Source organism: Burkholderia sp. MSMB1588 (assembly GCF_001546925.1).
Classification (GTDB): domain Bacteria; phylum Pseudomonadota; class Gammaproteobacteria; order Burkholderiales; family Burkholderiaceae; genus Burkholderia; species Burkholderia humptydooensis.
The window spans coordinates 791574-847029 of record NZ_LNJS01000001.1 but is presented as its reverse complement, the minus strand read 5'-3'; the positions used below and the strand labels follow the sequence as shown (position 1 = coordinate 847029).

At 68.7% G+C, this 55456-nt stretch carries 52 protein-coding genes, 1 tRNA gene, 1 other RNA gene, 2 pseudogenes and 1 riboswitch (1 of these 57 running past the window's edge); of the genes and pseudogenes, 24 read left to right on the top strand and 32 right to left on the bottom strand.

Features of this window, described 5'->3' with window-relative positions; all coding sequences use genetic code 11:
• From WS92_RS15605 to apbC, 4 genes are all read right to left on the bottom strand, one after another.
• Positions 1-1326, bottom strand: partial view of an arginine/lysine/ornithine decarboxylase gene (locus WS92_RS15605; RefSeq protein ID WP_015602470.1) — the 5' portion only. 954 nt of this gene lie to the left of the window's left edge; the window shows 1326 of its 2280 coding nt (coding positions 1-1326); the start codon lies at positions 1324-1326; its stop codon lies off the left edge, out of view.
• 102 nt (positions 1327-1428) lie between these two features.
• Positions 1429-1998, bottom strand: a complete 570-nt coding sequence (gene dcd / locus WS92_RS15600) for a dCTP deaminase (RefSeq protein WP_006024901.1) — start codon at positions 1996-1998, stop codon at positions 1429-1431.
• Positions 1999-2102: 104 nt separating this feature from the next.
• Complete coding sequence (sodC, locus tag WS92_RS15595; protein WP_006024900.1) at positions 2103-2642, bottom strand: superoxide dismutase [Cu-Zn]; 540 nt, start codon at positions 2640-2642, stop codon at positions 2103-2105.
• Positions 2643-2774: 132 nt separating this feature from the next.
• Positions 2775-3863 carry an iron-sulfur cluster carrier protein ApbC gene (gene apbC, locus WS92_RS15590; RefSeq protein ID WP_006024899.1) on the bottom strand — a complete coding sequence of 363 codons (1089 nt, stop codon included), beginning with the start codon at positions 3861-3863 and terminating at the stop codon, positions 2775-2777.
• A 376-nt stretch (positions 3864-4239) separates the two neighbouring features.
• Here apbC and WS92_RS15585 point away from each other — a divergent pair, with 376 nt between their 5' ends.
• Positions 4240-4887, top strand: coding sequence for a YiaD family glycine zipper/OmpA-like lipoprotein (locus tag WS92_RS15585; RefSeq protein WP_015602359.1), 648 nt, complete (start codon positions 4240-4242; stop codon positions 4885-4887).
• A gap of 489 nt (positions 4888-5376) precedes the next feature.
• On the top strand, positions 5377-7551 hold the full coding sequence (gene metG / locus WS92_RS15580) for a methionine--tRNA ligase (protein ID WP_059932148.1): 2175 nt from the start codon (positions 5377-5379) through the stop codon (positions 7549-7551).
• A gap of 81 nt (positions 7552-7632) precedes the next feature.
• On the opposite strand, the pseudogene WS92_RS32275 reads toward metG, so the two are convergent.
• The 4 genes and pseudogenes from WS92_RS32275 to WS92_RS15555 all read right to left on the bottom strand — a co-directional run.
• Positions 7633-8221 (bottom strand): annotated as a pseudogene (locus tag WS92_RS32275) (methyltransferase); the annotation flags it as partial.
• A pseudogene (locus WS92_RS36600) lies at positions 8218-8837 on the bottom strand (hypothetical protein). The pseudogenes WS92_RS32275 and WS92_RS36600, both read right to left, overlap by 4 nt.
• Positions 8838-8887: 50 nt before the next feature.
• Positions 8888-12949 (bottom strand): translocation/assembly module TamB domain-containing protein, encoded by a 4062-nt coding sequence (locus tag WS92_RS15560; protein WP_059932141.1) that lies wholly within the window; start codon positions 12947-12949, stop codon positions 8888-8890.
• A 13-nt stretch (positions 12950-12962) separates the two neighbouring features.
• Positions 12963-14780 (bottom strand): autotransporter assembly complex protein TamA, encoded by a 1818-nt coding sequence (locus WS92_RS15555; RefSeq protein WP_006024893.1) that lies wholly within the window; start codon positions 14778-14780, stop codon positions 12963-12965.
• Positions 14781-14988: 208 nt separating this feature from the next.
• Between WS92_RS15555 and WS92_RS15550 the strand changes: the two genes are divergently transcribed.
• Positions 14989-15177, top strand: coding sequence for a DUF3460 family protein (locus tag WS92_RS15550; protein WP_004193782.1), 189 nt, complete (start codon positions 14989-14991; stop codon positions 15175-15177).
• Positions 15178-15181: 4 nt separating this feature from the next.
• Complete coding sequence (locus WS92_RS15545) at positions 15182-16057, top strand: segregation and condensation protein A (RefSeq protein ID WP_006024892.1); 876 nt, start codon at positions 15182-15184, stop codon at positions 16055-16057.
• A 43-nt stretch (positions 16058-16100) separates the two neighbouring features.
• Here WS92_RS15545 and WS92_RS15540 read toward each other — a convergent pair whose 3' ends face one another.
• Positions 16101-16511, bottom strand: a complete 411-nt coding sequence (locus tag WS92_RS15540; RefSeq protein WP_231755941.1) for a hypothetical protein — start codon at positions 16509-16511, stop codon at positions 16101-16103.
• Between WS92_RS15540 and panC the strand changes: the two genes are divergently transcribed.
• Positions 16501-17340, top strand: coding sequence for a pantoate--beta-alanine ligase (gene panC / locus WS92_RS15535; RefSeq protein WP_009911577.1), 840 nt, complete (start codon positions 16501-16503; stop codon positions 17338-17340). The genes WS92_RS15540 and panC overlap by 11 nt on opposite strands.
• 53 nt (positions 17341-17393) lie before the next feature.
• Complete coding sequence (panD, locus tag WS92_RS15530) at positions 17394-17780, top strand: aspartate 1-decarboxylase (RefSeq protein ID WP_009911576.1); 387 nt, start codon at positions 17394-17396, stop codon at positions 17778-17780.
• 5 nt (positions 17781-17785) lie between these two features.
• On the opposite strand, the gene WS92_RS15525 is transcribed toward panD, so the two are convergent.
• The 3 genes from WS92_RS15525 to WS92_RS15515 form a co-directional block, all read right to left on the bottom strand.
• The gene (locus WS92_RS15525) at positions 17786-18409 is read right to left on the bottom strand and encodes a ParA family protein (protein ID WP_006024888.1); all 624 of its coding nucleotides are present in this window, start codon (positions 18407-18409) and stop codon (positions 17786-17788) included.
• Positions 18410-18658: 249 nt separating this feature from the next.
• Positions 18659-19075, bottom strand: coding sequence for a DoxX family protein (locus WS92_RS15520; protein ID WP_059932137.1), 417 nt, complete (start codon positions 19073-19075; stop codon positions 18659-18661).
• A gap of 203 nt (positions 19076-19278) precedes the next feature.
• Positions 19279-20934 (bottom strand): cobyric acid synthase, encoded by a 1656-nt coding sequence (locus WS92_RS15515; protein WP_061083864.1) that lies wholly within the window; start codon positions 20932-20934, stop codon positions 19279-19281.
• 27 nt (positions 20935-20961) lie between these two features.
• Between WS92_RS15515 and cobU the strand changes: the two genes are divergently transcribed.
• The 4 genes from cobU to WS92_RS15495 are packed head-to-tail and all read left to right on the top strand — an operon-like array spanning position 20962 to position 24437.
• Positions 20962-21519: a bifunctional adenosylcobinamide kinase/adenosylcobinamide-phosphate guanylyltransferase gene (cobU, locus tag WS92_RS15510; protein WP_015601059.1), complete on the top strand. Its 558-nt coding sequence runs from the start codon at positions 20962-20964 to the stop codon at positions 21517-21519.
• Positions 21513-22457, top strand: a complete 945-nt coding sequence (gene cbiB, locus WS92_RS15505; protein ID WP_059932133.1) for an adenosylcobinamide-phosphate synthase CbiB — start codon at positions 21513-21515, stop codon at positions 22455-22457. Before cobU ends, cbiB begins: the two co-directional genes overlap by 7 nt.
• On the top strand, positions 22450-23508 hold the full coding sequence (cobD, locus tag WS92_RS15500) for a threonine-phosphate decarboxylase CobD (RefSeq protein WP_059932132.1): 1059 nt from the start codon (positions 22450-22452) through the stop codon (positions 23506-23508). The genes cbiB and cobD overlap by 8 nt, the downstream gene beginning before the upstream one ends.
• A 5-nt stretch (positions 23509-23513) precedes the next feature.
• Positions 23514-24437 carry a cobalamin-binding protein gene (locus WS92_RS15495; RefSeq protein WP_059932130.1) on the top strand — a complete coding sequence of 308 codons (924 nt, stop codon included), beginning with the start codon at positions 23514-23516 and terminating at the stop codon, positions 24435-24437.
• 79 nt (positions 24438-24516) lie between these two features.
• On the opposite strand, the gene cobC is transcribed toward WS92_RS15495, so the two are convergent.
• From cobC to WS92_RS15465, 6 genes are all read right to left on the bottom strand, one after another.
• Complete coding sequence (cobC, locus tag WS92_RS15490) at positions 24517-25116, bottom strand: alpha-ribazole phosphatase (RefSeq protein ID WP_059932128.1); 600 nt, start codon at positions 25114-25116, stop codon at positions 24517-24519.
• Entirely contained in the window at positions 25101-25859 is a 759-nt protein-coding gene (locus tag WS92_RS15485) for an adenosylcobinamide-GDP ribazoletransferase (protein ID WP_059932126.1), read from the bottom strand. The genes cobC and WS92_RS15485 overlap by 16 nt, the downstream gene beginning before the upstream one ends.
• Positions 25860-25865: 6 nt before the next feature.
• Complete coding sequence (cobT, locus tag WS92_RS15480; RefSeq protein ID WP_059932124.1) at positions 25866-26921, bottom strand: nicotinate-nucleotide--dimethylbenzimidazole phosphoribosyltransferase; 1056 nt, start codon at positions 26919-26921, stop codon at positions 25866-25868.
• A 43-nt stretch (positions 26922-26964) separates the two neighbouring features.
• Positions 26965-27795, bottom strand: a complete 831-nt coding sequence (locus tag WS92_RS15475) for an ABC transporter ATP-binding protein (protein ID WP_059932122.1) — start codon at positions 27793-27795, stop codon at positions 26965-26967.
• Complete coding sequence (locus tag WS92_RS15470; protein WP_015601725.1) at positions 27792-28793, bottom strand: FecCD family ABC transporter permease; 1002 nt, start codon at positions 28791-28793, stop codon at positions 27792-27794. Before WS92_RS15470 ends, WS92_RS15475 begins: the two co-directional genes overlap by 4 nt.
• A 78-nt stretch (positions 28794-28871) precedes the next feature.
• Positions 28872-30791, bottom strand: coding sequence for a TonB-dependent receptor plug domain-containing protein (locus tag WS92_RS15465; RefSeq protein WP_059932120.1), 1920 nt, complete (start codon positions 30789-30791; stop codon positions 28872-28874).
• A 68-nt stretch (positions 30792-30859) separates the two neighbouring features.
• A riboswitch (cobalamin riboswitch) is annotated at positions 30860-31120 on the bottom strand.
• 202 nt (positions 31121-31322) lie between these two features.
• Here WS92_RS15465 and WS92_RS15460 point away from each other — a divergent pair.
• The 5 genes from WS92_RS15460 (at position 31323) to WS92_RS15440 (ending at position 33721) form a co-directional block, all read left to right on the top strand.
• Positions 31323-31673, top strand: coding sequence for a hypothetical protein (locus WS92_RS15460; RefSeq protein WP_006024875.1), 351 nt, complete (start codon positions 31323-31325; stop codon positions 31671-31673).
• Positions 31670-31984, top strand: a complete 315-nt coding sequence (locus tag WS92_RS15455; RefSeq protein ID WP_006024874.1) for a cell division protein ZapA — start codon at positions 31670-31672, stop codon at positions 31982-31984. Before WS92_RS15460 ends, WS92_RS15455 begins: the two co-directional genes overlap by 4 nt.
• A gap of 82 nt (positions 31985-32066) precedes the next feature.
• Positions 32067-32248, top strand: a non-coding RNA gene (gene ssrS / locus WS92_RS15450) — 6S RNA.
• Between the two features lie 75 nt (positions 32249-32323).
• Positions 32324-32785, top strand: a complete 462-nt coding sequence (locus tag WS92_RS15445) for an EVE domain-containing protein (RefSeq protein ID WP_059932117.1) — start codon at positions 32324-32326, stop codon at positions 32783-32785.
• Positions 32786-32983: 198 nt separating this feature from the next.
• Positions 32984-33721, top strand: a complete 738-nt coding sequence (locus WS92_RS15440) for an SIMPL domain-containing protein (RefSeq protein WP_015600668.1) — start codon at positions 32984-32986, stop codon at positions 33719-33721.
• Positions 33722-33812: 91 nt separating this feature from the next.
• Here WS92_RS15440 and lgt read toward each other — a convergent pair whose 3' ends face one another.
• Positions 33813-34703 carry a prolipoprotein diacylglyceryl transferase gene (gene lgt / locus WS92_RS15435; protein WP_006024871.1) on the bottom strand — a complete coding sequence of 297 codons (891 nt, stop codon included), beginning with the start codon at positions 34701-34703 and terminating at the stop codon, positions 33813-33815.
• A 106-nt stretch (positions 34704-34809) separates the two neighbouring features.
• Positions 34810-35775, bottom strand: a complete 966-nt coding sequence (locus tag WS92_RS15430) for a LysR family transcriptional regulator (protein WP_059932115.1) — start codon at positions 35773-35775, stop codon at positions 34810-34812.
• Positions 35776-35955: 180 nt separating this feature from the next.
• Between WS92_RS15430 and ilvD the strand changes: the two genes are divergently transcribed.
• Positions 35956-37629, top strand: a complete 1674-nt coding sequence (gene ilvD, locus WS92_RS15425; RefSeq protein WP_006024869.1) for a dihydroxy-acid dehydratase — start codon at positions 35956-35958, stop codon at positions 37627-37629.
• A 140-nt stretch (positions 37630-37769) separates the two neighbouring features.
• A complete protein-coding gene (locus WS92_RS15420) occupies positions 37770-38093 on the top strand; it encodes a c-type cytochrome (RefSeq protein ID WP_015600121.1) in 324 nt (107 codons plus the stop codon).
• A 158-nt stretch (positions 38094-38251) separates the two neighbouring features.
• Here the strand turns inward: WS92_RS15420 and WS92_RS15415 are convergent, their stop codons facing one another.
• From WS92_RS15415 to WS92_RS15405, 3 genes are read right to left on the bottom strand one after another with little or no spacing between them, the layout of a single operon-like run.
• Positions 38252-38938: a DUF2486 family protein gene (locus WS92_RS15415; protein ID WP_059932239.1), complete on the bottom strand. Its 687-nt coding sequence runs from the start codon at positions 38936-38938 to the stop codon at positions 38252-38254.
• Positions 38939-38959: 21 nt separating this feature from the next.
• Positions 38960-39376 carry a DNA polymerase III subunit chi gene (locus tag WS92_RS15410; RefSeq protein ID WP_059932113.1) on the bottom strand — a complete coding sequence of 139 codons (417 nt, stop codon included), beginning with the start codon at positions 39374-39376 and terminating at the stop codon, positions 38960-38962.
• Positions 39377-39419: 43 nt separating this feature from the next.
• Entirely contained in the window at positions 39420-40931 is a 1512-nt protein-coding gene (locus tag WS92_RS15405; protein WP_059932111.1) for a leucyl aminopeptidase, read from the bottom strand.
• A 120-nt stretch (positions 40932-41051) separates the two neighbouring features.
• Between WS92_RS15405 and lptF the strand changes: the two genes are divergently transcribed.
• The 3 genes from lptF to WS92_RS15390 are packed head-to-tail and all read left to right on the top strand — an operon-like array spanning position 41052 to position 43717.
• Entirely contained in the window at positions 41052-42149 is a 1098-nt protein-coding gene (gene lptF, locus WS92_RS15400; protein ID WP_006024864.1) for an LPS export ABC transporter permease LptF, read from the top strand.
• A 3-nt stretch (positions 42150-42152) separates the two neighbouring features.
• Positions 42153-43304 carry an LPS export ABC transporter permease LptG gene (gene lptG, locus WS92_RS15395; protein WP_006024863.1) on the top strand — a complete coding sequence of 384 codons (1152 nt, stop codon included), beginning with the start codon at positions 42153-42155 and terminating at the stop codon, positions 43302-43304.
• A gap of 26 nt (positions 43305-43330) precedes the next feature.
• Positions 43331-43717, top strand: a complete 387-nt coding sequence (locus WS92_RS15390) for a sirohydrochlorin chelatase (protein ID WP_059932109.1) — start codon at positions 43331-43333, stop codon at positions 43715-43717.
• A 168-nt stretch (positions 43718-43885) separates the two neighbouring features.
• On the opposite strand, the gene cobA is transcribed toward WS92_RS15390, so the two are convergent.
• The 6 genes from cobA to WS92_RS15360 all read right to left on the bottom strand — a co-directional run bounded on the left by cobA (position 43886) and on the right by WS92_RS15360 (position 50093).
• Positions 43886-44659: a uroporphyrinogen-III C-methyltransferase gene (gene cobA, locus WS92_RS15385; RefSeq protein ID WP_059932107.1), complete on the bottom strand. Its 774-nt coding sequence runs from the start codon at positions 44657-44659 to the stop codon at positions 43886-43888.
• A gap of 59 nt (positions 44660-44718) precedes the next feature.
• Positions 44719-46035 (bottom strand): sulfate adenylyltransferase subunit 1, encoded by a 1317-nt coding sequence (locus tag WS92_RS15380; protein WP_059932105.1) that lies wholly within the window; start codon positions 46033-46035, stop codon positions 44719-44721.
• A gap of 22 nt (positions 46036-46057) precedes the next feature.
• Positions 46058-47023, bottom strand: coding sequence for a sulfate adenylyltransferase subunit CysD (gene cysD / locus WS92_RS15375; protein ID WP_015600519.1), 966 nt, complete (start codon positions 47021-47023; stop codon positions 46058-46060).
• A 79-nt stretch (positions 47024-47102) separates the two neighbouring features.
• On the bottom strand, positions 47103-47852 hold the full coding sequence (locus WS92_RS15370; protein WP_059932103.1) for a phosphoadenylyl-sulfate reductase: 750 nt from the start codon (positions 47850-47852) through the stop codon (positions 47103-47105).
• Positions 47849-48391 carry a DUF934 domain-containing protein gene (locus WS92_RS15365; protein ID WP_015601070.1) on the bottom strand — a complete coding sequence of 181 codons (543 nt, stop codon included), beginning with the start codon at positions 48389-48391 and terminating at the stop codon, positions 47849-47851. Before WS92_RS15365 ends, WS92_RS15370 begins: the two co-directional genes overlap by 4 nt.
• 22 nt (positions 48392-48413) lie before the next feature.
• Positions 48414-50093 carry a nitrite/sulfite reductase gene (locus WS92_RS15360; RefSeq protein ID WP_006024856.1) on the bottom strand — a complete coding sequence of 560 codons (1680 nt, stop codon included), beginning with the start codon at positions 50091-50093 and terminating at the stop codon, positions 48414-48416.
• Between the two features lie 219 nt (positions 50094-50312).
• On the opposite strand from WS92_RS15360, the gene WS92_RS15355 reads away from it, so the two are divergent.
• From WS92_RS15355 to WS92_RS15345, 3 genes are all read left to right on the top strand, one after another.
• Positions 50313-51254, top strand: a complete 942-nt coding sequence (locus tag WS92_RS15355; protein WP_006024855.1) for a CysB family HTH-type transcriptional regulator — start codon at positions 50313-50315, stop codon at positions 51252-51254.
• 53 nt (positions 51255-51307) lie between these two features.
• Positions 51308-52468, top strand: a complete 1161-nt coding sequence (locus WS92_RS15350; RefSeq protein WP_059932099.1) for an ABC transporter substrate-binding protein — start codon at positions 51308-51310, stop codon at positions 52466-52468.
• Positions 52469-52584: 116 nt separating this feature from the next.
• Positions 52585-52669 (top strand) — tRNA-Leu (locus WS92_RS15345).
• Positions 52670-52711: 42 nt separating this feature from the next.
• On the opposite strand, the gene WS92_RS34795 is transcribed toward WS92_RS15345, so the two are convergent.
• Positions 52712-52972, bottom strand: coding sequence for a hypothetical protein (locus WS92_RS34795; RefSeq protein ID WP_138110378.1), 261 nt, complete (start codon positions 52970-52972; stop codon positions 52712-52714).
• A gap of 292 nt (positions 52973-53264) precedes the next feature.
• A complete protein-coding gene (locus WS92_RS37000; RefSeq protein ID WP_082743733.1) occupies positions 53265-53735 on the bottom strand; it encodes a type VI immunity family protein in 471 nt (156 codons plus the stop codon).
• A gap of 755 nt (positions 53736-54490) precedes the next feature.
• Between WS92_RS37000 and WS92_RS35835 the strand changes: the two genes are divergently transcribed.
• Complete coding sequence (locus WS92_RS35835) at positions 54491-54634, top strand: stress-induced YchH family protein (protein WP_015601877.1); 144 nt, start codon at positions 54491-54493, stop codon at positions 54632-54634.
• A gap of 143 nt (positions 54635-54777) precedes the next feature.
• Here the strand turns inward: WS92_RS35835 and WS92_RS15335 are convergent, their stop codons facing one another.
• Positions 54778-55341, bottom strand: coding sequence for a helix-turn-helix domain-containing protein (locus WS92_RS15335; RefSeq protein ID WP_015601498.1), 564 nt, complete (start codon positions 55339-55341; stop codon positions 54778-54780).
• Between the last annotated feature and the right edge of the window lie 115 nt (positions 55342-55456).

The following is a 55456-nucleotide window of genomic DNA, read 5'->3' as shown; positions in this document are numbered from 1 at the left end:
CGTCGACGTGTGCATCAGGTACGCCTCGTTGAAGCGGTGCTTGTCGAACGTGCGGTTCTCCGAATCCTGCACGACGATCTGCGACGCCTGCGAGATGCCCGCGAGCAGCTTGTGCGTGGAGTGCGTCGCGAACACGAGCGCGCCCGTGCGCGGGCGGCCCGCGCCGATCGCGTGCATGTCCTGGTAGAACGAATGGAACTCCGCGTGCGGCAGCCACGCTTCGTCGAAGTGCAGCGTGTCGACGAGGTCGCCGAGCAGGTCCTTGATCTGCTCGACGTTGTAGACGACGCCGTCGTACGTGCTCTGCGTGATCGTCAGGATTCGCGGCTTCGCGTTCGGGTTCTTCCGGAGCGCCTCGCGCGCGAACGGATTCGCCTCGATCTTCTTGCGGATGTTCTCCGGCTTGAACTCGTCGCGCGGAATCGGCCCGATGATGCCGAAGTGGTTGCGCGTCGGCGTGAGGAACACGGGAATCGCGTGCGTCATCGTGATCGCGTGCAGGATCGACTTGTGGCAGTTGCGATCGACGAGCACGATGTCGCCGGGCGCGACCGTCGCGTGCCAGACGATCTTGTTCGACGTCGACGTGCCGTTCGTCACGAAGAACAGGTGATCGGCGCTGAAGATCCGCGCGGCGTTGCGCTCGGAAGCCGCCACCGGCCCCGTGTGGTCGAGCAGTTGGCCGAGCTCGTCCACCGCGTTGCAGACGTCGGCGCGCAGCATGTTCTCGCCGAAGAACTGGTGGAACATCTGGCCGAGCGGGTTCTTCAGGAACGCGACGCCGCCCGAGTGGCCCGGGCAGTGCCACGAGTACGAGCCTTCGTCCGCGTACTTGACGAGCTCCTTGAAGAACGGCGGCGCGAGCGAATCGAGATAGACCTTCGCCTCGCGGATGATGTGGCGCGCGACGAACTCCGGCGTGTCCTCGAACATGTGGATGAAGCCGTGCAGCTCGCGCAGGATGTCGTTCGGCAGATGGCGCGACGTGCGCGTCTCGCCGTACAGGAAGATCGGGATGTCCCCGTTGCGGCGGCGCACTTCGGTCACGAACGCGCGCAGCTCGATGATCGCGGTCGCGAGCTCGGGCAGTTCGCCGTCCGCGCCGACTTCGCCGAGCATCAGCTCGTCGTCGTCGATCGACAGGATGAAGCACGACGCGCGGCTCGACTGCTGCGCGAACGACGTCAGATCGCCGTAGCTCGTCAGGCCGAGCACCTCGACGCCCTCCTTCTCGATCGCCTCCGCCAACGCCCGGATGCCGGAGCCCGAGATATTCTCGGAGCGAAAATCTTCGTCGATGATGACGACGGGAAAACGAAACTTCATGGGCGATTCTCCAAAAAGAACGACCGCGGCGCAGGGGCCTGTTCATGCCCTGGCACAGCGGTCACCCGGACTGGCGATAGGTCAGATCGATATGCAAGCAGATCAGGTTTTCGGCAGCGTGACACCGCGCTGGCCCTGATACTTGCCGCCGCGGTCGGCGTACGACACGTCGCAGACTTCGTCGCTCTCGAAGAAAAGCACCTGCGCGACGCCCTCGTTCGCGTAGATCTTCGCGGGCAGCGGCGTCGTGTTCGAGAATTCGAGCGTCACGTAGCCTTCCCATTCGGGCTCGAACGGCGTCACGTTGACGATGATCCCGCAGCGCGCGTAAGTCGACTTGCCGAGGCACACGGTCAGCACGGTGCGCGGAATGCGGAAGTACTCGACGGTGCGCGCGAGCGCGAACGAGTTTGGCGGGATGATGCACACGTCGCCCTTGAAATCGACGAACGAGCCCTCGTCGAAGTTCTTCGGATCGACGATCGTCGAATTGATGTTCGTGAAGATCTTGAATTCGTCCGCGCAGCGGATGTCGTAGCCGTAGCTCGACGTGCCGTAGCTGACGATCTTGCGGCCGTCCGCGGCGGCGCGAACCTGATCGGGCACGAACGGCTCGATCATCTTGTGCTCTTCGGCCATGCGCCGAATCCACTTGTCGGACTTGATGCTCATAAAAAGGCGCCGGAAAACGCTGCGTATCGGGAAGGGAGCCGCCGGACGGTCCGGCGGCCACGAAAGGCGCACATTTTACGCGATCGCGAACGGACCGACTCGCGTCATTGCCGCACGACGCCGCACGCGAGCGCGGGGCCCGCGCCGTGCTGCGGGAACGCCGGATCGCCCGGATCGCGATGGACGAGCACCGAGCGGCCGAGCACCGAACGCACGCCGTCGAGCGCGAGGTCCGGCGCGGTGATGAACCCCGCCGCGACGCCGTTCGCGTCCGCATGGATGTTGCCGAGGTCGCCGCCGACGCGCGCGCCCGCGCGCAGCCGGTCGGCCGCGGGCGCGAACACCGCGCCCGCGCTCGAGCCGTCGGCGGCGTTGCAGTCGCCGCGCTCGTGAACCTGCAACGCGTGGTCGCTGTTGGGCGGCAGGCCCGCGAAGTTGTACGTGACCTGCACGCCGTCCGGGCGTTCGGCGAGCGTCACCGTGCCGCGCGCCTGGCTGCCGACGGTCGGCTGGAGCAGCGCGTCGGCGCGCTTTTCGTGTTGCGATGCAAAAGTAGTGCAGCCGGCCAAAAGGCCGATGGCGGCCAGGACGAGCGGCGCATTGAGCGCGAGCCACCCCGGCACGCCGTCGAGTCGTCGTTTCATGCGATCCTCATGCCGGGCGAAACGCTCGGGCGAGCGCCCGCCGGGCCGGTAAAGGGGACCTTCGGGAAAGTCGTCATGATACCGTGACTCGCGGCGCCGCAAACACCGCCCGACGCGGGCCGGCGCGGGATTTTACGTATTTTGAACAACGATCGTCGGAAACTTCGACGACATGTCCCGCGCGCGCTCGGCGATCGCGATCGCAACGCCGCGCGCGATCGCGCGGTAGCGCTCGGCGAGCGCGCCGTTCGGGTCCGCCACGACGCTCGGCGCGCCGCTGTCCGCCTGCTCGCGAATCCGGATGTCGAGCGGCAGGCTGCCGAGCACCGCAACGCCGTATTCCTGCGCCATCCGCTCGGCGCCGCCCGCGCCGAACACGTGCTCCTCGTGCCCGCAGTTCGAGCACACGTGAATGCTCATGTTCTCGACGATGCCGAGAATCGGAATATTGACCTTCTCGAACATCTTGAGGCCCTTCTTCGCGTCGAGGAGCGCGATGTCCTGCGGCGTCGTGACGATCACGGCGCCCGTCACCGGCACGCGCTGCGCGAGCGTCAACTGGATGTCACCCGTGCCGGGCGGCATGTCGACGATCAGGTAGTCGAGATCGCGCCAGTTGGTCTGGCGCAGGAGCTGCTCGAGCGCCGACGTCGCCATCGGGCCGCGCCACACCATCGGGTTGTCCTCGCCGACCAGAAAGCCGATCGAGTTCGCCTGCAGCCCGTGGCCGACGAGCGGGTTCATCGACTTGTTGTCGGGCGATTCGGGCCGCTCGTGGATGCCGAGCATCGTCGGCAGCGACGGGCCGTAGATGTCGGCGTCGAGGATGCCGACCGACGCGCCCTCCGCCGCGAGCGCGAGCGCGAGATTCACGGCCGTCGTGCTCTTGCCGACGCCGCCCTTGCCGGACGCGACCGCGACGATGTTCTTCACGTTCGGCAACAGTTGCACGCCGCGCTGCACCGCATGCGCGACGATTTCCTGCGACACGTCGACGCGCGCGCTCCGCACGCCCGGCACTGCGGCAAGCGCGGCCAGGACGCGCGCGCGCGCGTCGTCGAACTGGCTCTTCGCCGGATAGCCGAGCACGACGCCGGCGGACACGGCGTCGCCGTCGATCGCCACATTGCGGATGCCGCGGTGCGCCGCATACGGGCGGCCGGTGTTCGGGTCGACGACTGCCGCGAGTGCGGCGTCGACGAGCGCCCTGTCGATACTCATCGAAACTCCGTGGGAACGTCGCTCAAAATCGCCCAAAAGGTCAATAATCTTCAAATATCCGGGCGTAAAGCGAGAAAAGTGAAAGAATTTATTGCACGCCATTGCGCAAAGCCGACTTGCGGCGCAATCTTCGCGGGCGGCGCGCATCGGGGCCACATCGGTGGCCACACCGCCTATATTGTAGAGGCTGGGGCGCGCTCGATCCGAACAGCCATCCTGGCGAACGGGGCTTGTCGCGATGGCGACGGGCCCCTGACCGGACGCCGGACGGATCGGGGCGCTCGCGCGCCCGCATGATCGTCGGCGCGCGGGCCGCCCCCGCCGAAAGAGCAGTTCTTTTTTGTTCTTGTCGAGTCACTCAAGAGAGGAAACCAAGATGAATACCAAAATCGCGACGCGCTTGTCCGTATTCGCTCTCGCCGGCGCCCTGCTGGCGGGCTGCGCGACCCAGCAAGGCACCAACACGGCTGTCGGCACCGGCACGGGCGCCGCGCTCGGCGCGGGCATCGGCGCGCTGGCTGGCGGCGGCAAGGGCGCGGCGATCGGCGCCGGCGTCGGCGCGCTCGTCGGCGGCGTGACGGGTTACAACTGGCAAGCGATCAAGAACAAGCTCGCGCCGTCGGCGCAGCAGACGGGCACGCAGGTCACCGAGCAGCCGGACGGCTCGCTCAAGCTGAACGTGCCGAGCTCGGTCACGTTCGCGACCAACCAGTACGCGGTCACGCCGGCCTTCACGCCGCTCCTGAACGACCTCGCGACGACGCTGAACCAGAACCCGCAGATCACCGCGTCGGTCGTCGGCTACACCGACAGCACGGGCTCGGCCGCGTACAACCAGACGCTGTCGCAGAATCGCGCGCAGAGCGTCGTGAACGCGCTCTCGCAACGCAGCGTGGCGGCGAACCGCCTGTCCGCGCAGGGCATGGGCGCATCGAATCCGATCGCCGACAACGCGACGGAAGCCGGCCGCGCGCAAAACCGCCGCGTCGAGATATACCTGCGCGCGCCGCAAGCGGCGCAGTAAATCCGACCGACTCGGAGAATGGCGCGCCGAGCCCCGCCGCACAAGGCTTTCGAGGCGATTCGTAACAACTCGAAAAAATTTTCGAACTTCTTGCGAGCGGCGTAGTCTCTCTTTACGGTACGTGACTGGTGCTGCCGGCGCGTCACCATTCTCCTCTTGTCGTTGTTGCTCCGGGGCAAAGTCCGCCCCGGTTTTTTTTGCCCGCACGCAGCCTGGCTGCAGCGCAATATTTCTTCTGCCGCGCCAGCGCTGCCCGGCACCGAATCGCCGGCGTCAATCTAGCCGTCCCGCCCCAATCTTTCAATCCGCAAGTCATCATGCTTCGTGACATGCGGCCGAAGCAGCCGATGCGCCGCCGTCGCGCGCGGGATCGCAACCCCGCGCGACGGGCGCTACCGCGCGCGGCCCGCCCGCACATCGGCAGGCGGCCGCCCTGCTAGAATCGCAGCTTCCCTACGATTTTCCGCAAGCAGTCCCTTCAGAGACCCTATGTCCGCATCCGACCTCACCTCCGTGCAGGCCGGCGCGCCGCAAGGCCGCCGCCAGATCCTCGTCACGTCCGCGCTGCCCTATGCGAACGGGCAGATTCACATCGGCCACCTGGTCGAGTACATCCAGACCGACATCTGGGTGCGGACGATGCGAATGCACGGTCACGAGATCTACTACATCGGCGCGGACGACACGCACGGCACGCCCGTCATGCTGCGCGCCGAGCAGGAAGGCGTGAGCCCGAAGCAACTGATCGAGCGCGTGTGGCGCGAGCACAAGCGCGATTTCGACAGCTTCGGGGTTTCGTTCGACAACTTCTACACGACCGACTCGGACGAGAACCGCGTGCTGAGCGAGAAGATCTATCTCGCGCTGAAGGAAGCGGGCTTCATCGCAGAGCGCGAGATCGAGCAGGCTTACGACCCCGTCAAGGAGATGTTCCTGCCGGACCGCTTCATCAAGGGCGAGTGTCCGAAGTGCCACGCGAAGGACCAGTACGGCGACAGTTGCGAAGTGTGCGGCACGACCTACCAGCCGACGGATCTCATCCATCCGTATTCGGTCATCTCGGGCGCCGCGCCCGTGCGCAGGACGTCGACGCACTACTTCTTCCGCCTGTCCGATCCGCGCTGCGAGGCGTTCCTGCGCGAATGGGTGAGCGGCCTCGCGCAGCCCGAAGCGACCAACAAGATGCGCGAATGGCTCGGCGACGCGGGCGAAGCGAAGCTCGCCGACTGGGACATCTCGCGCGACGCGCCGTACTTCGGCTTCGAGATCCCCGGCGCGCCCGGCAAGTATTTCTACGTGTGGCTCGACGCGCCCGTCGGCTACTACGCGAGCTTCAAGAACCTGTGCGAGCAGCGCGGCATCGATTTCGACGCGTGGATCAACAAGGATTCGACGACCGAGCAGTATCACTTCATCGGCAAGGACATCCTGTACTTCCACACGCTGTTCTGGCCCGCGATGCTCGAGTTCTCAGGCCACCGCACGCCGACCAACGTGTTCGCGCACGGCTTCCTGACGGTGGACGGCGCGAAGATGTCGAAGTCGCGCGGCACGTTCATCACCGCGCAGAGCTACATCGACACGGGCCTGAACCCCGAATGGCTGCGCTACTACTTCGCCGCGAAGCTGAACGCGACGATGGAAGACATCGACCTGAACCTCGAGGACTTCCAGGCGCGCGTGAACAGCGACCTCGTCGGCAAGTACGTGAACATCGCGAGCCGCGCGGCCGGCTTCCTGATCAAGCGCTTCGACGGCCGCGTGCAGGCGAGCGCAATGAATCATCCGCTCGTCGCGACGCTGCGCGACGCGATTGCGCAGATCGCCGCGCACTACGAGGCGCGCGAGTACGGCCGCGCGCTGCGCCAGACGATGGAGCTCGCGGATGCGGTCAACGGTTACGTCGACACCGCGAAGCCGTGGGAGCTCGCGAAGGACCCCGTGAACGCGGTCGCGCTGCATGAAACCTGCAGCGTGAGCCTCGAGGCGTTCCGCCTGCTGTCGCTCGCGCTCAAGCCCGTGCTGCCGCGCGTCGCGGAAGGCGTCGAGGCGTTCTTCGGCATCGCGCCGCTCACATGGGCCGACGCGGGCAAGCCGCTGTCGTCCGAGCAGCCGATCCGCGCATATCAGCACCTGATGACCCGCGTCGATCCGAAGCAGATCGACGCGCTCCTCGCGGCGAACCGCGGCTCGCTGCAACGCGCGGCCGACGCCGCGGCCGACGCGGGCGCGGGCACGGGCGCGGGCGCGGGCGCGACGAACGGGAAAAGCGCGAAGGCCGCGAATGCGGCGAGCGCGGCGAGCGCTGGCGACGGCGCATCGCCGATCATCTCGATCGACGATTTCGCGAAGATCGATCTGCGCATCGCGAAGATCGTCGCGTGCCAGGCGGTCGAAGGCTCGGACAAGCTGCTGCAGCTCACGCTCGACGTCGGCGAGGAGAAGACCCGCAACGTGTTCTCGGGCATCAAGTCCGCGTACCAGCCCGAGCAGCTCGTCGGCAAGCTGACGGTGATGGTCGCGAACCTCGCGCCGCGCAAGATGAAGTTCGGCCTGTCCGAAGGAATGGTGCTCGCCGCGTCGGCGGCCGACGAGAAGGCCGAGCCGGGCCTCTACATTCTCGAGCCGCACGGCGGCGCGAAGCCTGGCATGCGCGTGAAGTAAGCGCGCGACGCCGATGCGCGCGAACGTCACGGCTTCACGCCCGTCACGAGGCTGAAATACCCGGAATCGTCTCGATCGCCATCCGGCGGCGGCGAGCGGCCCGCCCTTGTCGTCGCGAGATACAGCACCTCGTGCAGCACGATGCGCCCGCCACACGGCAGCGCATCGAAGCTCTTGCGCACGAGCACCGCGTTCCTGTCGGCCGGCCAGCCGTGAAAGATGTTCGAGTAGAAATGCAGATCGGCCGCAGGAAACGGATCGCGCCACATGTCGCCCGGATGCAGCGCCACGCGCTCGCGCCAGCGCGCAGCGACGGCCACGCCGACAGCGCGCCGACCGCGTTCGCGCCCGAGCCGCCGCCGACGTCGAGCATCACGCGATGCCGCGCGAGGTCGAGCTTGGTCGGCCACGCCAGCGCGTGTGACGCGCTCAGGCTTTCCATCGCGCGCATGAAACGCATGCCGAGCGAGACCGACGCGTTGACGAGCACCTCGGCGGGCCGCCGCGCAAGGCCGAGCGCGGCGCCGATTTCGTCGAGCGTGCGCGGGCCCTCGCCCAGCCGCTCGAACAGGCCCAGCCGATGCGCGATCAGCATCGCCGGATAGATGAACAGATTCGTCGCGACGTCGAATACGGCGGCGGCGTCGTAGCGCGGGAGTGCGTGCGTCATGGCGTTTCCACCGAGACGGACGGCGCGCCGACGCGGGCGATCTCGCCTGCCGCTTCGTGCGTCCACGCGGCGAACGCGTCGAACACCCGGTCGACGGGCGCGACGCAGCGCCGCCGCTTCGCAGCGTCGAGCTCGATGCCGCTCAATTGCGCATGCTCGCCGTTCTGCATGTGCCCATTCTCGCGCGCGAAGTGATACGCGCCCACGTAACGCAGCTCGCGCCCCGTCTGCGCCTGTACCTCGTCGGCGAGCCGCGTCGTCAGCGCGAACAGCACGTTGCCGGTTTCCTCGATCGCCTCGACGATCGCGCACAGCTCGTACATCGGCAAACGGCATCGGTGCGTGTCGTCGTTCCACAGCGCGCGCAGCGCATCCGTCATCGTGGTCTCGCGGCTCCAGCCGAGCCTCTCCAGATCCTTGAGAAGCCACCACGGCCAATGACGATCGTCTTCGCGCGTGTGCGCGTTGACGCGCGGCGGCAGGCGGTCGTCGCGCAGCGAGGCGAAAGCGGCAGCGTCGCGTACCGCTGCGTTCTGCGCATGATGTGGGTCAGCACGGTCATAGGTACGCGCCCTCGTATCGCCGCCGTTTCGTCAACGATATCTTTCGTCTGCATGACGAACGATCGCGGCGGCGGCCTGCGCACCGATCACGCACGCTGCGCCGTCACCACCAGCGATCGAAGCGCCGCGTGTAGTTGAGGTCGACGCCCTGGAACGTGCCGCCGTAAGCGGAGATCGCCCAGAACCGCGTCAGGTTGATCGTCGCCTTGAACGCGTTGCTCGCCGACTGCAGCCCCTGCTCGTAGCCGAGCACGAAGCGCTCGTTGATCGCCTTCGACACGAGCACGACCTGCGGATCGGTCAGCCCGACGTCGCTGCGGCCGACCGACACTTCGTCCAGCCCGACCGTCTGCGCGACGCGCTTGCCGGTCGCGCTGCCGAGCAGCGCGAGCGCCGTCGTCATCGCGTTCTGCTGGCCGAGGTTGTTGCCCTGGTCGGTGCCGTGGCCGAACAGGAGCCACGACAGCTTCTCGTTGTCGTTCACGTTCGGCTCGGACACGAGCCTCACGGCCGGCGACTGCACAGTGCCCGTCACCTGCACGCCCGCCTCGACTTCCTGGTTGCGGCGCATCGCGAGGATGTTGATGCCCGGATTCGACACCGGCCCGTTGAACGTGAAGAAGCCGTTCTCGATCGCGAGCTTGCGGCCGAACGACGTGTACGTCGAGCCTTCCGTCACGCGCACGTTGCCGACCGCGCGCAGCGGCACGCCGGGCGCGCTCATCACGGTCACTGTGCCCGCGAGCCGCAGATCCGCGCCGTGGCCCTTGAAGCGGAAGTCGCGGCCGAGACCGATGTCGATGTTCGCGCGCGGCGCGAGCGACGGCGCGGGCTTCTCGGTCGCGGGCGCGGGCTTCGCGATCGCGGTGCCCGTCTTCGTCTCGCCGCGCTCGAGGCTGCCGGGGCGCACGATCACGACGTCGTCCGACAGGTGCGGCGCCGCCTCTTCGGGCAAGTCGAACAGCGCGCGGTCGACGGTGAACTTGCCGTTGATCGCGATGCCGCCGCGCGGCGCGTCGTTCCCGACGACCGCCTTGCCCGACAGCGACAGCTTGCGGTCCGGCGCCGCGAAGAGCTCGAGCTTGTCGGCGACGATGCTCGCCGTCAGATCCGGCTCGCTGCCGTCCAGCCGCACGCGGCCGATCGCGCGCAGCGTGCCGTCGCCGCCGTGGAACTCGACCTGCTGGAACTCGACGAGGTTCTCGGTCAGGTTCACGCGCACGATCCCCTCCTTCAACTGCACGCCCTGGTCGACGAGCGTCGCCGACAGGTTGTCGCCCGTCAGCGTGCCCGAGAGCTTCGGCTTCGCGGGCGTGCCGGCGACGGTCAGCTTCAGCGCCGCGCGCCCGTCGAGCAGATAGCTCGGCCCGAACAGGCCGCCCGTCGATTGCAGCGCGGGCACGTCCGCGTCGACTCGGCCCGCGAGCGGTCCGTCCTCGGCCACGCCGAACACGCCGTCGCGCAGCGCGAACGGCACCGCGACGTTCGCGTCGAACGTGCCGACGCGGCTCGCCTGCGCGTGCGCGGCCGCATTCAGCCGGTTGCCGGGCGCGAACGCCGCGCGCGCCGACAGATCGGTGATGCCGAGCGAGGCGACGCCGCGTCCGGTCTCGATCGTCACGTCGCCGCTGCGGCGCTTGATCTGCGCGTGGCCCGCGGCCGCATCGCCGAGCGTGACGTCCCAGTCGCCGTCGAGAATCAGGTCGGTGCGCAGCGGCGAGCGCTTGCCCGTGAGCTCCGCGCGGATCTCGAGCGCGCGCGCGACCGACAGGTTCGTGATCGCGCCCGCGGTGCGCAGCTTGCCGCGCTCGAGCGCGAACGACTTCAGGTCGAGCGTCGCGCCTTCGACGGACAGCTTCGCCGCGCTCAGCGTCACGCGCTGCGCGCCCGCCGAGATCGTGAGCGGCGTGTCGAGCGAAATCGACGGCGTGCCGCGGTTCGACAGCCGCGTGACGGTGCCGTCCCAGCGCATTCCGTCGCGCGCGTCGACGACGCCTCCGTTCGCCGCGACCGCGAGATTGATCACGCGCCCTTCGGCGATGCCGACCGCGGTCGCCTCGAACGTGTGCTTCGCGCGCGTGCCGTTCAGGTGCGCGGATAGCGTCTTCAGGCTGACCGCGCCGAGCGCGATGTCGCTCGCGTCGGCGGTGAACACGAGCGCGCCCTTCGCGCCGTCGCGAATGTTCGCGCGGCCTTGCGCCGCGCCGATCCGGTTCGAGCCGAACACGACGCCCGCCGCCGCGTAGTCGGCGACGACGTTCGGGTGTGCGAACGATCCCGTCAGCTCGCCGTTCGCGCGCACGAGGCCCGCGAGACCGAAACCGAGGCGCTCGAGCTGCGGCGCGTCGACATTGAAGCGCAGCCGGTCGCCGGGCGCGCCGAAGCTGCCGCGCAAGTCGACCTGGTTGCCCGCGATCGACAGGTTCGCGTTGCTCGGCAGGACCCGCGCGCCCGCCATCTGCACGGTGCCTTCGCCCGTCATCGGCAGGCCGTCGTAGACGCTGTCGCCGAGCCTGAACTGCACCTTCGTCGAGAAGCCGGGCGCGAGCGCGCCCGTGGCGGCGAGCGTGCCGTTCACGCGCGCCGTGCCCGCCCGTGGGGCAATCGCCGCGCCTTGCGCGGTCCGCGCGCCCTTCGCGCCCTTCGCGCCCTTGCCGCCGCCCGCCTTCGCGCCGGACGGCGCGCCGGCTGACGCCAGCGCGAGCGGATCGAAGTCGACGAGCTTCGCCTTCAGGTCGTAAGTCGAGCGCGCGTCGTGCTCGAGCGCGCCCGCGAGTTCGATGCGCCCCTTGCCCGCCGTCACGCGCGCATCGGCGATCGTCGTCCGTTTCGCGTCGAGCCGGACCTTCGCCTTCGCGCCGAGCGCGAGCCTCGCGTCGGCGAGATCGAAGTCGATCGTCTGCGCGCCCGGCTCGAGCGCGACGCCGACGGGCCCCGCGAGCCGCATCGGCCGCAGCGCGGCGACGAACGCGTTCGGATCGAGATTCGCGACCTTCAGGTCGAATTTGCCGCGGCCGTTCGCGAGCGCGCCGCCGCCCGTCACGCTGCCGTCGCGGATCGTGCGCACGGCGAGCGCGTCGATGCGCTGCGCGTGCGCGTCGAGCCGCACGTTCGCGTGCGCTTCGACGAGCGGCAGCAGCGCGTCGCCGAGCGGGCCGGGCTTCGCGTTGACGATCGACACCGGCCCCGTGACGACGAACGCCTTCGGCGACGTCGGATCGGGCGCGGCGGGCTCGAGCTGCGCGCGCACCGCGAGATCGGCGACGGGCGCGCCGGGCGACAGCGCGCGCGGGTTCACGTGATCGAACACGAGCGACGCGCGCGTGAGCGGCACGGCCGAAAACGGCGCGGCCTCGACGTGCGCACGGCCGGCGAGCTTCATCCCCGACGCGTCGAGCTCCGCGACGAGCGCCTCGAGCGAGCCCGACACCCGCGCGCGCGCATCGACGCTCTCGCCCGAGAGCTTGCCCGCATAGGTCGCGCTGCCGTCGATCGCGAACGGGCGCACGCCGTCGAGCCGCGCGTTCGCGGTGAGCGCGCCGAACGGCGTGTCGAGGCGCTCGAGCGTCGCATCGTGACGGCGGCCGTCGCTCGCGCCGCGAAAGATCAGGTTGTCGAGCTCGGTCGTCGAGCCGGCCTCGTGGATCAGCAGCTTGTCGAAGCGCAGATCGTCGATCGCGAGCTGCAGCGGCAATTGCAGATCCTTCGGCATCACCGTCGGCTGCGGCGGCGACGGCGCGACGCGCACGTCGATCGTGCCCGCGCGCAGCGACGCGATCGCGAAGCGCCACGGCGCGCGCGTGAGCGCCCAGCGCCCGGCGACGCGGTCGATCCTGACTTCGGTGCCCGAACCGTCCGGGCTCGTCCACGCGAGCTGCCTGATCCGCACGCCGGTTGCGAGCGCGCCGCCTTCGAGCGTGCCCGCGAGCCGCCCGCCGAGCAGCTTGACGGCCGCCTGCCACGCGAGCTGCGTGCCGCGCTCGGTCGTCGCGGCGGCGACGAGCGCGCCCGCCGTCGCGCAGACAAGCACGACGAGCGCGAGCGCCGCCCACGCGAGCGAAACGAGCGCGCGCGCGCCGGGCGAGCGGCGCGGCTTCGGCGCGGGCTCGCGCGGGCCGCCGTCCGGCGCGTCGGGAGGAGTCGGTTCGGATACGTCCTTCGTCATGCCAAATGAAAAATCAGAATGCGATGCCGAGCGTCAGATACGGACGCACGCTCTTGTTCTTCAAGCCGTAAGCGAGATCGAAATTGACGGGGCCGACCGGGCTGCGCCAGCGCACGCCAAGCCCCGCGCCCGGATAGAACACCTTCTCGCCCCATGCGTCGGTCGCGGTGCCGATGTCGAAGAAGGTCGCCGCGCCCCAGTCGCGGTTGAACCAGTGCTGGTATTCGGCCGTGCCCGTCACCAGGTACTTGGTCGGCAGCACCGAGCCGTCGACGGAATGGCCGATGCTCTGGTAGCCGTAGCCGCGCACCGAGTTCGAGCCGCCCGCGCGAAACAGCAGCGACGCCGGCACGCCCGACGAGCCGCCGCTCGTGAACACGCCGCCCAGCTCCGCGCGAAACACGAACAGGTCGCGCTTGCCGATCGGTACGTATTGCTGGCCGCGCGCGTAGCCGCGGATGAACGTCTGGTCGGTCAGCACGCCCTTCACCGCGAAGCCGGCTTCCGCGTGGATCAGGTTGCCCGAGCGCGGGAACAGCGGATCGTCGACGTTGCGGCGCGTCCACGCCCATTGCGGGACGAGCGCGCGGCTCGTCGTCGGGCCGGCGCCGTTCTGGTCGAGCCGGTCCTGATAGAACATCAGCGAGTACGAGTAGTCGATGAACTGGCCGGTGCGCGTGCGCTGCGCGCCGATGCGCGCGCTGTAGATCCGCGTGTCCGACACGTTCGTGTTCGTGTACGACGCGAGGATGCTGTTGGTCCACGCGCGCGGCCCCGGCGGCATCGATAGCTGGACCTGCCCGTACTGCTGGATCTGGTCGACCCGCCCCGACACCGACAGCGGCCACGCGGCGCCGAACGTGTCGAGATACGTATAGGAACCCTGAATGTGCGGCCCCGTGTCGGTCGCGTAGCCGATCCCGCCACGCACGCTGTTGTACGGGTATTCGCTCACCTTCACGTGAACGGGCGAATCGAGCGGGCGCGCGACGTCGTCGGAGACGTCGATTGCGACGCTCGCGTAGTACGGCGTGTTCTGCAGTTGCCGCTGCAGTTCGGTGATGCGTTTCGCGTCGTAGATCTCGCCCACCGCCAGCGGATTCACGTTGTGCACGATCTTTTCCGGATAGCGGCGCACGCCGGACACGTCGAGCGCGCCGATCGTAAACGTCGGTCCGCTGTCGAGCGTCACCGCGAGCGTCGCTTCTCGCGTGCGCGGATCGATGCGCGCCTCCGACGCGGTGATCTTCGCGCCGAGATAGCGGCGCGACTGCAGTTGCCTGAGCGCCGCGTTCTTCGCATCGTCCCAGCCGGACTGCGTAAACGGGTCGCCCGGCTTCAGCGAGAACGCAAGACGCGTCGCCGTCTCCTGCTTCGGGTCCTCGCTCGCGACCGGGCCGTCGAACTTCAGATCGACCGCGGACACCACCGTCTGCGCGCCCGGCTCGACCGACACCGTCACGCGGCGCTCGCCGCCCGTCGTGCGCACGTCGGTGCGCACGACGGGCGAGAAGTAGCCGGCCGTCGCGGCGAGCTCGCGCACCTGCTGCGGCGTCGCGGTCACGAGGAATTCGAACTGGTCTTCGCTCAGGTCCTCGCGCTTCGCGAAGCGGGCGATGTCGAGGTGCTGCTTGAGGAGGCTCCTGACCGAGCGCGGCGCGTCGATCTCGACCGCGTACTTCGCGAACGCGGGCGCCGCGAGCGTGGCCGCGCAGCCCGCGAGCAGCGCGCGCAGCCCGCGCCGCGCAAATGCGTGCCATCCGGGCGAGCGGCTCGGCGCGCCGCGCGCGCCGCGCGAAAAAGCATGCTGTCGTGGTGCCCGCCCTGCCAAACAAAACCTCCGCTGTAAGAATTTCGTCGGATCAAAGCCGTCATTTGAACACAGTGCGGTGCACGCGGAACGCGCTTTCGGACACATTGACGCATGACGCTCGCGCTTTCGACGCCGTTTGCCGCCGGCTGTTCCCCGCGTTGCGGTAAAATCCCGGCGATCGTACCCGCGGGCGCGCCGCGCCCGGCTCAGAACGGAAAGCCAAGCCATGCCGTACCAGTCCGACATCACGCAATTCCTGAACCAGTTGAAGCAGCAAAAGCCGACGCTCGAAGAAGAGCAGCGCAAGGGCCGCGCGCTGCTGTGGGACAAGCAGCCGATCGACCTCGAAGAGCGCGACGCGCAGCAGCGCGCGCGCGTGCGCCAGACGCCATACGTCTACTACCAGAACTTCTGACGCCGTGAGCGCCGCCGACGAGGCCAGCGCCAGCGCGCAGCCCGAGGACGCGATCGCCGCGCCCGCCGGCGCGGATTCGACGCCCGACACGGTCGACGGCGTCGCGGCATTCGCTCGCCTGTACGGCGAGCCGCTCTTCAAGCTGCCGCAGGATCTGTACATCCCGCCGGACGCGCTCGAAGTCTTTCTCGAAACGTTCGAAGGCCCGCTCGATCTGCTGCTGTACCTGATCCGCAAGCAGAACTTCAACGTGCTCGACATCCCGATGGCCGAGGTCACCGCGCAGTATCTCGGCTACGTCGACCAGATCCGCGAGTCGAATCTGGAGCTCGCGGCTGAATACCTGCTGATGGCGGCGATGCTGATCGAGATCAAGTCGCGAATGCTGCTGCCCGTGAAGAAGGCGGACACGGGCGAGGAAGCGGAGGACCCGCGCGCCGAGCTCGTGCGGCGCCTGCTCGAATACGAGCAGATGAAGCTCGCCGCGCAGCGCCTCGATCAACTGCCGCAGCTCGGCCGCGACTTCCTGCGCGCCGAGGTGTACATCGAGCAGAGCATCACGCCGCGCTTCCCCGACGTGAACGCCGACGACCTGCGCGCCGCGTGGGCCGACGTGCTCAAGCGCGCGAAGCTCGTCCAGCATCACAAGATCTCGCGCGAGGAGCTGTCGGTGCGCGAGCACATGAGCCTCATCCTGCGCAAGCTGCAGAACGCGCGCTTCATGGAGTTCGCCGATCTGTTCGACACGTCGCGCGGCGTGCCCGTCGTCGTCGTCAACTTCATCGCGATGCTCGAGCTCGCGCGCGAATCGCTCGTCGAGATCACGCAGGCCGAGCCGTTCGCGCCGATCTACGTGCGGCTCGCCTATCTGCCGGCTTGAGCGCGTTTCGCGCGGCGCTTGTGTGATTCGGCGCACGCGCCGGTCATTTCATCCGACGATTCAGGATTCGAAGCGTGACGGCGGCTTGCCGCGCGACGACACGCACCGACACATTGCGATACGTCACGTTTGATGCCGCCATGCCGTGCAAGCTGACAAAGCGGTTACGTGCGTCGGCGCACGGATGCGCGAAATCCGATCGCGCCGTCGGCCTCGGCGAAACCGCGATCGCGGCCGCCCTTTCGGTCCCGCCCCATCTGATCGCCGCCGCGTTGCCGCGCCTGCGCCGATCAAAGTGAACGATCGTGCTTTTATCGATGCGCCAAAACGGCAAATCCTCTACAATCGCCGACGCTCGACGCCCCATGCGTTCCGGCCACGACGATCCCGACCACGCCGCCTCGCGCGGCCAACGCGCGCACCGCGCGAGGAACCGCCAACTCATGAAAGTCATCAGCTCGATCCAGGAACTGCGCGACCAGCTACGCGGCCAGAACCGCACGGCGTTCGTGCCGACGATGGGCAACCTGCACGAGGGGCACCTGTCGCTGATGCGGCTCGCGCGCCAGCACGGCGATCCGGTCGTCGCGAGCATCTTCGTGAACCGGCTCCAGTTCGGCCCGAACGAGGACTTCGACAAATACCCGCGCACGCTGCAGGAAGACATCGAGAAGCTGCAGAAGGAAAACGTCTACGTGCTGTTCGCGCCGACCGAGCGCGACATGTACCCCGAGCCGCAGGAATATCGCGTGCAGCCGCCGCACGACCTCGGCGACATCCTCGAAGGCGAGTTCCGCCCCGGCTTCTTCACCGGCGTGTGCACGGTCGTCACGAAGCTGATGGCGTGCGTGCAGCCGCGCGTCGCCGTGTTCGGCAAGAAGGATTACCAGCAGTTGATGATCGTGCGGCGGATGTGCCAGCAGCTCGCGATGCCCGTCGACATCGTCGCGGCCGAGACCGTGCGCGACGCCGACGGCCTCGCGCTGTCGTCGCGCAACCGCTATCTGAGCGAAACCGAGCGCACGGAGGCGCCCGAGCTCGCGAAGACGCTCGCGCAGGTGCGCGACGCGGTGCTGGGCGGCGAGCGCGATCTCGCGGCAATCGAGCAGCGCGCGCTCGCCCGCCTCGCCGCGCGCGGCTGGAAGGCCGACTACGTGTCGATCCGCCGGCGCGCGAACCTCGTCGCGCCGACCGCGGCGCAACTCGAGGCGGGCGAGCCGCTCGTCGTGCTCACGGCGGCGAAGCTCGGCGCGACGCGCCTCATCGACAATCTGGAAATCTGACGGCCGGCCACGCGGCCGCCCGCCTTTCGTCTGGTAGCACCAAGGGAGCCATCATGCAGCGCCACATGCTGAAATCGAAGATCCACCGCGCGGCGGTCACGCACTGCGAGCTGCATTACGAGGGCTCATGCGCGATCGACGAGGATCTGCTCGACGCCGCGAACATCGTCGAGAACGAGCGGATCGACATCTGGAACATCAACAACGGCGAGCGCTTCTCGACGTACGCGATCAAGGGCGAGCGCGGCAGCGGGATGATCTCGCTGAACGGCTCGGCCGCGCGCCGCGCGCAACTGGGCGACCTCGTGATCATCGCCGCGTTCGCGATGATCGACGAGGCGGAGCTGAAGGCGGGCTGGAAGCCGAATCTCGTGTTCGTCGATGAAGACAACAAGATCAAGGGCAGCCGCGATCACGTGCCGACGCAGAACTGGACGTAAAGCGCCTACTTCTGCGCCCACTCGACGATCGGTCCCCACTGCTCGAGATCCTTGTCGACGCGGCTTTTCGCGACATCCCACAGCGTGAGGCCGTGCGCGGCGAGCTGCACGTAGTTCTGCGTATCGCGCAGATAGCCGAGCACCGGCATATCGAGCCCTTCGACGAAGCGGTGCAACTGCTCGGCCGAGCGCGTGCGCGCGTCGACCCGCATCCCGACGATCCCCACCTTGATCGCGCCCTTCCTCACCGCCTTCTCGCTCGCGAGGCGCTCGAGGAATTGCTGGGTCGCCAGGATATCGAACATCGACGGCTGCAACGGCACGATCACCTTGTCGGCGAACTCGAGCGCGACGCTCATCCGATTGCCGTGCAGGCCGGCCGGCGTATCGACGATCGCGTATTCGAGGCCGCGCGGCGGCTTCGACGGCGCATCGGGATCGAGCGCCCAGGTCTCGATCGCGGGCAGCCCGGCCGGCCGCAGGTCGAGCCATGCGTGCGCCGACTGCTGCCGGTCGAGATCGGCGAGCGCAACCCACGCGCCCTGCGCCGCGAAATACCCAGCCAGATTGGTGGACAGCGTGCTCTTGCCGACGCCGCCCTTCGGATTCGCCACCACGATCACCGTCATGAATTCCCCCGAAGAAGCCACGCGGCGCGACGCCTGGCACCGGCGCCGCGCCGCGAAAAATGCGGATACAGGGAGCGATGATATCGGCAAATGCGTCCGCACCGAAACGGGTTTGTCCGGCGGCGCCCGAACGGACGGCGGCAAATCGGCGCCGCGCGCAGCCGGCGCGCCGAGCGCCGCGCCGTGGCGAGGGCCGGCGTTGCGGCCGCCGCGGCTCGCCGCGCACGGGCGGCGGCGGCCGAACGCCGCTTACGCGGCCCGGCCGGCGACGCCGCGCGCGCCGCCGAGCGCGAACGCGCCGGCGCCGACGAGCGCCTGGACGACGAGCGTGACCGCCCAGAACGCCGGATACTCCCAGCCGCCGTTCGGCGCGGCGAAGCTCCAGCCGTTCGGGAAGTGCGTCATCGTCGCGCCGAGCATGAACGGCAGCAGCACGAGCGACGCGAGCCGCACCCGCACGCCCGCAAGAAGCGCAAGGCCGCCGGCGAGCTCGACGAGCGTCGTCACATAAGCGAGCCAGCCCGGCAGGCCGACCGATGCGAAAAACTGCGCGGTGCCGGGCAGCGTGAACACGAAGACCTTCTGCGCGACGTGCGCGAGGTACAGCACGCCGAGCGCGACGCGCAGCAACGCGGCGCCGGCGTCGTTCAAGCGGTTCGAATCCATGTTGGGTTCCTCGTTCGAAGTTTGAATGGAACGAACTTTATTCGAGTCGCTTTTGATGAAAAATAGCTCGTTTGGCCTAATTTATTTCCAAATGAGAATGAATTGCCAAGCGAGGGGCGAGCGGAAAATCAACGGGATCGCGCCCTTTGGCTGTCCGGGTTGCGTGCCGCCTCGCGCCTTGGCCTCCCGCCCGCGCGCGCCCATCACGCGAACGCCGCAAACACGCGATCGAGATCGAGGTGCTCGGCGAGCGTGTCGGCGAGCCGCTCGAGCGACGCCTCGCGCAGCGCCGGATAGTCGACCGGCTCCGCGCCGCCGAGCCCCGCCCATTCGAGCAGCGCCGAGCACGCCTGCGGCGTGTCGAAGAGCCCGTGAAGATAGGTCGCGAGAATCTGCCCGTCCGCCGACACCGCGCCGTCCGGCCGCTCGCCGTCCGGCCCCGCGAGCGCGAGCGCTGGCGACACAAGCGCCGGCCCTTCCGTCCGCCCCATGTGGATCTCGTAGCCGGAGACGCGCGCATCGCCACCGAACGCGAGCCGCCCCGTCGCGTTGACGAGCGTCTTCTCCAGCGTCAGCGTCGTCGCATAGTCGAGGAGGCCGAGGCCCGCGCTCGTCGCGCCCGCCTCGCCCTCGACGCCGTGCGGATCGTCGAGCGTGCGGCCGAGCATCTGCATGCCGCCGCAGATGCCGATCACCTTGCCGCCGTAGCGCAGATGGCGCTTGACCAGCGCGTCCCAGCCCGCGTCGCGCAGCCACGCGAGATCGGCGAGCACGTTCTTCGAGCCGGGCAGGATCAGCAGATCGGCGTCGGGCGCGGGCCCGCTCTTCCAGTACGCGAAGTCGACGCGCGGATGCACGCGCAGCGCGTCGAAATCGGTGTGGTTGCTGATTCGCGGCAGCGCGGGCACGACCACCCGCAGCACGCTCGCGTCGCGCCGCGGCGCCGCCGTGCGCGCGCTCGCGGGCAGCATGTCCTCCGCGTCGAGCGTGAGGCCGTGCAAATAGGGCAGCACGCCGAGCACGGGCTTGCCGGTCCGCGCCTCGAGCCAGCGCAGCCCCGGCTCGAGCAGCGCGGGATCGCCGCGAAAGCGGTTGATCACGAAGCCGCGCACGCGCGCGCGCTCGCTGTCCGACAGGCACGCAAGCGTGCCGACGAGATGCGCGAACACGCCGCCTCGGTCGATGTCGGCGACGAGCACGACCGGGCAGTCGACCGCTTCCGCGAATCCCATGTTCGCGATGTCGCCTTCGCGCAGGTTGATCTCGGCGGGACTGCCCGCGCCTTCGACGATCACCGCGTCGTACGCGCCGCGCAGCCGGCCGTACGATTCGAGCACCGCCCGCATCGCGGTCGGCTTGTAGTCGTGATAGGCGCGCGCGTTCAGGTTCGCGCGCGCCTTGCCGTGGATGATCACCTGCGCGCCGCGATCGCCCGTCGGCTTCAGCAGCACCGGATTCAGGTCGGTGTGCGCGTCGATGCCGGCCGCGAGCGCCTGCAGCGCCTGCGCGCGGCCGATCTCGCCGCCGTCCGCCGTCACCGCGCTGTTGAGCGCCATGTTCTGCGGCTTGAACGGCGCGACGCTTACGCCCGCGCGGCGCGCGAGCCGGCACAAGCCCGCGACGAGCGTGCTCTTGCCCGCGTCGGACGTCGTGCCCTGAATCATCAGCGCGCCGCGCGCACGGGCGGCGTTGGCGTTGGCGTTGGCGTTGGCGTTGGCGTTGGCGTTGGCGTTGGCGTTGGCGTTGGCGTTGGCGTTGGCGTTGGCGTTGGCGTTGGCGTTGGCGTTGGCGTTGGCGTTGGCAGTCATCGTGAACGAATCGCGCGACGCGCGGCGCGCGGCAAATGGCGAAAGCCGCATTATCGCGCGGCCCGTTACAATCACGCGATGACTCCGCGCGACCTCACCTTCGTTCTCGGCGGCGCGCGCTCGGGCAAGAGCGCGCACGCCGAACGGCTCGCCGCCGCCGGCGGGCGGCCCGTCACCTACATCGCCACCGCCCGCGTCGCCGACCGCGAATTCGCCGAGCGCATCGCGCATCATCGCGCGCGCCGGCCGGCCGACTGGGCGCTCGTCGAGGCGCCCGTCGAACTCGCGGCCGCGATCGCCCGGCTCGACGACGCGAACGCGTGCGTGCTCGTCGACTGCCTGACGCTCTGGCTCACGAACCTGCTCTGCCCGGCCGACGGCCCGGGCGTGGACGACGCGCGCTGCGGCGCGCACGTCGCCGAGCTCGAAGCGGCGCTGCGCGCGAGCCGCGCGCAGGTGATCGTCGTCAGCAACGAGATCGGCTTCGGCGTCGTGCCGCTCGGCGAGGAAACGCGCCGCTTCGTCGATACGCTCGGCCGCGTCAACCAGCGCATCGCGGCGCTCGCGACGCGCGTGACGCTGTGCGTGGCCGGCCTGCCCGTCACGATCAAGCACGAGGGCGCGCCGCGATGCTGATCCTGTCGCTGCCCGCCGTCGCCTTCCTCGCGGTCGCCGGCTGCGTCGTCGACAAGCTCGTCGGCGAGCCGCGCACCGCGCATCCGCTCGTTGCGTTCGGCCGGCTCGCCGCGCGCGTCGAGCGCGCGCTCAATACCGGACGCCGCGGCCGGCTCGCGGGCCTCGCCGCGTGGCTCGCGGTCGTCGCGCCGCCCGTCGCGCTCGCCGCATGGCTCGTCGCGACGCTGCCGTGGCCGCTTGCCGCCGCGCTGCACGTCGCGCTGCTGTGGTTCGCGCTCGGCGCGCGCAGCCTCGCCGAGCACGTCGCGCCGATCGCCGCAGCGCTGCTGCGCCGCGACCTCGCGGCCGCGCGCATGCTGAGCTCGCGCATCGTGTCGCGCGACACGAGCGACGCCGACGAGGCCGCGCTCGCGCGCGCGGCGGTCGAATCTGCGCTCGAGAACGGCAACGACGCGATCTTCGGCGCGCTCTTCTGGTTCGCGCTCGCGGGCGGCCCGGGCGCGCTGCTGTTCAGGCTCGCGAACACGCTCGACGCGATGTGGGGCTATCGGACGCCGCGCTTCTCGCGCTTCGGCTGGGCGGCCGCGCGCATCGACGACGCGCTCAACTGGGCGCCCGCGCGCCTCACCGCGGCGAGCTACGCGCTCCTCGGCGACACCGCGAACGCGTGGCGCTGCTGGCGCGCGCAGGCGCGCCACTGGGACAGCCCGAACGCGGGCCCCGTGATGGCCGCGGGCGCGGGCAGCCTGAACGTCGTGATCGGCGGCCCCGCCGTCTATCACGGCGCGATCGAGGACCGTCCCGTGCTCGGCTCGGGCGAGCCCGCAGCGCCCGTGCACATCGCGGCCGCGCTGTCGCTCGTCGCGCGCACGATGATTCTCTGGCTCGCGCTGCTGATCGCGGGCGCGGCACTGTCGATCGCAACGCACCATGGCTGACGCACCGATCACGCACGGCGGCAATCTGCACGAAGCCGCCCTTCGCCACGGCATCCCGCGCGACGCGTGGCTCGATCTGTCGACGGGCATCAATCCGCACGGCTATCCGGTGCCGCCCGTGCCCGCCGACGCCTGGCGCCGGCTGCCCGAGGACGACGGCGCGCTCGCCGCGCACGCGGCGCGCTACTACGGCGCGCCGGGCGCCGCGCACGTGCTGCCCGTCGCGGGCAGCCAGGCGGCGATCCGCGCGCTGCCGGCGCTGTTCGCGCGCGGCACGGTCGGCGTCGCACCGCTCGCATACAGCGAATACGCACCCGCGTTCGCGCGCCACGGCCATCCCGGCGCGCCGCTCGACTGCGGCAGCGACACGCTGCCCGCGGCGCTCACGTATGCGATCGTCGCCAATCCGAACAACCCCACCGCCGAGCGCGTCGATCGCGCGCGGCTGCTGCGCTGGCACGCGCAGCTCGTCGCGCGCGGCGGCGCGCTCATCGTCGACGAGGCGTTCGCGGATGCCGACACGCACACGCACCCGAACGCGTCACTCGCGGCGGACACGCACCGCGACGGCCTCGTCGTGCTGCGCTCGGTCGGCAAGTTCTTCGGGCTCGCGGGCGTGCGCGCGGGCTTCGCGCTCGCCGCGCCCGCGCTGCTCGCGCGGCTGCGCGATGCGCTCGGCGCGTGGACCGTCAGCGGCCCGGCGCGCCACGCGGTGCTCGCCGCGTTCGCGGACACCGCGTGGCAGCGCGCGACGCGCGAGCGGCTCGCGCACGACAGCGCGCGCCTCGCCGCGCTGCTGCGTGCGAACGGCTTCGTCACGCACGCGACGCCGCTTTTCAGTTGGACCGCCGATCCGCGCGCGCACGCGCTGCACGACGCGCTCGCGGCGTGCGGGATCTGGACGCGCTACTTCGCGCACGCGCCGAGCGTGCGCATCGGGCTGCCCGCCGGCGAAGACGAATGGCGGCGGCTCGAATGCGCGCTCGCCGAATGCGTGCCGACGCTGCCCGTCGCGTCGACGCAGCCGTCCGGATCGACGAAACAAGATTGACGCCCATGCGCCTCGCCCTCTCCCGCACCGCCCTCGCGGCGACCGTCGCCGCAAGCGCCTGCGCGCTTCCAACCGCCGCCGCGCACGCGGACATCGCCGTCACCGACGACGCCGGCCACGCGATCACGCTCGCCGCGCCCGCGCAGCGCGTCGTGAGCCTCGCGCCGCACGTGACCGAGCTGATCTATGCGGCGGGCGGCGGCGCGAAGCTCGTCGGCGCGGTGTCGTACAGCGACTACCCGCCCGCCGCGAAGGCGATCCCGCGCGTCGGCTCGAACCAGGCGCTCGACCTCGAACGGATCGCGGCGCTCAAGCCGGACCTGATCGTCGTCTGGCGTCACGGCAACGCCGGACGCGAGACCGAGCGGCTGCGCGCGCTCGGCATCCCGCTCTACTTCAGCGAGCCGCGGCATCTCGACGACGTCGCCGCGTCGCTCGACAAGCTCGGCCTGCTGCTCGGCACGCGCGAGACCGCGTCGGCGGCGGCCGACGCGTACCGGCGGCAGATCGCGCAACTGCGCGCGCGCTACGCGGGCAAGCCGCCCGTGACGGTGTTCTTTCAGGCGTGGGACAAGCCGCTCATCACGCTGAACGGCGATCACATCGTCAGCGACGTGATCGCGCTGTGCGGCGGCCGCAACGTGTTCGCGCAACTGCAGCCGGTCGCGCCGTCCGTCACCGACGAAGCGGTGCTCGCGGCGAATCCGGAAGCGATCGTGACGACGGCGGCCGGCGCGACCCCGACGCGCGACGCGCTGCCCGACTTCGCGCGCTGGCGCGCGTGGCCCAGGCTGACCGCGGTCGCGCGAGACAATCTGTTCGCGATCGACGGCGACCTGCTGACGCGGCCCGCGCCGCGCATCACGCAAGGCGCCGAGCAACTGTGCCGGGATCTCGACGTCGCGCGCGCGCGGCGGCCGAAGCCGTGAGCGCGGCGCGATGCGAGCTCACTGACTCACTCGAACGAAAATCACGCTCGCGCGCGGGCTCGCTTGCCGATTGCGGGCGTCACGCGTCCCAATGCTCGAGCCGCCAGGCGCCAGCGCGATCGCCGGCACAATCGTCATCGCGCCGCAACCACACGACGCCGCCCATCGCGATCGGCCGCGCGAGCATCGCCTCGAGCGGCGCATCGAACGCCTGCGACGCCAGCGCGCGCATCACGCCCGCATGCGTGACGACCCAGCTCGCGCGCGCCGAAGCAGCGAGCGTCGCGAGCGCCGGCCGCACGCGCGCGACGAACTGCGCGGCGCTCTCCCCGCCGTGCTCGCGCGCATGCATCAGATCGGCGCTCCATCGATCGAGCGCGTCGCGGCCGATCACGTCCCAGCTTTTCATCTCCCACGCGCCGAAGTCGATTTCGCGCAAGCGCGGATCGATCTCGACCGGCGCGCACACGTCGTCGGCCAGCATGCGCGCGACGTCCGCGCAGCGCGCGAGCGGGCTCGCCCACACGCGCGACGCGCGCGCGACGCCGAGCGCGCGCAGCCGCCGCAGGATGCCGGCCGCGCCCGCCGCCGCGCCCGCCGCGAGCGGCACGTCGCTGCTGCCGTAGCAGAGGCCCGCATCGACGGCGACGGCCGGATGGCGAATCAGGACGACATCCATCCGAGCATCGTCAGATAGATCGACAGTTCGAACACCTGCTGCGCGAAGCCGAGGCAATCGCCGGTATAGCCGCCGATGCGCGCGTCGAGATAACGCGCGATGCCCGCGCGCAGCACGAGCATCGCCGCGAGCGCGAGCGCGCCCGCGCGCCAGTCCGGCCAGAACAGCCACGGCAGGCCGAGCACGGCCGCGAACGCGAACGCGCCCGCGCGCATCCGGTGCGCGACCGGCTGCGCCTTGCCTTCGGCGCGCGCATAGTCGAGCGTGACGAGCAGGCTCGCGGCGAGCGTGCGGCTTCCCGCGTGCGCGGCGATCATCGCCCACGCGGCGCGCGCGGGCGGCATCGCGGCGAGCGCCTGCCACTTCAGCGCAAGCGCGACGACGAGGGCCGCTGCGCCGAACGTGCCGATCCGCGAATCGCGCATGATCCGCAGCACGTCATCGCGCGTGTAGCCGCCGCCGAACGCATCGCAACTGTCGGCAAGGCCGTCTTCGTGCAGCGCGCCCGTCGCGGCGAGCGTCGCCGCGATCGACACGAGCGCCGCGACGCCCGGCGGCCACATGCGCGAGGCGGCGAGATGCACGGCCGCGGCGAGCGCGCCGACGCACACGCCGACGAGCGGAAAGTAACGCGCCGCATGCGCGAGATCGACGGCCGCGCCGCTGATCGCGCGCGGCACCGGCACGCGCGTGAAGTACCCGAGCGCGACGACGAAGTAGCGCAGTTCGGCGAGCGGATTCATCGCGCGTCACGCATCGCGGTTCGCGACGCCCGCCGACTCGAAGCTCGCCATCTCGTTGACGAACGCCGCCGCCGCGCGCACGAGCGGCAGCGCGAGCGCGGCGCCCGTGCCCTCGCCGAGACGCAGGTCGAGCGCGAGGAGCGGCTCGCCGCCGAAGTGCTCGAGCATGCGCCGATGCCCCGCTTCGTTCGACACGTGCGAGAACACGCAGTATTCGCGCACCGTGGGCGCGAGCGCGTCGGCGACGACGAGCGCCGAGGTCGCGATGAAGCCGTCGACGAGGATCGCCATCCGCGCGCGCGCCGCTTCGAGGAACGCGCCCGCGATCATCGCGATCTCGAAGCCGCCGAACGCGGCGAGCACGTCGAGCGGCTCGACCGCGTCCGCGTGCCGCTCGAGCGCGCGCCCGAGCACCGCGCGCTTGTGCGCGAGGCCCGCGTCGTCGAGGCCCGTGCCGCGGCCGACGCACGCGTCGATCGGCACGTTCAGCAGGCGGCTCATCACGCACGCGGCCGCCGACGTGTTCGCGATCCCCATCTCGCCGAAGCCGATCACGTTGGTGCCGAGCGCCGCGTGATGCCGCACGCGCGCGGCGCCCGCGGCGAGCGCGGCGAGCGCTTCGTCGCGCGACATCGCGCGCTCGTGCGCGAAGTTGCGCGTGCCGCGCGCGATCGCGGCGCCGACGAGCTGCGGCGATTCCGGCAACGGCGACGCGACGCCCGCATCGACGATCTCGAGCGTGAGGCCCGCGACGCCCGAGAACGCATTGATCGCCGCGCCGCCCGCGACGAAGTTCGCGACCATCTGCGCGGTCACCGCCTGCGGATACGGGCTCACGCCTTCGGCGGCGATCCCGTGATCGCCGGCGAACACAATCATCACGGGACGCGCGACGCTCGGCGCGGTCGTGCGCTGGATCATGCCGAGCTGCAGCGCGAGCGCTTCGATGCGCCCGAGGCTGCCGGGCGGCTTCGTCTTGTGATCGATGACACGCGCAAGCTTCGCACGCAGTTCGGCGTCGTCGAGCGGCTCGACGGTCGGCAGGGAGAAGGTGAAGGTCATCGGTTCGTCTCCTGGATGAAATGGGTCGCGCGATGCGCGTCGATCAGGCGCTGCGGGGACGATCATGCGCATCGGGCCACGCGGGCACGAGCGCCTCGCGGCCGTCGCGCTCGATCAGCACGAGCGGGTAGCCGAACGCGCGGCTCGCGCGCTCGGGCGTGAGCACGTCGCGCACCGGGCCCGCGTGCGCGCCGCCGCGGCCGTCGAGCAACAGCGCGTGCGTCGCGAAGCGGCGCGCGAGATTCAGGTCGTGGCACGAGAAGATCGCGGTGCGCTCGCCCGCTCGCAGCCAGCCGGCGAGCGCGACGAGACAGTCGATCTGGTGATGCAGATCGAGATGCGCGAGCGGCTCGTCGAGCAACAGCAGCGGCGCATCCTGGCACAGCGCGGCCGCGAGCGCGACGCGTTGCCGCTCGCCGCCCGACAGCGACAGCACGTCGCGCGCGGCGAACGATTCGAGCCCGAGCGCCGCGAGCGCCGCGTGCGCGGCCGCGCGGTCATCGGGGCGCTCCCAGCCCCAGCCCGTCAGATACGGGAAGCGGGCGAGCAGCACGGTATCGAACACGCTCGCGCTGAACGCATCGTGCAGCGCCTGCGCCATCAACGCGCGCCGCCGCGCGAGCGCTTCGGGCCGCCAGTCGGCGAGCGGCACGCCGTCCGCCTCGACGTGGCCCGCCGCCGGCTTCGCGAGCCCGGCGAGCGTCGTGATCAACGTCGTCTTGCCCGCGCCGTTCGGCCCGGCGACGCACCACAGCTCGCCCGGATGGAACGTATGCGTGAATTCGTCGAGCAGCGTGCGCGCGCCCGCCTTCAGCACGAGACGCAGCATGCCGTAGCGGGCCGAGCGCGGCGTCGGCGCGCCGTGCGTCGTCATCGCGCGGTCCTCCGCAGCAGCATCCACAGAAAAAGCGGCACGCCGATCAGCGCCGTCATCACGCCGACCGGCAACTGCGCGGGCGCGATCGCCGTGCGCGCGAGCAGGTCCGCGGCCATCACGCCCGCGCCGCCCGCGAGCATCGCGGCGGGCAGCAGCATCCGCTGATCGTTGCCGAACGCGAGCCGCAGCGCGTGCGGCACGACGAGCCCGACGAAGCCGATCGTGCCCGCCGTCGTGACGGCCGCGGCCGCCGCGAGCGACGCGATCAGATAGACGCGCAGCCGCAGCCGCGCGGCCGGCACGCCGAGCGCGGCGGCGGCCGCGTCGCCGCGCAGCAGCACGTTCAGTTGCGGCGCGACCGGCAGCGCGACGCACGCGGCCGCGGCGAGCGCCGCCAGCGCGAACCACGGCGACGCCGCGCCGCTCAGGTCGCCCGACAGCCAGAACAGGATGCCGCGCAGGCGCTCGTCGGGCGCGATCGCGAGCATCAGCGTGATGAGCGCGAACCAGCCGGCCGAGATCACGACGCCCGTGAGCAGCAACCGCGGCGACGCGTCGCGCGGCTCGCCGCGCCACAGCTCGCGGCGCGCGAGCCCGAGCACGAACGCGATCGATGCGAGCGCGCCGGCGAACGATGCGAAATCGACGATCCACCACGCGCCGCCCGCGATCATCGCGCCGAGCGCGAACGCGGCCGCGCCGCCCGACACGCCGAGCACGTAAGGCTCGGCGAGCGGATTGCGCAGCAGCACCTGCAGCAGCGCGCCGGCGAGCGCGAGGAGCGCGCCGCAGCCGAAGCCCGCGAGCGCGCGCGGCAGCCTGAGCGTGCGGACGATGTCGGCCGCGAGCGGATCGGCGCTGGCGCGATGGACGAGCGCCGCGAGCGCGTCGACGGGCGTCATCGGCACGCTGCCGAGCGTGAGCGACGCGACGAACGTCGCGCACGCGACGAGCGCGAGCGCGGCCCAGATCGCGGCCGCGCGCGCCGCATGCATGCCGGCGCCGCGCGCATCGGACCTCATGCGCCCACCCGCGCGCGGCCGCGCGAACCGCGCCGACGGCGCGGCCGGCCGTCAGCGCTGCTGCCAGCCGAGCGTGACATAGGCGCCGCGGCGCGGCGTGTTGTAGGCATAGGCAAGCTCGTAGTCCTTGTCGAACAGATTGTCGAGGCGCGCGCTCACGTACCACGACTTCGTGATGTCGTAGCGCGCGGACAGATTGACGACGCCGTATCCGCCGAGATGATCGCCGAAATCGTCGCGCGCGCCGCTCACGAGCCATTCGCCGCCGACGCGCCAGCCGCCGAACGAGCGGTTCGCCGAGATCGCCGCGAAGCGCCGCGCGCGCCGGTTCAGATCCCGGCCGGCGGTTTCGTCGATCGGGTTCTGCAGCGTCGCGGCGACGCGCACGTCGGTCCTGCCGACGTGCCCCTGCCACGATCCCTCGACGCCCTGCACCTTCGCGCGGCCGACGTTCTGCGCGACATAGTACGGGCCGCTCGCGCCGGGACGATAGTCGATCAGGTTCGTGTAGCGCGTCTGGAACGCGGTGACGCGCACGACGCCCACCGCATCCGACGCATACTGCACGGCCGCCTCGACCGAATGGCTGCGCTCGGGCCGAATCGACCGGTTGCCCGCGTTCGGATAGTACAGATCGTTGAAGCTCGGCGCGCGAAACGCGCTCGAATAGCTCGCCGACACCTTCCAGCGCTCGGTGACGTCAAGCCCGTAGCCGAGATAGTAGCTGTTCGCGCCGCCGAAATCGGAGTACTGGTCTCGGCGCACGTTCGCCTGGAACTGGCTGCCGCCGAGGCGGCCGGTGTAGCCGAGCCAGCCGGAATTCACGTGGCGCTCGGGCGCCGAATACCTGTTCGATTCGAACGACTGGTCGAGCCGCTCGTACCCCGCCTGGATCTTGTGGCCGCGCGCGATCGCGAAGTCGTTCTGCCACGTGTACTGGCGGTCGTCGGTATTGAAGTGATCGGTGTACGCGCCGTTCAGCGCCGACTGGTTGCGGTCCTTGCCGCTCGACACGTTCACGCGCGTCGTCCACCAGTCGGCGAGCTTGCCGTTCGCGAACGCGGACAGTTGCTGGACGCGGCTGTACAGGTCGTTCAGATCGGTCGGCGAGCCGTAGGCGTCGTCGTAGCTGTTGCGGCCGTTCGCCTGGAAGTATGTGACGCCCGCGTCCCATTTGTCGCTGAACCGGTGCCGAAGCGATGCGGAGGCGCTCTCGTTCAGATAGCCGTTCGCGTTCGGATTCGCCTGCGGCTTGCGCGCGGGATCGAGCGCCGAGAAGCCGTCGGTCTTCAGCCGCGCGAGCGACACGCTGAACGTCGTCTTGCCGTCCTCGTCGAGCCGGCCCGACGCGCCCGCGCTTTGCGTCTGCGTGTGATAGCTGCCGTAGCCCGCGGAGAAATCGAAGCGCGGCGGATGATCGCCGCCGTTCTTCGTGAACACCTGCACGACGCCGCCGATCGCGCCGGACCCGTACAGCGACGACACGTTGCCGTTCACCACTTCGACGCGATCGATCTGATCGAGCGGCAACTGACTGATCTGCGACTGGCCGAGACTCGCCGAATCGACGCGCGCGCCGTCGATCAGCACGAGCGATTGCGTCGGCTGCGCGCCGCGCAGGAAAAGGCTCGCGCTCGCGCCCGGCCCGCCGTTGCGCACGATCTGCGCGCCGGGCGCGAGCGCGAGCAGGCCGGGCAGATCGGTCGCGCCGCTGTCGGCGATGTCCTGCGCATCGAAGAGCGTCGTCTGCGGGATCGCATCGGCGAGCTTCTGCGGCCCGCGTTGCGCGGTGACGATGATCGGCGCGAGCGGCTCGGCGGATGTCGAGGATGTCGAGCGCGTCGGCGCGGCCGAAGACGCACTGGAGGCGGCGGCGGATGCGGCGGATGCCGACGCATCGCCTTGCGCGAGCGCGATGCAAGGCAGTCCGGACAGAGCGGCGAGCGCTGCGCGGACGAGAGGGGTTCGCATGAACGAAGATCCTGTTGAGTCACTGCGGCGCCCGCTTCCCCGCAGGCTCCGCATCACGGAGACGGGCACGCCCGTCTCCCCGCCTCGGCCGGTATCCGGGCTCGCGACATCACCGCCTCGCCTTCCCGCGCAATGCGCAGTGGCACGTCGCCGGCGGCCGGCCGAGGCGGCCGTGCCGGCGCATCGAGAGTGCGGCTTGCATCGAAACCGATGCGATCGCTTACCGTTGCGGGGGCAGCGCAGGTTGGCTCGGTCCCGGCGGACGTCGCGCCCTGCTTCCCGTTTAACCGCGCGCGAAGCGCGCGAGCACCGAGGCGGCGCCAGTTTAGGAGTGCGCGCGCCGCAGCGTCAAGGCGCCGCGCCGACGCGGCGCAAGAAACGTCGCGCCGTCTATCGGCGAGACGATCGGCATCAACGAACGACGAAGATATTTCGCGGCGAGAAGCGGGGGTGTTACGTCTAGAAACGTTACAGATATCGGAAACTCGCCTATTCCGCGCTAAAATGCTGGGTCTTTAGAGGACGCAGCACATGCTCAACGAACTCGAAACCCTATCTCAAAACATCGGCCGCCTGATCGCGCTGAATCAACGCCATCAAACGGAACGGCTCGCGCTCGAGGAGCAGGTCGCGCAATTGCGCAGTGAAGCGCAGACGCTGCACGCGGAACTCGAGCAGTTGCGCGACGAGCGCAACGCACTCGCGGCCGAGCGCGACACGCTGTCGGCGAAAATCGACGACGCGCAAGTGAAGCTCAACGCGATCCTCGAGAAACTGCCGCGCACGAAAAGCGTGCCGGATGCGGAAAACCAGCTCGACCTGCTCGCACCGCAGGCGAACGACGAAGGCGAAAGTGCGACGGGCCACGGAGAACATGCATGAGCACGAAGCAGATCGAAGTATCGATTCTCGGCCAGTCGTATCGTCTCGCCTGCTCGGCCGAAACCGAGGCGGCGCTTCTCGAGGCGGTCGCGCGTGTCGACGCGGAAATGTCGAAGATCCGCGCGAACAGTTCGGTGCGCGGCACGGATCGCATCGCGGTGATGGCCGCGCTGTCGCTCGCGTCGGAGTTGCTCAGGCTGCAGCAGAGCGTGCGTCACGGCGAGGCGTTCCCTGCGGAAGAAATCCGGCGTACAATGCGCCAAATGAATGAACAACTCGGTGCGGTGCTCGCACAGCACGAGGTGCAGTAAACAAGTTTCACCGGGTTCGGCCAATGCTTGATCTATCACGTTCAAGCCGCTGAATCCAAAGGTGATTCGAACAGTCAAGTCAGCTTCCCTGCCTGGTTCGCCAAGGTCATATATTCCTTGAACCAATGCCATGTGCACGGTTGCGGAAATTTGTAGCACGGGCGCGCGCGTCACTCTGTCTGATGTACCCGAAGTGCTGCTAACTGCGACCAATTCTGAACCTCAGGTTCAGGATGCCGGCCTAGCGGCTAAGGCGGGGGCCTATTCGACGGCATCGGGCAAGTCCCGATGCCGTTTCCTTTTGTGCAGCCTTTTCATTGCGTCGAGTCATTGCGATCCATGCGCTACTGGCTGATGAAATCCGAACCGGACGAGGCGAGCATCGACGACCTCGCCGCCGCCCCCGACCAGACCTTGCCGTGGACCGGCGTGCGCAACTATCAGGCGCGCAACTTCATGCGCGACATGATGCAGATCGGCGACGGCGTGCTGTTCTATCATTCGAGCTGCCCCGAGCCCGGCATCGCGGGGCTCGCGCAAGTCTCGTCGACGCCCTACCCCGATCCGACGCAGTTCGATTCGCAAAGTCCGTACCACGATCCGAAGTCGACGCGAGAATCGCCGCGCTGGGTGCTCGTTGACGTGCGCTTCGTCAGGAAGTCGCCGCTCGTTCCCCTCGCCGCATTGCGCGGGCACGACGCGCTCGCGAACATGCGCGTGCTCGCGAAAGGCAACCGACTGTCGATCACGCCCGTCACGCCGGACGAATGGCGCTTCATCACGACGCGCCTGATGAAGTGACGCGGCCGCCACGTCAAACATTGTCAGAGCCGGCGCAAGAATCCGCGCCGGCCGGAACCTCCGCCCGCCTTCGACGGCCTAATGGGCGCATCGACGGATGCAGTGCCGCGTCCGCCGGGCGTTTCTGGAGAAGCGCGGCGTCCGTCCGCGCATCGCACGCCCCCGAACGCGTGCGCGCTTACGCTCAAGGAGTCAACAATGACGAAAAAATCCGCTCTAGCCATTGCCGTCACGCTTGCGGCGGCGCTGCCGATCGCCCTCGCGCTCGCCCCGTCCGCCGCGCGCGCGCAAAGCATGGGCCAGATGCAACCGCCCGCGGGCGTGCTGTCGCTGTCCGCGCAGGCAAGCACCGACGTCCCGCAGGACGTCGTCGACATCACGCTGTTCTACGAGCAACAGGCAAAAGACCCCGGCACGCTGACCGCCGAGCTGAACAAACGCGCGGATGCGGCGCTCGCGCAGGCGCGCGGCGTCACGGGCGTCACGGCCCGCACGGGTGAATTCTCGGTGTCGCCGAGCGTCGACCGCGACGGCAGGATCTCCGCGTGGCGCGGCCGCACCGAGGTCGTGCTCGAGTCGCACGACTTCGCGGCCGCATCGAAGCTCGCGGGCCAGTTGAGCCCGATGATGCAAGTGGGCAACGTCGCGTTCTCGCTGTCGCCCGAAGCGCAGCGCGCGGCCGAGCAGAAGCTCACGACGGAAGCGATCAAGGCGTTCCGCACGCGCGCCGAGGAAGCGACGCGCGCGTTCGGCTACAACAACTACGCGATCCGCGAAGTGAACGTCGGCAGCGGCCGCAACGTGCAGCCGTATCCGCGGATGTTCGCGATGGCCGCGCCCGCGATGGATAGCGCGAAGATGAGCGCGCCGATCGCCGTCGAAGGCGGCAAGACGACCGTGACCGTCAACGTGAACGGCTCGGTGCAGATGAAGTGACGTACTGGAAGCGGCGCGTTGGCGCGCCGTTGACAGTCGATACGAAAACGCCGGCGACGAGCCGGCGTTTTTCATCGCGCGCCCCGGACGATCAGGCCGGCTTCGCGACGCCGCCGCGCCGATACGCCCAGATCATCATCAGCACGCCCGCGACGATCATCGGCAGCGACAGCCACTGCCCCATCGACAGGCCGAACGTCAGCAGGCCGAGGAAATCGTCCGGCTCGCGCGCGAACTCCACCGTGAAGCGCGCGGCGCCGTAGCCGATCAAGAAGAGCGCCGAGATCGCGCCCATCGGCCGCGGCTTGCGCGAGAAGAACCACAGCACGAAAAAGAGCGCGATGCCTTCGAGCGCGATTTCGTACAGTTGCGACGGATGCCGCGGCAGCATCTGGTGCGACAGGAACACCTCGTTCAGATTCCACTTCGCGGCGATGTCCTGGTGCGCGGCGAGCCACGCGGCGTCGTCGCGCGACGCGCCCGGAAACAGCATCGCCCACGGCGCGTCGGGGCTCGTCACGCGGCCCCACAGCTCGCCGTTGATGAAGTTGCCGAGCCGCCCGGCCGCGAGCCCCGTCGGCACCATCGGCGCGACGAAGTCGGTCACTTCGAGCCAGTGGCGCTTGCGCTGCCACGCGAACAGCGCCATCGCCAGCGTGACGCCGAGGAAGCCGCCGTGGAACGACATCCCGCCCTCCCACACGCGGAAGATGTCGAGCGGATGCGAGAAGTAGTAGCCCGCCTTGTAGAACAGCACGTAGCCGAGCCGGCCGCCCAGCACGACGCCGAGCACGCCGTAGAACATCATGTCGTCGATGTCCTTCGCGCTCCAGCCTTGCGCGGCGACGTGCGGCAGCTTCAGGCGCAGCCGCCCGACGACGATCGCGAGGATGAAGCCGACGAGATACATGAGCCCGTACCAGCGCACGGCGAGCGGGCCGAGGTGAATCGCGACGGGATCGAAATTCGGATGAATGATCATGAGTTAGCGTTGAAGGTTCTGAATCGATGCGGCATGCACGGGCACGTCGACCGCCGCCGCGCGAACGCGTCGCGACCGCGATTCGACGCCCGCGCCGCGCGAACGTTCACGGCCGCGTCGCGCGCCTGCTCACGTCCGCCCCGGCGGCCTCGTCCGGCGGCGAAGGCAAAGCGCGCCGCGCAGCGCCTCGCACGACGTCGATGAAGCCCCCGAGCACCGGACTCACGTCGTCCGTGCGCCACACGAGGCCCGTCTCGACGACGGGCGCCGGATCGGCGAGCGCGCGGTAGACGACCCCCGTGCGCCGCAGGTTACGCAGCGATTGCGGCACGAGCGCGACACCCATGCCCGCGGACACGAGGCTCACGATCGTCTGCATCTGGATCGCCTCCTGGCCGATGCGCGGCGCGACGCCCGCCGCGCCGTAGCAGCCCGTAATGATGTCATAAAAGCCGGGCGCCAGACGACGCGGGAAGACGACGAGCGGCAGCGACGCGATGTCGGCGATGCGCACGGGCGCGTCCCCCGCCGCCTCGGCGGCGTCGGCCGGCATCGCGACGACGAGCGGCTCGCGCAGCACCGGCAGATACGACAGCGACGCCGCGTGCCGCGGCGGCACGGGCGGGATCACGAGCCCCGCGTCGATGCGGCCCGCAGCGAGCTCCTCGATCTGCACGTCGCTCGTCGCCTCGGTCAGTTGCAGCCGCACGTGCGGGTGGCGCGCGCCGAACTCGCGCAACAGTTGCGGCAGCAACCCGTAGTCGGCCGTCGACACGAACGCGAGCGCGAGCGAGCCCGCCTCGCCGCGCGCAAGGCTCTGCGCGAGCGGCGGCAGCGCGTCGGCCGCGGCGATCAGCCGCCGCACGTCGGGCAGCAGCGCCGCGCCGACCGCGGTCAGCTCGACCGAGCGCTTCGTGCGCGCGAAGAGCGCGACGCCGAGCACATCCTCGAGCGCGCGGATCGCCTGAGACAGCGGCGGCTGCGTCATCGAGAGCCGCTCGGCGGCGCGGCCGAAGTGTCGCTCGTCGGCGACGGCGATGAAATAGCGCCATTGGCGCAGATCAGGGGTCAAATCAGGCTCCGCCTCGTCATCGTCAACACACCGATTGATATGCGTATCGACCTAATAGACGATGAATAATATATTGGACATTCTCCAACAGAAACTGCATCCTTGCCCACCTGAGCCGGACCGCGCCGATGCAGCGCGCCGCTCCGCCCCACAGTCAACCAGTCGATGATGGAGTCCCCCATGTCGTACAACCGCCGCTCGAAGAACATCACGCAAGGCGTGGCCCGTTCGCCGAACCGCTCGATGTATTACGCGCTCGGCTATCAGAAGGAAGATTTCGACAAGCCGATGATCGGCATCGCGAACGGCCACTCGACGATCACGCCGTGCAACGCGGGCCTGCAGCGCCTGTCGGACGCCGCCGTCGCGGCCGTCAAGGACGCCGGCGCGAATCCGCAGATCTTCGGCACGCCGACGATCTCGGACGGCATGTCGATGGGCACCGAAGGGATGAAGTACTCGCTCGTGTCGCGCGAGGTGATCGCCGACTGCATCGAGACCTGCGCGCAGGGCCAGTGGATGGACGGCGTCGTTGTCGTGGGCGGCTGCGACAAGAACATGCCGGGCGGCATGATCGCGCTCGCGCGCAGCAACGTGCCGGGCATCTACGTGTACGGCGGCACGATCCGCCCCGGCCACTGGAAGGGCAAGGATCTGACGATCGTGTCGTCGTTCGAGGCGGTCGGCGAGTTCACCGCGGGGCGCATGTCGCAGGAGGATTTCGAAGGGGTCGAAAAGAACGCGTGCCCGACGACGGGCTCGTGCGGCGGCATGTACACCGCGAACACGATGAGCTCGTCGTTCGAGGCGCTCGGCATGTCGCTGCTGTACTCGTCGACGATGGCCAACCCCGATCAGGAAAAGGTCGATTCGGCGGCCGAATCGGCGCGCGTGCTCGTCGAGGCGGTGAAGCAGGACCTGAAGCCGCGCGACATCATCACGAAGCAGTCGATCGAGAACGCGGTGTCGGTGATCATGGCCACGGGCGGCTCGACGAATGCGGTGCTCCACTATCTGGCGATCGCGCACGCGGCCGAGATCGACTGGTCGATCGAAGACTTCGAGCGCATCCGCAAGCGCGTGCCGGTGATCTGCGACCTGAAGCCGTCGGGCCAGTACGTCGCGACTGATCTGCACGCGGCGGGCGGCATTCCGCAGGTGATGAAGCTCCTGCTCGACGCGGGCCTGCTGCACGGCGACTGCGTGACGATCACGGGCCGCACGATCGCCGAGGAGCTGAAGGACGTGCCGAGCGCGCCGCGCGCCGACCAGAAGGTGATCTACCCGATCGACCAGGCGCTGTACAAGGAAGGCCACCTCGCGATCCTGAAGGGCAACCTCGCCGAGGACGGCGCGGTCGCGAAGATCACCGGCCTGAAGAACCCGGTCATCACCGGCCCGGCGCGCGTATTCGACGACGAGCAGAGCGCGCTCGCCGCGATCCTCGACGACAGGATCCACGCGGGCGACGTCGTCGTGCTGCGCTACCTCGGCCCGCAAGGCGGCCCGGGGATGCCGGAGATGCTCGCGCCGACGTCGGCGATCATCGGCAAGGGCCTCGGCGAATCGGTCGGCCTCATCACGGACGGCCGCTTCTCCGGCGGCACGTGGGGGATGGTGGTCGGCCACGTCGCGCCGGAAGCGTTCGTCGGCGGCGCGATCGCGCTCGTGCAGGAAGGCGATTCGATCACGATCGACGCGCACAAGCTGCTGCTGCAGTTGAACGTCGACGACGCCGAGCTCGCGCGCCGCCGCGCCGCGTGGAAGCAGCCGGCGCCGCGCTACACGCGCGGCGTGCTCGCGAAGTACGCGGCGCTCGCCCGCCCGGCGAACAAGGGCGCGGTGACGGGCTGACGCACGGCTGCGCCACAATGGCGCCACGGCGGGACGACAAAAAGCGACAAGACGAAGAAGGGGGCGCGACGTACTCGCGCCCCCTTTCCTTTTATAATGCGCGCACCGCCAAGCCGGACGCTGTGCCGGCGGAGACCAGCATGAAGAGAACGACCTTGCGCCTGATGGCAATCGCGCTCGTTGCCGCGGCCGCCCATGCGCACGCGCAGCAGGCCGACGGCCTCGCGCTCGCGCAACGCAAGAACTGCATGGCCTGCCACGCGATCGACAAGACGTTGATGGGACCGTCGTTCCACGCGATCGCCGACAAATACGCGACGCGCGGCGACGCCGCCGCCTATCTCGCGCAGACGATCGTCAAGGGCAGCGTCGGCGTGTGGGGCAACGTGCCGATGCCCGCGAACACGCAATTGACGAGCGCCGAGGCCGGCACGCTCGCGCACTGGATCCTGTCGCGCAAATAAATCATCCGCATCGACGCGCGCCGCCGATCGCGCGAGGCATCCTGTTGCGCGGGGTTGCCGATGATTGCGCGCGCAACGCGATGCCCGAGCGCCTCGCCGCTCGCCCCGCCCGTGACGGGCGACGCAACAGATGATAAGGCAAGCCGGCCGGCTTGCCGTTACGCGGTATCGCGCTGCGTGAGCGCGTTGCGGCGCGCGAGCGCCGCGCCAACTTCCTCCGTCACCCAGCCGGCGACCTCGGTCTCGAGCGTAAGCGCGACTTCGCGTGCGATCTGGCCGACGAGCCAGCCCGCATGGTCGTGCAGCGCCTCGCGGCAACGCGCCTCGATGAGGCCGCGCCCTTCCCCCGTCAGATAGTGGGTCATGCGGCTCTTCAGCCGCTCGGCGATCTGCCGCGCTTCGAGGTCCGCGGCGGACGACGGCGCGGCCTGCCCGACCTCGGGCACCGACGAAGGCAACGCAGCGGGCGGTTCGAGATCCGGCGCCGGATGCGCGGCGGGCAGCTCGTCCGCATACGTCGCGCTCGCCGCATAGGCGGTCGGCAGTTCGGCGGCAAGCGGATCGGGCGCGGACACGAACGACGGCTCCGCGCGCGGCGGCACGCCCGTCTCGCCAACGGGTGGGATCGCCGCGTCACGCGCCACGGGCGCGGCCGCATCGAACTTGTCGGCCTCATGAGCTTCCTGGGCCTCATGCGCTTCATGCGCGTCGCCGGCCCGAGCCGCGGAGGCGGCCGTCTCGCCCGCCTCCGCGCGCCCGGCGACGGGCGGCCGCGCGAGCGCCGGATTGCCGGGCACGAGCACGTCGGTCAGCACGGGGATCGACGATTCGTTGGCTTCGACCACGTTGTCCTCCATCCGCTCGGGCTAGCCGCCCTGCTTGTGATTGTTGAGCGCATAGCCGCGATCGCGGTAGAACCGGTACCGGTCGCGGCCGGCCGCGAGTTCGTCGGGCGTGTTGCCGACCACTTCGAGCAGGCGCTCGAAGCGCGCGAATTGCGCCTGCACCTGAGCGCCCAGGTTCAGCAGGATACCGTGATGCGGCGCGCGGTCGAGATCCGCGGTCAGCACGATCGGCGTGCCCGCCGCGTGCGCGTTGTCGACCGCGCAATGCGGAATGAAATCGAGCGGCGAGAACGTCCACAAACGCTCGTCGAGCGCGCGCAGCCGCGCGGGCTCCGCGCACACGACGACGGGCCGCCCCGCCTGATACGCCTTGCGCAGCAGCCGGCACGCGTACGCGAGCGAATCGCCGACGTTCGTATGGAAATCGATCCGCGTCATCGCTCGCCGCGCCCCGCCGTGCGGTTCGTCGAACCTTGCGCCATCACGCGCCGGCGCGGTCGATCAGGAATTGCGCGAGAAGCGGCACGGGACGGCCCGTCGCGCCCTTCGCCGCGCCGCTCTTCCATGCGGTGCCCGCGATGTCGAGGTGCGCCCACGGATAGCTCTGCGCGAAGCGCGACAGGAAGCACGCAGCCGTCACGCTGCCGGCCGGCCGGCCGCCGATGTTCGCGAGATCCGCGAAGTTCGACTTCAGTTGATCCTGATACTCGTCGTCGAGCGGCAGGCGCCACGCCGGGTCGCCCGCCTCGCGCGACGCGTCGAGCAGTTCACCCGCGAGCGCGTCGTCCGTCGAGAAGAGGCCGGTGTTGTGATGGCCGAGCGCGATGATGCACGCGCCCGTCAGCGTCGCGACGTCGACCACCGCGGCCGGCTTGAAGCGCTCCGCGTACGTGAGCGCGTCGCACAGGATGAGGCGGCCTTCCGCGTCGGTGTTGAGCACCTCGATCGTCAGGCCCTTCATGCTCGTGACGATGTCGCCCGGCTTGTTCGCGTTGCCGGCCGGCATGTTCTCGCAGGTCGGCACGATCGCGACGACGTTGATCTTCAGGCCCATTTCGGCGACCGCGCGGATCGTGCCGAGCACCGAGCCCGCGCCGCACATGTCGTACTTCATCTCGTCCATGCCCTCGCCCGGCTTCAGCGAAACGCCGCCCGAATCGAACGTGATGCCCTTGCCGACGAGCACGACGGGCGCCGCCTTCGCGGCCGCGCCCTGATACTGCAGCACGATGAACTGCGGCGGCTCGATCGAGCCCTTCGCGACCGACAGGAACGAGCCCATCTTGAGCGCCTGGATCTGCTTGAGCCCCAGCACGTCGGCTTTCAGGCCCCAGTCCTTCGCGAGCTTCTTCGCGGTGTTCGCGAGGTAGGTCGGCGTGCAGACGTTGCCCGGCAGGTTGCCGAGGTCGCGCGTCAGGTCCATTCCGTTCGCGAGCGCGACCGCCTGCTTCACGGCGATCTTCGCCGCCTTGTCGTCGGCCGGATCGACGCTGAACACGACGCGCTTGAGCGCCTGCGCGCCCGCGTCCGGCTTGCTCTTCATCTGCGTGAACTTGTACGTTTCATTGCGCAGCGCGAGAATCGCCGCGCGCACGCCCCAGTCGGACGCGCGCTCGGGCACGGGCAGTTGCGCGAGCGTGAACGTGACCTGGACCACTTTCGTGCCGATGAGCGCGCGCCATGCGGCCTTCGCCGCGTCGTTGTAGGCTTTCTGGCTGAAAGCATCCTGCTTGCCCAGGCCGACGAGCAGCACACGCGACGCGCCGATACCCGAAACTTCGTGCAAAAACAAGGTCTTGCCGAGCTTGCCGTCGATGTCGCCCGCCTTGATCACGCGCGAGACGAGGCCCTTCGTCGCTTCGTCGATGTCGAGCGCCGCGCCGGACAGGGTTTGCGCCTCGAACACGCCCAGCACGATGCAGTCGGATTTCCCCGTCAGGAAGCCCTTCGCCGCGCCTTTGCTCCAATCACAGCCTTTTATGCTAAAGTCCATCGCGCTTGTCCTCGGATAAAATCTGGGCTAAGGATGAAAGCCGCAATTATCCGCTATTTTTCCCGTGCGGCGTGAGCGCCCCCCACTCGTGCGCTGTTTCCCGCCCTCTTCGCATCAATAATGATCTTCGAACGCTCCCTCCAGCGCGAGCTGGCGTACACCGCCGGCGCCGTTTTCATGGTGCTGCTCACGATCATGCTGACGTCGATGATGATTCGCATCGTCGGCTACGCCGCGTCCGGCGAGGTGAATCCGAAGGACGTGCTGGTCCTGATCGGCCTCACCGTGATCGGCTATCTCGCGATGATCCTCGTCGGCACGCTGTTCGTGTCGATCCTGTTCGTGCTCACGCGCTGGTACAAGGATTCCGAAATGGTCGTCTGGCTCGCGTCCGGCGTGAGCCTCACGCGGCTCATCAAGCCGATCGGCGTGTTCGCGACGCCGATCGTGATCCTCATCGCCTTCTTCGCGTTCGTCGGCTGGCCGTGGTCGAACCAGCAGAGCAAGCTCATCAAGGCGCGCTTCCAGCAGCGCGACGAGGTGTCGCTCCTCGCGCCCGGCCAGTTCCGCGAATCCGCGGCGAACCACCGCGTGTTCTTCATCGAGAAGATGTCGCCCGACCAGGCGAAGGTGCAGAACGTGTTCGTCACGACGACCGAGCAAGGCAAGGTGAACGTCGTCGTGTCGCAGACGGGCCACACCGAGACGATGAAGAACGGCGACCGCTTCATCGTGCTCGAGAACGGCCGCCGCTACGACGGCGTGCCCGGCCAGCCGAACTTCAAGATCATGGAGTTCGAGCGCTACGGCGTGAAGATCCAGAGCAAGCAGATCGTGAGCCAGCCGACGACGACGGGCACGTCGACGCCCGATCTGCTGCGCAACCCGACCAACCAGAACCTCGCCGAATTCGCGTGGCGCGCCGGGCTGCCGCTCATCGCGATCAACCTGATGATCCTCGCGATCCCGCTCGCGTATCAGAACCCGCGCCGCGGGCGAACCGTGAACCTCGTGATGGCCGTGCTGATCTACCTCACCTATTCGAATCTGCTGAACGTCGTCCAGTCGCAAATGGAGCGGGGCAAGATCGCCTTCGGGCTCGGGCTCGTCGGGCTGCACGTGGTCGTCGCCGGTGTCGTCGCGCTGCTGTTCTGGCTGCGCGTGCGCAACCGGCCCCTCTTCTCGCGCGCCGCGTCCGGCCGCTCGCAGGGGGCCTGACCGATGCGCCTCTACGAGAAATACTTCGCGCGGCAGATCTACGTCACGTTCATCTTCGTGCTGTTCGCGTTCTCCGGGCTCTTCTTCTTCTTCGACCTCATCAGCGAGCTGAACTCGGTCGGCCACGGCAACTACAAGTTCGGCTACGCTGTGCTGCGCGTCGCGCTGCAGGCGCCGTCGCGCTTCTATGAAATCATCCCGGTCGCCGCGCTGATCAGCGCGATCTACGTGTTCGCGCAGATGGCCGCGAACTCGGAGTTCACGATCTTCCGCGTGTCCGGCCTCGCGACGAACCAGGCGCTGCGCTCGCTCGTGAAGATCGGCGTGCCGATCGTCATCGCGACCTACCTGATCGGCGAATTCATCGGCCCGTACTCGGATCAGTTGTCCGAGCGCGTGCGGCTCGAGGCGCTCGGCTCGTCGGTGTCGACGAACTTCGCGTCGGGCGTCTGGGTGAAGGACACGCTCACCGCGCGCGACAACGGCGAGCCCGTCACGCGCTTCGTCAACGTCGGCAAGCTGTCGCCCGACTCGACGATCAGCGACGTGCGCATCTACGAATTCGATTCGAGGTTCAACCTGCAGAACGTGCGGATCGCGAAGAGCGGCCGCTATCAGCCGCCCGGCCACTGGCTGCTGACGGACGTCACCGACACGCAGCTCACGAGCCTCGCGGGCAACGGCGCGACGTCGCCCGCCGATACGCTCAGCCCAGTGTATCGCGCGCAGCAGGTCACGCTGCCGCAGTATTCGCTGCGCTCGGACCTGACGCCGCAGATCCTGTCGGTGCTGCTCGTGTCGCCCGAGCGGATGTCGCTCTTCAACCTGTTCCGCTACATCCAGCACCTGAAGGAAAACCAGCAGGACACGCAGCGCTACGACATCGCGCTGTGGCGCAAGCTGCTGTATCCGTTCGCGGTGTTCGTGATGCTCGTGCTGTCGCTGCCGTTCGCGTATCTGCATACGCGCGCGGGCGTCGTCGGCGTGAAGGTGTTCGGCGGGATCATGCTCGGCATGAGCTTCCAGCTCTTCAACACGCTGTTCTCGCACATCGGCACGCTGAACACGTGGCCCGCGCCGCTCACCGCCGCGCTGCCCGGCTGCATCTACCTCGCGCTCGGCCTCTTCGCGCTGAAGTGGGTCGATCGGCACTGAGCGCGCGCACGTCATCGGAGGGCGTGATGAATCGACACGGAATCGTCCTTTTCGGCCACGGCGCGCGCGACGCGCGCTGGGCCGCGCCGTTCGAGCGCCTCGCGGCGAAGCTGCGCGCGGCGCGCGGCGCCGATGTGCCCGTCGTGCTCGCGTTTCTCGAATTGATGGAGCCGTCGCTCGTCGCGGCGGCAGCCGCGCTCGCCGCACGAGGCTGCGACGCGATCACCGTGATTCCGGTGTTCTTCGGCGAGGGCGGCCACGTTCGGCGCGACCTGCCGCAACTGATCGATGCGTGCCGCGCCGCGCAGCCGGGAATCGACATCCGCTGCGCGACCGCGGTCGGCGAAGACGATGCGGTGCTCGACGCGATCGTCGCATATTGCGTGCGGGCGAGCGAGGGTCCCGCGCGTTGATCGCTCGCCGCTTGCGCGGGCCGCTCCGCTCGTGACGGCCGGCGCGGCGACATAAAAAAGACGCCGGCTCATCGCCGGCGTGTCGTTCGTTTTGCGTGTCTCGCGCGCTTTGCGTCTATCGCGCGGTTCGCTTCTTTCGTTCGTGTCTTTCGTTCGTTTCGCACCGCATCACGCGGCGCTGCGCATCCCGCGCTTGCCCCTTTCGTCGCCCGACTGCTCGTCCGCGAGCCGCTGCGCACGTTCGGCGAACGCGTCGCCGATCATCAGCAGGCTCGGCTGCGCCGGATCGAGCCACGCCTGCGCGGCGCCCGCCGCCATCTCGGCGAGCGTGAGCGTCAGCGTGCGCTCGCGCGGCGTGCTGCACGCCTCGACGATCGCCACAGGCGTCGCGCCCGCCCGCCCCGCGTCGATCAGTTGCCGCGCGATGCCGGGCGCGCTGTCGCGGCCCATGTAGTAGACGAGCGAATCCGCCCTTACCTGCTCGCGGATCTCGTCGCTGCCGGGCGCGCGGCTGTGCGTCGCGAACGCGACGCTGCGCGCGACGCCGCGCAGCGTCAGCGAGCGCCTGAGCGTCGCGGCGCCCGCGAGCGCCGCCGTGATGCCCGGCACGACCTCGTAATCGATGCCTGCTGCTTCGAGCGCGCGCATCTCCTCGTCCGCACGGCCGAACAGCATCGGATCGCCGCCCTTCAGCCGCACGACGATCGCATGCTCGCGCGCCGCGTCGACGATCTGCTTGTTGATGAAGTGCTGCGCGGTCGAGCGCTGCCCGCAGCGCTTGCCGACCGCGATCCTGCGCGCGCGCGGCGCGTAGTCGAGCATCGCGGGCTCGACGAGCGCGTCGTGCAGCACGACGTCGGCATCGGCGAGCAGGCGCGCGCCGCGCACCGTGATGAGGTCCGCCGCGCCCGGCCCTGCACCGATCAGATACACCTTACCCATTGGCATCGATCCCCTTCGTGCGCGCGTGCCCGCGGGCGCCGCCGATGCGGCGCGCGACGTCACGCGGAAAACGCACGAATCATACCCGCGGCGACCGTGTGATGGGTCGCCTCGTCGATCAGCACGAACGCGCCCGTGCCCGGATGCACGTCGTACGTGTCGCAGACGATCGGCTTTTGCAGCGTCAGCGCGACGCGGCCGATGTCGTTCATCTTCAGCTCGTGGCGATCGGTCGCGTGCGACAGCGTGTGCACGTCAAGCACCTGCTTGAGCGCGCCGATCTTCGTGAACACGGTGTTCGTCGTTTGCTTGAGCAAATACTTGCGCTGCGGCGAAAGCGGCGTCTCGTCGAACCAGCAGAGGTCCGCCTCGAGCTTCTTCGCCGGCTCGACGGGCTGCGCGCGCGGCACGAACGTATCGCCGCGCGACACGTCGACGTCCTCGGCGAGACGGATCGTCACCGCCTGCCCCGCGAACGCGCGATCGACTGCCGCCGTGCCGCCGGGCACCGGCGCGATGATCTCGGCGACCGTCGCCGCGCGGTTCGACGGCAGCACGGCGATCTCGTCGCCGACCTTCACCTCGCCCGCCTCGATACGACCCATGTAGCCGCGGAAATCGTCGGCCGAGCTGCCGTCCTGGCGCGCGACCCATTGCACCGGGAAGCGCAGCGCGTCATGCGCCTGCACCTCGACGGGCAGCGTCTCGAGCACGTTCAGGAGCGGCTCGCCCGCGTACCACGGCATCCGCTCGCTCGCCGCGACGATGTTGTCGCCCTTCAGCGCCGACACCGGCACGAAGCGCACGTCGGCCAGGCCGAGCTGCTGCGCTAGCTTCACGTATGCGTCGCGGATCTCGTTGAAGCGGGCCTCGCTGTAGTCGACGAGATCCATCTTGTTGATCGCGACGATCACGTGCTGCAGATCGAGCAGCTTGACGATCGCGCTGTGGCGCTTCGTCTGCGGCAGCAGTTGCGCGGCGCCGTCTTCGAACGTCACGCGCGTCGCGTCGATCAGGATGATCGCCGCGTGCGCGGTCGACGCGCCCGTCACCATGTTGCGCGTGTACTGCTCGTGGCCCGGCGTGTCGGCGATGATGAACTTGCGCTTCGCGGTCGCGAAGTAGCGGTACGCGACGTCGATCGTGATGCCCTGCTCGCGCTCGGCCTCGAGGCCGTCGGTGAGCAGCGCGAGGTCGAGCTCGTCGCCCACCGTGCGCTTGTTCTTCGCGCGCGACAGCGCGGAAAGCTGGTCGGACAGCACCGCCTTGCTGTCGTACAGCAGCCGCCCGATCAGCGTGCTCTTGCCGTCGTCCACGCTGCCCGCCGTGATGAACCGCAGTACGCCGAGGTCTTCGTTGTTCTCGATGATGCTCATGATGGATGTGTCCTCGCGTGCGTCAGAAATAGCCCTGCTTCTTGCGCTGCTCCATCGCGGCCTCCGACGCCTGGTCGTCCATCCGCGTCGCGCCGCGCTCCGTGATCTCCGTCACCGCCGTCTCCGCGATGATCTTCTCCACGTCGTCAGCGTCGCTCTCGACCGGGCACGTGCACGAGATGTCGCCCACCGTGCGGAACCGCACGAGCGCCTCTTCGCTCGTCTCGCCCTCGCGCATCGGCGTGAGCGGCGTGACGGGCACGAGCAGGCCGTTGCGGCGCACGATCTCGCGGCGGTGCGCGTAGTAGATCGACGGCAGTTCGAGCTGCTCGCGCGCGATGTACTGCCACACGTCGAGCTCCGTCCAGTTCGAGATCGGGAACACGCGCAGGTGCTCGCCCTGGTGCAGCCGCGCGTTGTACAGGCTCCACAGCTCCGGGCGCTGCGCCTTCGGGTCCCACTGGCCGAATTCGTCGCGAAACGAGAAGATCCGCTCCTTCGCGCGCGCCTTCTCTTCGTCGCGCCGCGCGCCGCCGATCATCGCGGTATAGCCGTGCTGCTCGATCGTCTCGAGCAGCGTGACGGCCTGCGCGGCGTTGCGCGAATCCGTCTCGCGGCGCAGCACCACGGTGCCGCGCGCAATCGAATCCTCGACGTGGCCGACGACGAGCTCCGCGCCGATCTCCTTCGCGCGGCGGTCGCGGAAGTCGATCACCTCGTCGTAGTTGTGGCCCGTGTCGATGTGCACGAGCGGAAACGGCAGCGCCGTCTTGCGGTTCGCGCCGAGCCCGAACGCCTTGAGCGCGAGATGCAGCACGACGACCGAATCCTTGCCGCCCGAGAACAGCAGCGCCGGCTTGCTGCACTCGGCGACGAGCTCGCGCAGGATGTGGATCGACTCGGCCTCGAGCCAGTCGAGATGGCCCATCCGGCTCGTCGACGCGCCGGCGGACGGGGCAAAAGCGGATTGTTCGAGCGTCGTGCTCATGATTACGGTCCTTGTCTGGGTTCGTGCCGCCGGGCTGGCCGGCGGCGCAATCTGACTATCTTATTATGCGGCGGCCGCCTCAGGCGGAAGCCGATTCGGCTCCGGCCGACGGCACCGGCGTGATCGCGATGTGCAGCCCGCACTCCTTCGTGTCGCGCGACTCCCACCACCAGCGGCCCGCGCGGCTGTCCTCGCCGGGACGGATCGCGCGCGTGCACGGCTCGCAGCCGATGCTCGGATAGCCGCGCGCGTGCAGCGGATTGACGGGCACGTCGAACGCCTTCAGGTAAGCCCACACGTCGCGTTCGGTCCAGTCGGCGAGCGGGTTGTACTTCGCGATCCCGCGCGCGGCGTCGTGCTCCTCTTCGTGGAGCTCCGCGCGCGTGACCGACTGCTCGCGCCGCTGGCCCGTCACCCATGCGTCGACGCCCGCGAGCGCGCGGTTCAGCGGCTCGACCTTGCGAATCTCGCAGCAGCGCTTGCGCAGCTCGACGCTCTCGTAGAACGCGTTCAGGCCGTGCTCGGCGACGTACGCGTCGACCGCGTCCTGCCGTGGGTGGAACTGCTCGATCTCGTAGCCGTAGCGCTCGCGCACGCGCTCGATCATGCCGAGCGTCTCCGTATGCAAGCGGCCGGTATTCAGCGAGAAGATGCCGATCGCGACGCCCTTCGACAGGATCGCATGCGTAATCAGCATATCTTCCGCCGCGAGGCTGCTCGCGAGCTTGACCTTCGGATGACGGCCGGCGATTTGCGCGAGCAGCGCGTCGAGCCGCCCGATCTTGCCGGCGAGCGCCGGGGTCAGCGTCGTTGCGTCGGCGGCGCTCATGCGTTCACCTTCGCTTCGGCCGCCGCCGCGCGGCGGCGGAACAGCGGCGCCGGCTCGTCGAACGCGCCCTGGTAGCGCTGCGAGAACTCGCCGAACGCGTTCAGCGCGTCGCGGATGTCCTTGTCCGCGCGCACCGCGAACGCATCGAAGCCGCAGCGCGACAGGTAAAGGAGCTGGTCGCGCAGCACGTCGCCGATCGCGCGCAGTTCGCCCGTCCAGCCGTGGCGCTCGCGCAGCAGGCGCGCGATGCTGTAGCCGCGGCCATCCGCGAAGCGCGGGAATTCGACGCCGATCACCGCGATGCGGCCGAAATCGGCCACGAGGTCGGCGGGTTCGCTGTCGGGCGCGAGCCACACGCCGAGTTCGTCCTTCGTCTTCGCGGCGACGAGCGCGTCGCGCGCCGCCAGCCACAGCGCGAGCGGCACGAGCACCTTGCCGGCCGGCAGCGCGTCGAGTGCGGGCAGCGCGCCGTCTTCGGCCGCGCGCACGACTTGCCATGCGTCGTCGACCACTTCGCGATTCTTGATAATCAAAGCCATCTGCTGATTCCTCTGCGCTAGATTACGCGTGCGCGGTCTGGCGCGCCGCGTAGACGCGCGCCTTGAACGGCGCGATGCCGATGCGCTCGTACGTGTCGATGAAGCGCTCGCCGTCGATGCGCGCATCGACGAACGTGTCGATCAGCTTCGAGATCACGTCGGGCACCTCCTCCGCGGAGAACGACGGGCCGATCACGCGGCCGAGGCGCGCGCCGCCCGCGCCCGTGCCCTGCTCGCCGCCGAGCGACACCTGATACCACTCGGCGCCGTCCTTGTCGACGCCGAGAATGCCGATGTTGCCGACGTGGTGGTGTCCGCACGAGTTCATGCAGCCCGAGATGTTGAGCGACACGTCGCCCAGGTCGTGCACGTAGTCGAGATCGTCGAAGCGCTGCTGGATCGCGAGCGCGATCGGGATCGACTTCGCGTTCGCGAGCGAGCAGAAGTCGCCGCCCGGGCACGCGATGATGTCGGTCAGGAGGCCCACGTTCGGCGTCGCGAAGCCGGCCGCCTTCGCCTTTTCCCACACGGCGAACAGATCGCGCTTCTTCACGTTCGCGAGAATCAGGTTCTGCTCGTGCGACACGCGCAGCTCGCCGAACGAGTACGCGTCGGCCCAGTCGGCGACCTGCTCCATCTGCTCGGCGCTCGCGTCGCCGGGCGCCACGCGGTGATTCTTCAGCGACAGCGTGACGGCCGCGTACCCCGGCACCTTGTGCGGCGCGACGTTGCGCTCGACCCAGCGCGCGAACGCGCGGTTCTCGAGCAGATGCTGCTCGAACGGCGCGTCGGTGTCGGCGAGCTTTTCGTAGACGGGCGGCAGGAAGTACTGGGACACGCGGTCGAGTTCGGCCTGCGTGAGCGTCGACGGGCCGTCCTTCAAGTGCTGCCATTCCTCTTCGACCTGCTGCGAGAACTTCGCGGGCGACAGCGCCTTCACGAGGATCTTGATCCGCGCCTTGTACAGGTTGTCGCGGCGGCCGTAACGGTTGTAGACGCGCAGCACCGCCTCGCAATACGTGATGAGGTGCTGCCACGGCAGGTTTTCGCGGATGATCGCGCCGACGATCGGCGTGCGGCCGAGGCCGCCGCCCGCGAGGATGCTCGCGACCACTTCGCCCGCCTCGTTCTTCTTCAGGTAGACGCCGAGATCGTGGATCTGCACGGCCGCGCGATCGGCCTTCGAGCCGGACACGGCGATCTTGAACTTGCGCGGCAGCCACGCGAATTCGGGATGGAACGTCGACCATTGGCGCAGGATCTCGGCCCACGGGCGCGGATCGATCTCTTCGTCCTGAGCCACGCCCGCGAACTGGTCGGCGGTGATGTTGCGGATGCAGTTGCCCGACGTCTGGATCGCGTGCATCTGCACGGACGCGAGCTTCGCGAGAATCTCGGGCGTTTCCTCGAGCTTCACCCAGTTGAACTGGATGTTCGTGCGCGTCGAGAAGTGGCCGTAGCCGCGGTCGTGCTCGCGCGCGATGCGGGCGAGCATGCGCAACTGGCTGCTGCGGAGATTGCCGTAGGGAATCGCGATGCGGTGCATGTACGCGTGGCGCTGCATGTACAGGCCGTTCTGCAGCCGCAGCGGACGGAACTCGTCCTCGCTCAATTCGCCGGACAAGCGGCGGCGGACCTGGTCGCGGTACTGCGCGACGCGCTCGTCGACGATCGTCTGATCGTACTGGTCGTACTGGTACATTCGGGGACCCCAGGGTTTGCTCAATATGACCGCGCGGCGTCCTAGCCACGCCGCGCCCGAATCCTGCACCGTCCGCGCCGAGCCGGCCATCCGCCCGGCCGGTCATTTGCAAATGACGATTACAGATATCCATATTTGAAAAACACGGGGCAATCGTAATAAACTCCCCTTATATTTCAAACGACTAAAAAATTCTGTTGATATGCGGAAGGGTTATAAATGAACCTGCACCAATTTCGCTTCGTGCGCGAGGCCGTCCGGCAGAATTTCAACCTCACGGAAGCCGCGAAGGCGCTGTACACGTCGCAGCCCGGGGTGTCGAAAGCCATCATCGAACTCGAGGACGAGCTCGGCGTCGAGATCTTCACGCGCCACGGCAAGCGCGTGCGCTCGCTGACCGAGCCGGGAAGGATCATTCTCGCGTCGGTCGAGCGGATTCTCCAGGAGGTCGAAAGCCTTAAAAGGGTCGGAAAAGATTACGCGGCGCAGGACCAGGGCAACCTGACGATCGCCGCGACGCACACGCAGGCCCGCTACTCGCTGCCCGCCGCGATCGCCGAGTTCAAGAAGCGCTTCCCGAAGGTGCATCTGTCGATCCTGCAAGGCAGCCCGACGCAGGTCGCCGAAATGGTGATCCACGATCAGGCTGACCTCGCGATCGCGACGGAGGCGATCGCCGACTATAAGGAGCTCGTGTCGCTGCCCTGCTTCCAGTGGCACCACGCGGCCGTCGTGCCGGCCGATCACCCGCTCCTCGAGCGCAAGCCGCTGTCGCTCGACGATCTCGCGCAATTCCCGCTCATCACGTACGACGACGCGTTCGCCGGCCGCAAGAAGATCAACCAGGCGTTCGCGCTGCATCGCCTCACGCCCGACATCGTGCTCGAGGCGATCGACGCGGACGTGATCAAGACCTACGTCGAGCTCGGGCTCGGCGTCGGCATCATGGCCGACATCGCGTTCAACCCGGAGCGCGACCGCAATCTGCGCGCGATTCCGGTCGGGCACCTGTTCGGCAGCAACGTGACGCGCGTCGCGCTCAAGCAGGGCGCGTATCTGCGCGGTTATATCTATACGCTCGTCGAGCTGCTGTCGCCGACGCTCAACCGCAAGCTCGTCGAGACCGCGCTCAAGGGCGAGGCCGAGACCTACGAGCTGTGACGCACGGCGCGCCGTTCCCGCGCGCCGCCTCGAACCGGCATGGAGACCTCCGGATGAAGCCATCCTGCCTGCTGCGCCGCGCGGCCGCCTGCGCCGCGGTCGCGCTCGCCTGCACCGCGGCGCGCGCCGATCTGACGGTTGGCGTCGACCTGTCGACGACCGGCCCCGCCGCGACGATCGGCCTGACGAGCAAGAACGCGATCCTGATGTGGCCGAACACGATCGCGGGACAGAAGCTGAACGTGATCGTGCTCGACGACGCGTCCGATCCGGGCCTCGCCGTGCGCAACATCCGCAGGCTCGTGACGGAGGACAAGGTCGACGTCGTCGTCGGGCCAAACATCACGCCGGCGGCGCTCGCCGCGCTCGAACCCGTCGCCGCCGCGCAGACGCCGATGATCACGCTGATCGGCTCCGGCTCGATTGTCGAGCCGCAGCAGGGCAAGCGCGTATGGGCGTTCAAGATGGCGCAGAGCGACCGCGCGATGGCCGACGTGCTGACCCGCTACATGGCGAACCACGGCGTGAAGACGGTCGGCTTCATCGGCTTCGCGGACAGCTACGGCGATAGCTGGCTCGACGAGTTCACGCGCTTCGCGGCGCTGCGCAAGGTGAGGATCGTCGCGACCGAGCGCTACAACCGAACCGACGCGAGCGTGACGGGCCAGACGCTGAAACTGATCGCGGCGAAGCCGGACGCGATCCTGATCGCGGGCGCCGGTACGCCGACCGTGCTGCCGCAGCGCACGCTGATCGAGCGCGGCTACCGGGGGCCCATCTACCAGACGCACGGGATCGCGACGCCCGAGTTCCTGCGGCTCGGCGGCAAGGACGTCGAAGGCACGCTGTTCCCGACGCAGCCTGTCGTCGTCGCGCGCACGCTGCCCGCCGGCCATCCTGCGAAGCGTGCGGCGCTCGCGTTCGTCGACGCATACGAGACGAAATACGGACTCGATACGGTCACGCAGTTCGCGGGCGACGCGGCGGGCGTCTACCCGCGCCTCGCGGACGCGGCCGGCCGCGCGCTGAAGACCACGCAGCCGGGCACGCCGGCGTTCCGCACGGCGCTGCGCGCGGAGCTCGAGCGCGCGCACGAGCTCATCGTGCCGAACGGCATCGTCAACACGAGCGCCGCCGACCACGTCGGGCTCGACCAGCGGGCGAGCGTGATGGGCATCGTGAAGCACGGCGCATTTGTCTATCTGAGTCAGTGAATGAGCCGGTGAACCGCCCTGTCGCGCCGCGGCGGCGGCGGATGCTTGCCCGTATGGGGGATTTCGGTGATAATTTGCGTTTTCGCCGCGCACAATCGCATGTGCGGCGCAGGTTGGCCCAGGTGGTGAAATTGGTAGACGCAGGGGACTCAAAATCCCCCGCCGCAAGGCGTGCCGGTTCGATTCCGGCCCTGGGCACCATTACATAGTTCCGAGCAGTCCCAAGAATTCCCCAAACCCGCGTCAGCTCCAGGCTTTTGCGGGTTTTTCATTTTCGGCCAGCCCTGAGCGGAACCGGGGGAAGCCCCCAAAATCGTGAGTAAGATTGGGGGGACGGATTGCCGTTTTGGGATAAGCCGACGGCAGGGATTCACACTCGCTTTCCCCCTCACCGACCTTCGATGCCGCAATGTTCGCTACTCGGCGGAAGGCGCAGGCAACAAATTGTGCGACGGCGGCGGCCCGTTCCTTGAACTGCGCGCCAGCCGGGCGAAGAAATGCCACCTCGAATATCGGTTCAACGGCAAAGAAATCCTGCTGACGTTCGGCGACTATCTCCGGCCGTATCTCTCACGGAAGCCTGCGGGCCAGGCGCGATGAGGTCAAACGAGCGCTCGCGTCCGGCCTGGATCCGGCAACGCATGTAGCTCTCGCGAAAGATTTCAACGCCAGCCAGCCGACTGGCGATCATGCGTGTCGGTAATTCACGCCCCAGCAACACGCGCGCTGGAACCCGAAGGACCCCGGATCGGTAACCGGTATTAACACCGGCCAGGACACCATTCGGGACGCAATATCACGATGCCGGCAGCAGCTTCGGCATCTTGTGCAGTTCGACCCCGTAGCCGTTTATCTTGTCGTCCGGGACATCGAACCGCCGTAGCCATGCCTCTGTCGCCACGCGCGTATTGAGCAGCAGCGCAGTGCTGCTGATCGTGCCGCTTTGCAGAATATCGGACGTTTCCGCCACGATCGGGCGCAATGCGTGATTCAGCAACACATACGCGTCGGGTATCCCTTTACCCGTCGGCACGCCAGCGGCCGGCTCGGGGCCGGCTTGGATGATCAGACCGCCGTCGCCGAACGTCATGCTTCGATTCCGGACGCCGACGATGGGATAGATACCGTCGCATTTCGGGCACGACGCCATGTCACCCTCGAGCGCCAGCGGTTTCCCGTAAACGATGTTGATCGACGTGCCCGCCGGCACACGGCCACCGTGGGAAGTCGTGTCACCTTCCCGGATGAGCGATAACCCATGCCGAATCCTCAGTGGAAAATCCGCGAGGACTGCGGCACGTGCCGAATAGGGGGAAACTACCCTGCCGAAGTTACCGGGTAAACAAAGCAAAGCTCGGCGCGCACACATTGGCGGGCGGCGCGGGCGATCTTTCGCGCAGCCTGTACCAGTCCGGGAGCGTCCCATACCCCGGGCAAGCTCAAGCCCGACGCGGATTTCGGGCGCTTGTTACTGATGTCGCCAGCGTTCTTGCTTTCGGCAGCGCGCACTGCCGAACGACGTCCATCGAAAACGCGCGGGGTACGATTGGGGCAGGACAACGCCCTTCGGCAATCAAATTAATTTTCCGCCACATAAAGCTCTGTCCGAAATTTGGCGTGTGCGGCCCCATGCGCGCCGCCAGCAGACATCGAAGCATCGCGCCACTACCGCCTACGCTCGCTGCGGCATCGTCCGACGGACATGCCCCGCACCGCCGGCCGCGGCAATCGAGCCCCGCCTTGACACTATCAACGCGGAGCTTTTTCATTTGCGCCCGCCACGGCGCGGCGCGGCGCGGCGCGGACCGCCAGTCGGCCATGCCGTGCGGCGCACACTCCTGCCCAATCAAGGTGGCGACGAACATCGAACGCCGCTCGCCTGGCCGCCGGCAGCCCCAACCTGCGTCCCGCCTAAAGAAACCGCCCGTCCGCTCGCCAAAAATTTCGCCACATGCAAACTTCCGGAAATGATTCAGTGGGAATTGTTACAATCCACATCCAAATGTATGAAGAATGCAATAGATGCAAGGCATTGTTTTATCTCTTCAAAACGCGTTGTCGCTCGAGAACGTGCTGCTGGGATTGGGTGCGCTTGTCGTGGTCGGCGGCCTCGCGTATGCGATCCGATCGATCCGGCTCTTCATGAAAATCGGCAACGACGAGTGAGTCTTCGCTAACCGGCGATCCCCGTTCGTGCCGACCGGCGCGACACGCTCGCCAATCCGCCCTCCGTGTCGCGCGCGTCCGTCGCCGGCGGACACCACCCGCCCGTCACGTATCGATCTCCTCCTCCCGGTCGTCCGCCGCCGCTACTGCGCGTCGTCGCGCACGCCCTCGTCGTTGCTCACGACGACGAGCACCTCCGCCTGCGTCGCGCCGACGCTGCGCATCCGGTGCGGAATCAGCGCATTGAAATAAACCGAATCACCCGTCCTCAGCTTGATCGTCTCGTTCGGGAACGCGATCTCGACACGCCCCTTGTGGACGAACAGCATCTCCTCCCCTTCGTGCTCGCGAAACGCCGAGCTCACGTAATCGCGCGGCGGATACACGATGAACGGCAACAGCCTCTTCGGCGCAACGCCCGCCGCGATGCTCTCGTACGTGCGCGCGCGCACGCTCGATGCGCTGCCCATCGACGTGCGCTCCGACGCCCGCGTGACCGTGATCAGCTCGCGATCCCGGCTCTCCGAGAACAACTGCTCGACGTCGACCTGCAGCGCCTTCGACAGCTTCAGCGCGACCGCGATCGACGGCACGCTGAGGCCGCGCTCGACCTTCGACAAATAGCTCTTCGTGAGGCCGGTCGCTTCGGCCAGCACGTCGAGCGTCCATCCTTTCTGCTTTCTCAGCAGCTTCAGACGAATCGTCATGACGGCAAATGTCTTTTGAAAAACTGATTGTATCACATGACACTTTGTGTCCTATAATTGACTTCGTGTTCTTGATGCGTCGCGACGACGCGTCAGGAACACGGCATATTCGTTC

Coding starts and splice junctions, on each gene's coding strand:
- WS92_RS15520 (WP_059932137.1), bottom strand. CDS start 19,075: ATGGATTCGAACCGCTTGAACGACGCCGGCGCCGCGTTGCTGCGCGTC.
- WS92_RS15380 (WP_059932105.1), bottom strand. CDS start 46,035: ATGAGCATCATCGAGAACAACGAAGACCTCGGCGTACTGCGGTTCATC.
- WS92_RS15560 (WP_059932141.1), bottom strand. CDS start 12,949: ATGACGAAGGACGTATCCGAACCGACTCCTCCCGACGCGCCGGACGGC.
- lgt (WP_006024871.1), bottom strand. CDS start 34,703: ATGATCATTCATCCGAATTTCGATCCCGTCGCGATTCACCTCGGCCCG.
- WS92_RS15420 (WP_015600121.1), top strand. CDS start 37,770: ATGAAGAGAACGACCTTGCGCCTGATGGCAATCGCGCTCGTTGCCGCG.
- cysD (WP_015600519.1), bottom strand. CDS start 47,023: ATGAGCACGACGCTCGAACAATCCGCTTTTGCCCCGTCCGCCGGCGCG.
- WS92_RS15390 (WP_059932109.1), top strand. CDS start 43,331: ATGAATCGACACGGAATCGTCCTTTTCGGCCACGGCGCGCGCGACGCG.
- WS92_RS15460 (WP_006024875.1), top strand. CDS start 31,323: ATGCTCAACGAACTCGAAACCCTATCTCAAAACATCGGCCGCCTGATC.
- WS92_RS15540 (WP_231755941.1), bottom strand. CDS start 16,511: ATGACTTTCATGAGTTGGCGGTTCCTCGCGCGGTGCGCGCGTTGGCCG.
- WS92_RS15365 (WP_015601070.1), bottom strand. CDS start 48,391: ATGGCTTTGATTATCAAGAATCGCGAAGTGGTCGACGACGCATGGCAA.
- WS92_RS15495 (WP_059932130.1), top strand. CDS start 23,514: ATGCGCCTCGCCCTCTCCCGCACCGCCCTCGCGGCGACCGTCGCCGCA.
- WS92_RS15410 (WP_059932113.1), bottom strand. CDS start 39,376: ATGACGCGGATCGATTTCCATACGAACGTCGGCGATTCGCTCGCGTAC.
- panD (WP_009911576.1), top strand. CDS start 17,394: ATGCAGCGCCACATGCTGAAATCGAAGATCCACCGCGCGGCGGTCACG.
- metG (WP_059932148.1), top strand. CDS start 5,377: ATGTCCGCATCCGACCTCACCTCCGTGCAGGCCGGCGCGCCGCAAGGC.
- panC (WP_009911577.1), top strand. CDS start 16,501: ATGAAAGTCATCAGCTCGATCCAGGAACTGCGCGACCAGCTACGCGGC.
- WS92_RS15440 (WP_015600668.1), top strand. CDS start 32,984: ATGACGAAAAAATCCGCTCTAGCCATTGCCGTCACGCTTGCGGCGGCG.
- WS92_RS15470 (WP_015601725.1), bottom strand. CDS start 28,793: ATGCATGCGGCGCGCGCGGCCGCGATCTGGGCCGCGCTCGCGCTCGTC.
- WS92_RS15355 (WP_006024855.1), top strand. CDS start 50,313: ATGAACCTGCACCAATTTCGCTTCGTGCGCGAGGCCGTCCGGCAGAAT.
- WS92_RS35835 (WP_015601877.1), top strand. CDS start 54,491: ATGCAAGGCATTGTTTTATCTCTTCAAAACGCGTTGTCGCTCGAGAAC.
- lptG (WP_006024863.1), top strand. CDS start 42,153: ATGCGCCTCTACGAGAAATACTTCGCGCGGCAGATCTACGTCACGTTC.
- lptF (WP_006024864.1), top strand. CDS start 41,052: ATGATCTTCGAACGCTCCCTCCAGCGCGAGCTGGCGTACACCGCCGGC.
- WS92_RS15485 (WP_059932126.1), bottom strand. CDS start 25,859: ATGAATCCGCTCGCCGAACTGCGCTACTTCGTCGTCGCGCTCGGGTAC.
- WS92_RS15405 (WP_059932111.1), bottom strand. CDS start 40,931: ATGGACTTTAGCATAAAAGGCTGTGATTGGAGCAAAGGCGCGGCGAAG.
- WS92_RS15335 (WP_015601498.1), bottom strand. CDS start 55,341: ATGACGATTCGTCTGAAGCTGCTGAGAAAGCAGAAAGGATGGACGCTC.
- WS92_RS15370 (WP_059932103.1), bottom strand. CDS start 47,852: ATGAGCGCCGCCGACGCAACGACGCTGACCCCGGCGCTCGCCGGCAAG.
- WS92_RS15360 (WP_006024856.1), bottom strand. CDS start 50,093: ATGTACCAGTACGACCAGTACGATCAGACGATCGTCGACGAGCGCGTC.
- WS92_RS15550 (WP_004193782.1), top strand. CDS start 14,989: ATGCCGTACCAGTCCGACATCACGCAATTCCTGAACCAGTTGAAGCAG.
- dcd (WP_006024901.1), bottom strand. CDS start 1,998: ATGAGCATCAAGTCCGACAAGTGGATTCGGCGCATGGCCGAAGAGCAC.
- WS92_RS15350 (WP_059932099.1), top strand. CDS start 51,308: ATGAAGCCATCCTGCCTGCTGCGCCGCGCGGCCGCCTGCGCCGCGGTC.
- WS92_RS15525 (WP_006024888.1), bottom strand. CDS start 18,409: ATGACGGTGATCGTGGTGGCGAATCCGAAGGGCGGCGTCGGCAAGAGC.
- WS92_RS15445 (WP_059932117.1), top strand. CDS start 32,324: ATGCGCTACTGGCTGATGAAATCCGAACCGGACGAGGCGAGCATCGAC.
- cobU (WP_015601059.1), top strand. CDS start 20,962: ATGACTCCGCGCGACCTCACCTTCGTTCTCGGCGGCGCGCGCTCGGGC.
- WS92_RS15455 (WP_006024874.1), top strand. CDS start 31,670: ATGAGCACGAAGCAGATCGAAGTATCGATTCTCGGCCAGTCGTATCGT.
- ilvD (WP_006024869.1), top strand. CDS start 35,956: ATGTCGTACAACCGCCGCTCGAAGAACATCACGCAAGGCGTGGCCCGT.
- cobT (WP_059932124.1), bottom strand. CDS start 26,921: ATGACCTTCACCTTCTCCCTGCCGACCGTCGAGCCGCTCGACGACGCC.
- WS92_RS15465 (WP_059932120.1), bottom strand. CDS start 30,791: ATGCGAACCCCTCTCGTCCGCGCAGCGCTCGCCGCTCTGTCCGGACTG.
- cbiB (WP_059932133.1), top strand. CDS start 21,513: ATGCTGATCCTGTCGCTGCCCGCCGTCGCCTTCCTCGCGGTCGCCGGC.
- WS92_RS15475 (WP_059932122.1), bottom strand. CDS start 27,795: ATGACGACGCACGGCGCGCCGACGCCGCGCTCGGCCCGCTACGGCATG.
- cobD (WP_059932132.1), top strand. CDS start 22,450: ATGGCTGACGCACCGATCACGCACGGCGGCAATCTGCACGAAGCCGCC.
- cobA (WP_059932107.1), bottom strand. CDS start 44,659: ATGGGTAAGGTGTATCTGATCGGTGCAGGGCCGGGCGCGGCGGACCTC.
- sodC (WP_006024900.1), bottom strand. CDS start 2,642: ATGAAACGACGACTCGACGGCGTGCCGGGGTGGCTCGCGCTCAATGCG.
- WS92_RS15585 (WP_015602359.1), top strand. CDS start 4,240: ATGAATACCAAAATCGCGACGCGCTTGTCCGTATTCGCTCTCGCCGGC.
- apbC (WP_006024899.1), bottom strand. CDS start 3,863: ATGAGTATCGACAGGGCGCTCGTCGACGCCGCACTCGCGGCAGTCGTC.
- WS92_RS15515 (WP_061083864.1), bottom strand. CDS start 20,934: ATGCGGCTTTCGCCATTTGCCGCGCGCCGCGCGTCGCGCGATTCGTTC.
- cobC (WP_059932128.1), bottom strand. CDS start 25,116: ATGGATGTCGTCCTGATTCGCCATCCGGCCGTCGCCGTCGATGCGGGC.